The 48,002-nt window shown below is 73.0% G+C and carries 53 protein-coding genes, 1 pseudogene and 1 riboswitch (1 of these 55 cut by a window edge); of the genes and pseudogenes, 24 read left to right on the forward strand and 30 right to left on the reverse strand.

Features of this window, described 5'->3' with window-relative positions; all coding sequences use genetic code 11:
* The 3 genes in view from IF06_RS0120350 to IF06_RS0120360 are tightly spaced (at most 35 nt apart) and all read right to left on the reverse strand, a layout consistent with a single transcriptional unit that may run on beyond the window.
* Positions 1-2,103: the 5' portion of a heavy metal translocating P-type ATPase gene (locus IF06_RS0120350; protein ID WP_013283783.1), read on the reverse strand. Its footprint begins 153 nt before the window's first position; 2,103 of the gene's 2,256 nt are visible here — the first part of the coding sequence; its start codon is at positions 2,101-2,103; the stop codon falls past the left edge of the window.
* Between the two features lie 17 nt (positions 2,104-2,120).
* Complete coding sequence (locus IF06_RS0120355; RefSeq protein WP_013473786.1) at positions 2,121-3,101, reverse strand: hypothetical protein; 981 nt, start codon at positions 3,099-3,101, stop codon at positions 2,121-2,123.
* Positions 3,102-3,136: 35 nt separating this feature from the next.
* A complete protein-coding gene (locus IF06_RS0120360; RefSeq protein ID WP_013473785.1) occupies positions 3,137-3,343 on the reverse strand; it encodes a heavy-metal-associated domain-containing protein in 207 nt (68 codons plus the stop codon).
* An 80-nt stretch (positions 3,344-3,423) separates the two neighbouring features.
* Between IF06_RS0120360 and IF06_RS0120365 the strand changes: the two genes are divergently transcribed.
* The 4 genes from IF06_RS0120365 (at position 3,424) to IF06_RS0120380 (ending at position 6,816) form a co-directional block, all read left to right on the forward strand.
* The gene (locus IF06_RS0120365; RefSeq protein WP_013283780.1) at positions 3,424-3,723 is read left to right on the forward strand and encodes a metal-sensitive transcriptional regulator; all 300 of its coding nucleotides are present in this window, start codon (positions 3,424-3,426) and stop codon (positions 3,721-3,723) included.
* A gap of 126 nt (positions 3,724-3,849) precedes the next feature.
* The gene (locus IF06_RS0120370) at positions 3,850-4,059 is read left to right on the forward strand and encodes an SHOCT domain-containing protein (protein WP_013283779.1); all 210 of its coding nucleotides are present in this window, start codon (positions 3,850-3,852) and stop codon (positions 4,057-4,059) included.
* Between the two features lie 164 nt (positions 4,060-4,223).
* Positions 4,224-5,498 (forward strand): YibE/F family protein, encoded by a 1,275-nt coding sequence (locus IF06_RS0120375; protein ID WP_013283778.1) that lies wholly within the window; start codon positions 4,224-4,226, stop codon positions 5,496-5,498.
* 154 nt (positions 5,499-5,652) lie between these two features.
* Positions 5,653-5,784, forward strand: a riboswitch (cyclic di-AMP (ydaO/yuaA leader).
* 3 nt (positions 5,785-5,787) lie between these two features.
* Positions 5,788-6,816: a coiled-coil domain-containing protein gene (locus IF06_RS0120380; RefSeq protein WP_013283777.1), complete on the forward strand. Its 1,029-nt coding sequence runs from the start codon at positions 5,788-5,790 to the stop codon at positions 6,814-6,816.
* Between the two features lie 59 nt (positions 6,817-6,875).
* On the opposite strand, the gene IF06_RS0120385 is transcribed toward IF06_RS0120380, so the two are convergent.
* On the reverse strand, positions 6,876-7,529 hold the full coding sequence (locus tag IF06_RS0120385; protein WP_013283776.1) for a carbonic anhydrase: 654 nt from the start codon (positions 7,527-7,529) through the stop codon (positions 6,876-6,878).
* Between the two features lie 167 nt (positions 7,530-7,696).
* Here IF06_RS0120385 and IF06_RS0120390 point away from each other — a divergent pair, with 167 nt between their 5' ends.
* Both IF06_RS0120390 and mycP read left to right on the forward strand, forming a co-directional pair.
* On the forward strand, positions 7,697-8,038 hold the full coding sequence (locus IF06_RS0120390) for a helix-turn-helix transcriptional regulator (RefSeq protein WP_013283775.1): 342 nt from the start codon (positions 7,697-7,699) through the stop codon (positions 8,036-8,038).
* A 56-nt stretch (positions 8,039-8,094) separates the two neighbouring features.
* The gene (gene mycP / locus IF06_RS0120395) at positions 8,095-9,333 is read left to right on the forward strand and encodes a type VII secretion-associated serine protease mycosin (protein WP_225319582.1); all 1,239 of its coding nucleotides are present in this window, start codon (positions 8,095-8,097) and stop codon (positions 9,331-9,333) included.
* Positions 9,334-9,394: 61 nt separating this feature from the next.
* Here the strand turns inward: mycP and IF06_RS0120400 are convergent, their stop codons facing one another.
* The 7 genes from IF06_RS0120400 to IF06_RS0120430 all read right to left on the reverse strand — a co-directional run bounded on the left by IF06_RS0120400 (position 9,395) and on the right by IF06_RS0120430 (position 16,032).
* Positions 9,395-9,676 carry a WXG100 family type VII secretion target gene (locus tag IF06_RS0120400; RefSeq protein ID WP_013283773.1) on the reverse strand — a complete coding sequence of 94 codons (282 nt, stop codon included), beginning with the start codon at positions 9,674-9,676 and terminating at the stop codon, positions 9,395-9,397.
* Positions 9,677-9,704: 28 nt separating this feature from the next.
* Positions 9,705-10,013 carry a WXG100 family type VII secretion target gene (locus IF06_RS0120405; RefSeq protein ID WP_013283772.1) on the reverse strand — a complete coding sequence of 103 codons (309 nt, stop codon included), beginning with the start codon at positions 10,011-10,013 and terminating at the stop codon, positions 9,705-9,707.
* A 214-nt stretch (positions 10,014-10,227) separates the two neighbouring features.
* Positions 10,228-10,497 carry a hypothetical protein gene (locus IF06_RS0120410; protein WP_013283771.1) on the reverse strand — a complete coding sequence of 90 codons (270 nt, stop codon included), beginning with the start codon at positions 10,495-10,497 and terminating at the stop codon, positions 10,228-10,230.
* A gap of 12 nt (positions 10,498-10,509) precedes the next feature.
* Positions 10,510-11,238 (reverse strand): hypothetical protein, encoded by a 729-nt coding sequence (locus IF06_RS0120415; RefSeq protein WP_013283770.1) that lies wholly within the window; start codon positions 11,236-11,238, stop codon positions 10,510-10,512.
* 31 nt (positions 11,239-11,269) lie between these two features.
* Positions 11,270-11,563, reverse strand: a complete 294-nt coding sequence (locus IF06_RS0120420) for a hypothetical protein (protein ID WP_013283769.1) — start codon at positions 11,561-11,563, stop codon at positions 11,270-11,272.
* An 18-nt stretch (positions 11,564-11,581) separates the two neighbouring features.
* Positions 11,582-11,992, reverse strand: a complete 411-nt coding sequence (locus IF06_RS0120425; protein WP_013283768.1) for a YbaB/EbfC family nucleoid-associated protein — start codon at positions 11,990-11,992, stop codon at positions 11,582-11,584.
* Between the two features lie 74 nt (positions 11,993-12,066).
* On the reverse strand, positions 12,067-16,032 hold the full coding sequence (locus tag IF06_RS0120430) for a type VII secretion protein EccC (protein WP_013283767.1): 3,966 nt from the start codon (positions 16,030-16,032) through the stop codon (positions 12,067-12,069).
* Between the two features lie 169 nt (positions 16,033-16,201).
* Here IF06_RS0120430 and eccD point away from each other — a divergent pair, with 169 nt between their 5' ends.
* Positions 16,202-17,599 carry a type VII secretion integral membrane protein EccD gene (gene eccD, locus IF06_RS0120435; RefSeq protein WP_030272882.1) on the forward strand — a complete coding sequence of 466 codons (1,398 nt, stop codon included), beginning with the start codon at positions 16,202-16,204 and terminating at the stop codon, positions 17,597-17,599.
* On the opposite strand, the gene IF06_RS0120440 is transcribed toward eccD, so the two are convergent.
* Positions 17,583-18,755 carry a type VII secretion protein EccE gene (locus tag IF06_RS0120440; RefSeq protein WP_030272884.1) on the reverse strand — a complete coding sequence of 391 codons (1,173 nt, stop codon included), beginning with the start codon at positions 18,753-18,755 and terminating at the stop codon, positions 17,583-17,585. The two genes, eccD and IF06_RS0120440, sit on opposite strands and share 17 nt — an antisense overlap.
* A 162-nt stretch (positions 18,756-18,917) precedes the next feature.
* On the opposite strand from IF06_RS0120440, the gene eccB reads away from it, so the two are divergent.
* The 8 genes from eccB (at position 18,918) to IF06_RS0120480 (ending at position 25,424) form a co-directional block, all read left to right on the forward strand.
* Positions 18,918-20,387: a type VII secretion protein EccB gene (gene eccB / locus IF06_RS0120445; protein WP_030272885.1), complete on the forward strand. Its 1,470-nt coding sequence runs from the start codon at positions 18,918-18,920 to the stop codon at positions 20,385-20,387.
* Positions 20,388-20,536: 149 nt separating this feature from the next.
* Positions 20,537-20,875 (forward strand): hypothetical protein, encoded by a 339-nt coding sequence (locus IF06_RS0120450; RefSeq protein ID WP_230651192.1) that lies wholly within the window; start codon positions 20,537-20,539, stop codon positions 20,873-20,875.
* Positions 20,868-22,154 carry a WXG100 family type VII secretion target gene (locus tag IF06_RS0120455; protein ID WP_030272887.1) on the forward strand — a complete coding sequence of 429 codons (1,287 nt, stop codon included), beginning with the start codon at positions 20,868-20,870 and terminating at the stop codon, positions 22,152-22,154. Before IF06_RS0120450 ends, IF06_RS0120455 begins: the two co-directional genes overlap by 8 nt.
* 160 nt (positions 22,155-22,314) lie before the next feature.
* Positions 22,315-22,722, forward strand: coding sequence for a hypothetical protein (locus tag IF06_RS0120460; protein WP_030272889.1), 408 nt, complete (start codon positions 22,315-22,317; stop codon positions 22,720-22,722).
* A 158-nt stretch (positions 22,723-22,880) separates the two neighbouring features.
* Positions 22,881-23,714, forward strand: a complete 834-nt coding sequence (locus IF06_RS0120465; protein WP_013283760.1) for a hypothetical protein — start codon at positions 22,881-22,883, stop codon at positions 23,712-23,714.
* Positions 23,715-23,886: 172 nt separating this feature from the next.
* Positions 23,887-24,222, forward strand: a complete 336-nt coding sequence (locus tag IF06_RS0120470) for a YkvA family protein (protein ID WP_013283759.1) — start codon at positions 23,887-23,889, stop codon at positions 24,220-24,222.
* Positions 24,223-24,252: 30 nt separating this feature from the next.
* Complete coding sequence (locus tag IF06_RS0120475; RefSeq protein WP_030272890.1) at positions 24,253-24,666, forward strand: pyridoxamine 5'-phosphate oxidase family protein; 414 nt, start codon at positions 24,253-24,255, stop codon at positions 24,664-24,666.
* Positions 24,667-24,812: 146 nt separating this feature from the next.
* Positions 24,813-25,424 carry a C39 family peptidase gene (locus tag IF06_RS0120480; protein ID WP_013283757.1) on the forward strand — a complete coding sequence of 204 codons (612 nt, stop codon included), beginning with the start codon at positions 24,813-24,815 and terminating at the stop codon, positions 25,422-25,424.
* Positions 25,425-25,523: 99 nt separating this feature from the next.
* Here the strand turns inward: IF06_RS0120480 and IF06_RS0120485 are convergent, their stop codons facing one another.
* Positions 25,524-25,706 (reverse strand): antitoxin, encoded by a 183-nt coding sequence (locus IF06_RS0120485; protein WP_013283756.1) that lies wholly within the window; start codon positions 25,704-25,706, stop codon positions 25,524-25,526.
* Between the two features lie 130 nt (positions 25,707-25,836).
* Here IF06_RS0120485 and IF06_RS0120490 point away from each other — a divergent pair, with 130 nt between their 5' ends.
* On the forward strand, positions 25,837-26,988 hold the full coding sequence (locus IF06_RS0120490; RefSeq protein WP_030272893.1) for an AI-2E family transporter: 1,152 nt from the start codon (positions 25,837-25,839) through the stop codon (positions 26,986-26,988).
* Between the two features lie 12 nt (positions 26,989-27,000).
* On the opposite strand, the gene IF06_RS0120495 is transcribed toward IF06_RS0120490, so the two are convergent.
* Positions 27,001-27,654, reverse strand: a complete 654-nt coding sequence (locus IF06_RS0120495) for a dienelactone hydrolase family protein (protein ID WP_030272895.1) — start codon at positions 27,652-27,654, stop codon at positions 27,001-27,003.
* A gap of 409 nt (positions 27,655-28,063) precedes the next feature.
* Between IF06_RS0120495 and IF06_RS0120500 the strand changes: the two genes are divergently transcribed.
* From IF06_RS0120500 to IF06_RS0120510, 3 genes are all read left to right on the forward strand, one after another.
* A complete protein-coding gene (locus IF06_RS0120500; protein WP_013283752.1) occupies positions 28,064-28,456 on the forward strand; it encodes a MerR family transcriptional regulator in 393 nt (130 codons plus the stop codon).
* Entirely contained in the window at positions 28,426-28,773 is a 348-nt protein-coding gene (gene trxA, locus IF06_RS0120505) for a thioredoxin (protein WP_013283751.1), read from the forward strand. Before IF06_RS0120500 ends, trxA begins: the two co-directional genes overlap by 31 nt.
* 101 nt (positions 28,774-28,874) lie before the next feature.
* Positions 28,875-29,054: a hypothetical protein gene (locus IF06_RS0120510; RefSeq protein ID WP_013283750.1), complete on the forward strand. Its 180-nt coding sequence runs from the start codon at positions 28,875-28,877 to the stop codon at positions 29,052-29,054.
* A gap of 42 nt (positions 29,055-29,096) precedes the next feature.
* On the opposite strand, the gene IF06_RS0120515 is transcribed toward IF06_RS0120510, so the two are convergent.
* From IF06_RS0120515 to IF06_RS0120540, 6 genes are read right to left on the reverse strand one after another with little or no spacing between them, the layout of a single operon-like run.
* Positions 29,097-31,469, reverse strand: coding sequence for a glycoside hydrolase family 65 protein (locus tag IF06_RS0120515; protein WP_013473772.1), 2,373 nt, complete (start codon positions 31,467-31,469; stop codon positions 29,097-29,099).
* Complete coding sequence (locus tag IF06_RS0120520; protein WP_030272897.1) at positions 31,466-32,218, reverse strand: HAD family hydrolase; 753 nt, start codon at positions 32,216-32,218, stop codon at positions 31,466-31,468. Before IF06_RS0120520 ends, IF06_RS0120515 begins: the two co-directional genes overlap by 4 nt.
* Positions 32,219-32,265: 47 nt before the next feature.
* Complete coding sequence (locus IF06_RS0120525) at positions 32,266-32,733, reverse strand: DUF4442 domain-containing protein (RefSeq protein ID WP_013283747.1); 468 nt, start codon at positions 32,731-32,733, stop codon at positions 32,266-32,268.
* A gap of 48 nt (positions 32,734-32,781) precedes the next feature.
* On the reverse strand, positions 32,782-33,846 hold the full coding sequence (locus IF06_RS0120530) for an ABC transporter permease (RefSeq protein WP_013283746.1): 1,065 nt from the start codon (positions 33,844-33,846) through the stop codon (positions 32,782-32,784).
* Positions 33,843-34,751 carry an ABC transporter ATP-binding protein gene (locus tag IF06_RS0120535; RefSeq protein ID WP_013283745.1) on the reverse strand — a complete coding sequence of 303 codons (909 nt, stop codon included), beginning with the start codon at positions 34,749-34,751 and terminating at the stop codon, positions 33,843-33,845. The genes IF06_RS0120530 and IF06_RS0120535 overlap by 4 nt, the downstream gene beginning before the upstream one ends.
* Positions 34,748-35,161, reverse strand: a complete 414-nt coding sequence (locus IF06_RS0120540; protein WP_013283744.1) for a GntR family transcriptional regulator — start codon at positions 35,159-35,161, stop codon at positions 34,748-34,750. Before IF06_RS0120540 ends, IF06_RS0120535 begins: the two co-directional genes overlap by 4 nt.
* Positions 35,162-35,270: 109 nt before the next feature.
* Between IF06_RS0120540 and IF06_RS0120545 the strand changes: the two genes are divergently transcribed.
* Positions 35,271-35,795 (forward strand): hypothetical protein, encoded by a 525-nt coding sequence (locus tag IF06_RS0120545; RefSeq protein ID WP_030272899.1) that lies wholly within the window; start codon positions 35,271-35,273, stop codon positions 35,793-35,795.
* Positions 35,796-35,879: 84 nt separating this feature from the next.
* Here IF06_RS0120545 and IF06_RS0120550 read toward each other — a convergent pair whose 3' ends face one another.
* On the reverse strand, positions 35,880-36,836 hold the full coding sequence (locus tag IF06_RS0120550) for a sulfotransferase family protein (RefSeq protein ID WP_084588834.1): 957 nt from the start codon (positions 36,834-36,836) through the stop codon (positions 35,880-35,882).
* Between IF06_RS0120550 and IF06_RS33985 the strand changes: the two are divergent.
* A pseudogene (locus IF06_RS33985) lies at positions 36,835-37,539 on the forward strand (hypothetical protein); the annotation flags it as partial. The gene IF06_RS0120550 and the pseudogene IF06_RS33985 overlap by 2 nt on opposite strands.
* A gap of 27 nt (positions 37,540-37,566) precedes the next feature.
* Positions 37,567-37,950, forward strand: a complete 384-nt coding sequence (locus IF06_RS33990) for a YybH family protein (RefSeq protein ID WP_167545753.1) — start codon at positions 37,567-37,569, stop codon at positions 37,948-37,950.
* Positions 37,951-37,962: 12 nt separating this feature from the next.
* On the opposite strand, the gene IF06_RS0120560 is transcribed toward IF06_RS33990, so the two are convergent.
* The 3 genes from IF06_RS0120560 to IF06_RS0120570 are packed head-to-tail and all read right to left on the reverse strand — an operon-like array spanning position 37,963 to position 39,850.
* Positions 37,963-38,874 carry an aminoglycoside phosphotransferase family protein gene (locus IF06_RS0120560; RefSeq protein ID WP_030272903.1) on the reverse strand — a complete coding sequence of 304 codons (912 nt, stop codon included), beginning with the start codon at positions 38,872-38,874 and terminating at the stop codon, positions 37,963-37,965.
* Entirely contained in the window at positions 38,871-39,059 is a 189-nt protein-coding gene (locus IF06_RS0120565; protein ID WP_013283739.1) for a DUF397 domain-containing protein, read from the reverse strand. The genes IF06_RS0120560 and IF06_RS0120565 overlap by 4 nt, the downstream gene beginning before the upstream one ends.
* The gene (locus tag IF06_RS0120570) at positions 39,050-39,850 is read right to left on the reverse strand and encodes a helix-turn-helix domain-containing protein (RefSeq protein ID WP_013283738.1); all 801 of its coding nucleotides are present in this window, start codon (positions 39,848-39,850) and stop codon (positions 39,050-39,052) included. Before IF06_RS0120570 ends, IF06_RS0120565 begins: the two co-directional genes overlap by 10 nt.
* Positions 39,851-40,007: 157 nt before the next feature.
* Between IF06_RS0120570 and IF06_RS33175 the strand changes: the two genes are divergently transcribed.
* On the forward strand, positions 40,008-40,277 hold the full coding sequence (locus IF06_RS33175) for a hypothetical protein (RefSeq protein ID WP_013283737.1): 270 nt from the start codon (positions 40,008-40,010) through the stop codon (positions 40,275-40,277).
* Complete coding sequence (locus IF06_RS0120575) at positions 40,274-40,621, forward strand: hypothetical protein (RefSeq protein ID WP_013283736.1); 348 nt, start codon at positions 40,274-40,276, stop codon at positions 40,619-40,621. Before IF06_RS33175 ends, IF06_RS0120575 begins: the two co-directional genes overlap by 4 nt.
* Positions 40,622-40,668: 47 nt before the next feature.
* On the opposite strand, the gene IF06_RS0120580 is transcribed toward IF06_RS0120575, so the two are convergent.
* The 6 genes from IF06_RS0120580 to IF06_RS33180 form a co-directional block, all read right to left on the reverse strand.
* Positions 40,669-41,982 (reverse strand): ABC transporter ATP-binding protein, encoded by a 1,314-nt coding sequence (locus tag IF06_RS0120580; RefSeq protein ID WP_013473757.1) that lies wholly within the window; start codon positions 41,980-41,982, stop codon positions 40,669-40,671.
* A gap of 157 nt (positions 41,983-42,139) precedes the next feature.
* Entirely contained in the window at positions 42,140-44,323 is a 2,184-nt protein-coding gene (locus IF06_RS0120585; protein WP_030272906.1) for a bifunctional glycosyltransferase/CDP-glycerol:glycerophosphate glycerophosphotransferase, read from the reverse strand.
* Between the two features lie 16 nt (positions 44,324-44,339).
* On the reverse strand, positions 44,340-46,241 hold the full coding sequence (locus tag IF06_RS0120590) for a DUF5941 domain-containing protein (RefSeq protein WP_013473755.1): 1,902 nt from the start codon (positions 46,239-46,241) through the stop codon (positions 44,340-44,342).
* On the reverse strand, positions 46,238-46,981 hold the full coding sequence (locus IF06_RS0120595) for an ABC transporter ATP-binding protein (RefSeq protein WP_013283732.1): 744 nt from the start codon (positions 46,979-46,981) through the stop codon (positions 46,238-46,240). The genes IF06_RS0120590 and IF06_RS0120595 overlap by 4 nt, the downstream gene beginning before the upstream one ends.
* Positions 46,982-47,809: an ABC transporter permease gene (locus IF06_RS0120600; RefSeq protein WP_030272908.1), complete on the reverse strand. Its 828-nt coding sequence runs from the start codon at positions 47,807-47,809 to the stop codon at positions 46,982-46,984.
* A 66-nt stretch (positions 47,810-47,875) separates the two neighbouring features.
* A partial coding sequence (locus tag IF06_RS33180) for an L-serine ammonia-lyase, iron-sulfur-dependent, subunit alpha (protein WP_157551510.1) occupies positions 47,876-48,002 on the reverse strand: 127 nt, incomplete at its 5' end.

Below are 48,002 nucleotides of genomic sequence, written 5' to 3' on the forward strand. Positions count from 1 at the left end.
GTTGCCCTTGATGATCGCCAGCGTCCGCCGGGAGAGCCGGATGGCGTCCGCGGCGGCCATCAGGTCGCCCCGGACCAGCGTCAGGTCGGCCGCCTCGATGGCCGCGTCCGTGCCGGTGCCCATGGCCAGCCCGAGATCGGCCCGGGCCAGCGCGGCGGCGTCGTTCACCCCGTCGCCGACCATGGCGACCACGCGGCCCTCCCGCTGGAGCCGCTCGACCACGTCGACCTTGTCGGCGGGCAGCACCTCCGCGATCACCTCGTCGATGCCGACCTCGGCCGCCACCGCCTTCGCCACAGTGGTGTTGTCGCCGGTGAGCAGCACCGGCTTCAGGCCCAGCTCACGCAGCCGCGCGACGGCAGCCCGGCTGGTCGGCTTCACCGCGTCGGCCACCGCGAGCACGCCCCGGGCCCGCCCGTCCCAGCCGGCCAGGATCGCCGTCCGCCCGGCGGCCTCCGCGCCGGTCGCGGCCCGCTCGACCTCCTCGGGTACGTCGAGACCCCGCTCCCGCAGCAGCCGGGCCCGGCCGACCACCACGGTCCGGCCGTCGACGGTGCCGGTCACGCCCAGCCCTTCGGCGTTGGCGAACTCGCCGACCGGAGGCAGCGGTCCGGCCTCGGCCGCGGCTTCGGCGACGGCCCGCGCGATCGGGTGCTCGGAGGCGGCCTCCAGCGCGCCGGCCACCCGGAGCAGTTCGTCGGCGTCCTCGCCGTCGGCGGGCAGCACCTCGGCCAGCGCCATCCGGCCGGTGGTGACGGTGCCGGTCTTGTCCAGCACCACTGTGTCGACCCGGCGGGTGGACTCCAGCACCTCCGGCCCCTTGATCAGCACGCCGAGCTGCGCGCCGCGCCCGGTGCCGACGAGCAGCGCGGTCGGGGTGGCCAGGCCGAGCGCGCACGGGCAGGCGATGATCAGGACGGCCACCGCGGCGGTGAACGCGGCGGTCGGCCCGGAGCCGGTGCCGAGCCACCAGCCGAGCGTGCCGGCGGCCAGCGCGATCACGATCGGCACGAAGACGCCGGAGATCCGGTCGGCGAGCCGCTGCACCGCCGCCTTGCCGGTCTGTGCCTGCTCCACGAGTCGCGCCATCTGGGCGAGCTGGGTGTCCCCGCCGACCCGGGTGGCGCGGACCACCAGGCGGCCGCCCGCGTTCACCGTGGCACCGACCACGGCGTCGCCCTGGCCCACCTCGACCGGCACCGACTCGCCGGTGAGCATGCTGGCGTCGACTGCGGACGTACCCTCCTCGACCACACCGTCCGTGGCGATCTTCTCGCCGGGCCGTACCACGAACCGGTCCCCGACCGCGAGCCGGCCGACCGGGATCCGGGTCTCCTGCCCGTCGCGCAGCACCGCCACGTCCTTGGCGCCGAGTTCGAGCAGGGCGCGCAGCGCCGACCCGGCGGTGCGCTTGGAGCGCGCCTCGAAGTACCGCCCGGCCAGGATGAACACGGTCACCCCGGCGGCGGCCTCCAGGTAGATGTTGCCGGCACCGTCGCCGCGGGTGATGTCGAGGCTGAACGGGTGCTTCATCCCGGGCATGCCGGCGTCGCCGAGGAACAGCGCCCAGAGCGACCAGCCGAACGCGGCCAGCGTGCCGAGCGAGACGAGCGTGTCCATGGTCGCCGCGCCGTGCCGCAGGTTGATCAGCGCGGCGCGGTGGAACGGCAGCCCGCCCCAGACCACCACCGGGGCGGCCAGGGTGAGCGAGGCCCACTGCCAGTAGTCGAACTGCCAGGCCGGAACCATGGCGAGCACGATCACCGGCAGGGTGAGCACGGCGGAGACCCAGAGCCGGGTTCGTGCGGTGCGCAGCTCGTCCACCGGCTCCCCGGCCGCTGCCGCCTCCGCCTGCTCGGGCGGCGGCGGCACCACAGCGGTGTAGCCGGTCTTCTCGACGGTGGCGATCAGGTCGGCCGGCGCGATGTCGTCGGCGTACCGGACGGTGGCCTTCTCGGTGGCGTAGTTCACCGTCGCCTCGACGCCGTCCATCCGGTTGAGCTTCTTCTCGATCCGGGCGGCGCAGGACGCGCAGGTCATCCCGCCGATCGCCAGTTCGATCAGGTTCGGCGCGGTGGGCAGCGCCTTTCCCGTGGCAGTCATCGCGGCACCTCCGGCGCTCAACTGTGCCCGTGACCCGGGGTGCCGTGTCCGGCGTCCGGGGTCGGTGCGGTGGTGGGTGCCGGCGCGGTGGGCACCGGCGCGGTCCGGTCGCCGGCCAGGACGGTGAACTCGGCGGTGTGCACCGCGTCGCCGTGCCGGAAGTCCAGGTAGAGACGGTACGCCCCGGCCGAGGGCACCTCGGCGGCGAACGTGATCGCGGGACCGGCAGGTGTCCGCCCGTCGCCGGGCGTGCCCTCCGGGTGCACGTGCAGGTACGCCAGGTCGCCCTGCCGCAGCGCCACCAGGTGCCCGTACGCGCCGAGGTAGGGCGCAAGGTCGGTGACCGGCCGCCCGTCACGGCTGACGGAGAGCGTGAGCCGGCTGGTGCGGCCCGGCTCCGGCGTGCCGGTCAGGGTGACCGTGTAGCCGTCGACGGTGGTGCTGGTCGCCGGCGCCGGCAGCGGCCGGGCGGTCAGCTCACCGGGGACCGTGACGTCCAGGCCGAGCGTCAGCGGCTCGCCGCCTTCGGGGGTGAAGTCGGCGAACGCCCGCCAGACGCCGGGACCGCCGAGCGGTGAGGCGACCCGCCAGGTGCCGTCGCCGGCCATCTCCGGGTGGACGTGCCGGAACCCGGACAGGTCCCGGCGGGCGACGATCAGGTGCATGCGCTTGTCGTGGGCCACCTCGAAGCGGGTGACCGGGGCGCCGTCCGGGCCGGTGATCCGGAAGGCGAACTGCCCGGCCGGGGCGCCGGCGGGCTGGAACGTGTAGCCGCGCTCGGAGACGAGCAGCCCGCCGGGCAGGTGCGCGGAGGCGCCGCCCGCCTGGCTCTCGTCACCGTGGCCGGTGTCGCCGGCCCCGTGGTCGCTGTCGGTGTCGTCGTGTCGGGTCTCGGCGGCCGGGGCGACGGGATCGGCCAGGTTGCCGATCCCGTACGCCGCGCCGAACACCGCCACGAGGCCGAGCGCGAAGCCGCTGAGCTTCGTCGCCGTGTTCATGGTGTCTCCTCGGTTTCGCGGGTCCGCCGGACCCGTCACGCACCGACGAGGTCGTAACCGGCCTCGTCGACCGCCGCGCGGACCGCGTCCACGTCCAGCGGGTTCTGACTGGTGACGGTGACCCGGCCGCCGGCCAGGTCGACCTGGACGTCGGTGACGCCCGGAAGTGCGCTCAGCTCGGTGCTCACCGAGTTGACGCAGTGCCCGCAGGTCATGCCGTTCACCTGGTAGGTGGTCTCCATCTCGCCCTCCGATCTGATACCCCCCAGGGGTACGTCCCGAACGTTAGCATACCCCCGAGGGGTACGCTATCCTCGGTTTCATGACCGCGCCGTCCAGCCCGACCCGGGGCTACACCGCCAGCAAGGACCAACTCCTCGCCCGGCTCCGCCGGATCGAGGGCCAGGTCCGTGGCATCGAGAAGATGGTCGAGGACGACCGTTACTGCATCGACGTGCTGACCCAGATCTCGGCCATCCAGGCGGCGCTGGACAAGGTCGGCCTGGGCCTGCTCGACGGCCACGCCCGGCACTGCATGCACGAGGGCGCCGCCGAGGGCCGGGCCGACGAGATGGCGACCGAGATGATGGCCGCCGTCGGGCGCCTGATGAAGCGCGGCTGAGCGGGGACCTCCGGCCCTCGGAACCAGGGCACATCGACCCGTGCCGACGCGCCCGGGCGGACGTACCGTCGAAGTGGCGGGCAGGCCGGACCGGCGGACCCGCGGCGACGGACGGAGGGCGGCCCGATGATGTGGCAGAGCCCGATGATGGGCTGGATGTGGATCTGGTCCCTGCTGGTGCTCGGGGTGCTGGCGGGGCTCGTCTGGGCGGCCGTGCGGTGGACCGGCCCGCAGTATCTGGGCCCGACGACGGCCCGGCGCATCCTGGACGAGCGGTACGCCCGCGGCGAGATCGACGAGGACGAGTACCGGCGGCGCCGGGCGGGCCTGGCCTGACCCGAGCGGGGCGCGCGTCACCGGTCGCGCCGCCCGGGAGCGGCCGGCCGGGCTGCCTACCATGGCCGGGCGACGACCCGGACGTGGTCGACACGTCCGCGCCGACCGGGTGACCAGACCGGTCCGGCGGACCAGGCGTCGCCGCGACCGTTGGGAGAGACGCCATGGGTGCCGACCACACCCGCCCCGCACCCGCCGCGCCGCCGGGCGTACGACGGCTGCTCGTCGCCGTGGTGGTGCCGCTGTTCGCGCTCACAGTGATCGCGGCGCTGGTGCTCTGGCCCGGGCAGGACCGGGAGCCGGTCGGCGGCGCTGACGTCCCCCGCTACCACGGCACCGTGACCCGGGTGGTCACCGAGCCCTGCCCGCCGACCCCGGAGGCCCCGGAGGGCGGGGGTGGCCCCTGCGGCACGGTGACGGTCACCGCCGAGCAGGGCCCGGACGCGGGCCGGCAGGTCGAGACGCCGATCCCGGCCGGGCCGGGCGCACCCCGGGTCGCAGTCGGCGACGAGGTCGTCCTGGTCGAGCTGACCGACCCGGCCGACCCGGCGGTGAAGTCCTACAACATCGCCGAGCACCAGCGCGGCACGCCGCTGATCTGGCTGATGGTGCTGTTCGCCGCCGCGATCGTGGCGTTCGGCCGGTGGCGCGGGCTCGCCGCGCTCGGCGGCCTGGTGGCCAGCTTCGCCATCCTCCTCGGCTTCGTGCTGCCGGGCATCGGTGCCGGCCAGCCGCCGCTGCTGGTCGCGATCGTTGGCGCCGCGTTGATCATGTTCGTGGTGCTCTACCTGACCCACGGGATCACCGCGCAGACGTCGGTCGCGGTGCTCGGCACGCTCGGCAGCCTGGTGGTCACCGGCGTGCTCGGCCTGCTCGCCACGTCCGCCACCCACCTGACCGGCTTCGGCAGCGAGGACGCCACCACGCTGTCCATGTTCCAGGGCGACGTGGACCTGCACGGGCTGCTGCTGGCCGGCATCATCATCGGCTCGCTGGGCGTGCTGGACGACGTCACAGTCACCCAGGCGGCCACCGTCACCGAACTGGCGCACGCCAACCCCGGGCTGTCCCGGCGGCAGCTCTACCGGGCGGCGACCCGGGTCGGCCGGGCCCACATCGCGTCCACCGTCAACACCATCGTGCTGGCGTACGCGGGCGCCTCGCTGCCGCTGCTGCTCCTCCTGGTTGCCGACTCCCGCCCGGTGAGTGAGATCCTCACCAGCGAGTTCCTCGCCCAGGAGATCGTCCGCAGCGCGGTGGCGACGCTCGGCCTGATCGCCGCCGTACCGCTGACGACCGGACTGGCCGCGATCGTGACCACCGCCGGGCGGCGCTCGCGCGGCGCGGAGCCGGCGCCACCCGCGGCCCGGCCGCCGGCCGGACGCGACGACGCGCTGGAGGCCCTGGGCGGCGGGAAGAGTACGGAGGCCGCATGGTGACACTCCGCAGCGTGACCATCGATTTCAAACGCGACGCTGGTCACGGTGCGCCACGGCGAAATCTCGCTATTGGTCGGCTTCCGGACGTAGATCCTCAGGAGTGCTGTCAGGTAACCTCGCTGCCGGTCACCGCCGAAGGCGCGCACCGGCGCCAGCGGTGCCGCCGCCCAATCGCCTGCGGGCGAACCGGGGAACCAGGTACATGGGGTGAATCCGCGACAGCGGTAGGGGCCACTTCCGTCCCGAACCCGTCAGCTAACCCGGTCGGCGGCCGACGGAAGGGAACACTGTGACGGCACCCCTGCGCCGCTGGCTGACACCCGTGGTGGCCGTACTGGCCTCGCTGGCCGTGCTGGCCGGGCCGACCCCGGCGACCGCGGCCCCCACCGCGGCGGCCCCCGGCAACCCCTCGGGACACGAGGAGGACGGCGAACCGCCGCTCATCACCGAGGCGATCGACGCCGCCAACCGGGCCTTCCTCCAGGCCAAGGCGAAACTCGCCAAGTCCCAGGACCGCCAGCGGCGGCTCGCGGCCGAGGTGAAGACGGCACAGGCCGAGCTCGAAGCGCTCAGCCCGCAGGTCAACCAGCTCGCTGCCCAGTCCTACCGGACCGGCCGGATGGGCGCGATGGCGATGCTGCTGGAGAGCAACTCACCCGACTCGTTCGTCCGCCGGGTCAACGCCCTGGACGAGCTGAACCTCCTCAACGCGCAGCGCCTGGCAGCCATCAACGCGGTCAAGACCCGCGCCGAGCAGGCCAAGATCGCGCTCGACGCCGAGGTGCGCGAGCAGGAGAAGCAGAAGAACGCGATGGAGCGCGAGAAGGTGCAGGCCGAGCGCGCGCTGAAGCTCGTCGGCGGTCTCGGCTTCACCGGCGGCCTGGTCTCCGCCACCTCACCGGTCGCCAAGATCGGCCCCGGCCGCACCGCCGACGGCGGGTGGAAGGCGGAGTCGTGCAGCGAGGACGACCCGACCACCTCGGGCTGCGTCACGCCGCGCACGCTGCACGCGTACAAGGAGGTCCGGCGCGCCGGCTTCAAGCGCTTCGTGGGCTGCTACCGGCCCGGCGGGCCGTGGGAGCACCCCAAGGGCAAGGCGTGCGACTGGTCGCTCCAGAACAGCGGCTTCGCGCCCTGGCACAACAACGACACCCGCCGGTACGGCAACGAGGTGGCCGCCTTCCTCATCCGCAACGCCGATCGGCTGGGCATCTACTACGTCATCTGGAACCGGCAGATCTGGTTCCCGGCCACCGGCTGGAGTTCGTACAGCGGACCCTCGAACCACACCGACCACGTCCACATGTCGATGCTCTGACCCGGACACCACGAGAAGGGGCCGCCCTCGGGCGGCCCCTTCTTCGTCGTCCGTGCGTATCAGCCGGCCAGCGCCGGGTCGGCGGGCGCGGCCGGGGCGGGCAGCGGGGCCGGGGCCTGCGCCACGGTCCGCACCTCGCCACCGGCGAGCCGGTACGACATGCCCACCACCGTGCACCGCCCGGCGGCCACCCGCTCGGCCAGCACGGCGGACCGGGCCAGCAGCGTCTCCACGGTCTGCGCGATGTGGACGTCGACGATGCCGTCGAGGTCCTCGACCCCCTGGCGGGCGGCGCGCAGCAGGCTCGGCGAGACCGCGTCCACCACAGCGCCCAGGTGCCCGGCCGGGGCGGCGCCGGTCCGGACCCCCTCCCGGGCGGCCTGGACCGCGCCGCACGAGTCGTGCCCGAGCACCACCACGAGCGGCGTGCCCAGCACGGTGACGGCGTACTCGACGCTGCCGAGCACCTCCGGCCCGGCGGTGTGCCCGGCGGTACGTACCACGAAGAGGTCACCGAGACCGCGGTCGAAGATGATCTCGGCGGCGAGCCGCGAGTCGGAGCAGCCGACGATCACCGCGAACGGGTGCTGGCCGTCGGCCACAGCCGCCCGGTGCCCGGCGTCCTGATTCGGATGCTGCGGGACGCCCGTGACGAACCGGTGATTACCGGCACGCAGCTCGGTCAGTGCCTGCTCCGGGGTGCTCGGCGTCATGTCCCTCACCTCGTCTACCTGGGGAACCACCAGGCCGAACGGCCTCGCGACCCACGGTCACACGCACCTGGGGGCACGTCAAGATTCGTGATACGCATTTCATACTTTCCCGTCGGCGCCCCGCCCCGGACCGCGCCGATTCGGCAGGTGGCGGACGTGGCCATAGCATGACCACCATGGCGACCACACCAGTTGAGGACGGGAGCCGCCGTAACTGGACCTTCCTCACCAACCACGGCCACGTGCTGCTGGCGATCGCGCGCAACCCCACCGCCCGGCTGCGGGACGTGGCCGACGAGGTGGGCGTGACCGAACGGGCGGCCCAGGCCATCGTCGCCGACCTGGAGGCCGGGGGCTACCTGCGTCGTACGCGGGTGGGACGGCGCAACGAGTACACGATCAACCCGAAGGGCCGCTTCCGGCACCCGGCCGAGGCCGACCAGCAGGTCGGCGCGCTACTGGCCCTGTTCGCCGCCGAGTCGGCCGGGGACGCTGCCGCCGACGGGTGACCCGGGCCGGCACCACGTGTGCCCGCGCGGGCGGGCGAGGCGGGTAATCTCACCGCGTGCGCGACAGCTTGCGGCCGGGCGCGACCACGGGACGCGTCCGGGCCGGACACCGGATCAGGTCCGTCCTCTCCGGAGCGGCGGTGACCGCCCTGCTCGGCGGCGCGCTGGCGGTGCCCGCGCCCGCGCAGGCCGCCCCGAAGTGCGGCCCGGCCGGCGGCCCCGCGCCCACCGAGGTGCCGTGGGCGCTGAGCCGCCTCGACCCGGCCGCCGCGTGGCGGATCGGCAAGGGCGCGGGGGTCACCGTCGCGGTGATCGACTCCGGGGTCTCGCCCGCCCATCCCCTGCTGCGCGGGCGGGTGCTGCCGGGTGAGGACTTCAACCAGCTCGTCCGCCTCAAGGGGCAGTGCGACCTGGTCGGCCACGGCACCATGGTCGCGGGCATCATCGCCGGCCGGGAGGGCACCGGCTCGCCCTACACCGGCATCGCGCCGGAGGCCAAGATCCTGCCGCTGCGGGTGCTGGCCGAGAACAAGGAGAACTTCGACCCGGACGTGCCGGCCGAGATCGGCAAGGCGATCCGCTGGGCTGTCGACCACGACGCCGACGTGATCAACCTGTCCCTGGTCACGCTCGACGACCCGGCGCTGAAGTCCGCGGTGCAGTACGCGCTCGGTAAGGACGTGGTAGTCGTCGCCTCCGCCGGCAACCGGCAGGAGAACCGGGAGGACCGGCCGGCCTATCCGGCGGCGTACGACGGTGTCGTCGCCGTCGCCGGGATCGACGAGCAGGGCGGGCACGTCGGCAGCTCGGTCAGCGGGGACTATGTGGACATCGCCGGCCCCGGCCTGAACATCGTCGGGCCCGCTCCGCAGGGATCGGGCTACCGGGCCGAGCCGCAGGGCGGGACGAGCTTCGCCACCGCGTACGTCTCCGGGGTGGCCGCGCTGGTGCGGGCCGCACACCCGGACATCAGCGCCGACGAGGTCGCCTACCGGCTGACCCGTACCGCCGACAACCCGCCCGACGGGCACAACGCCGAGGTCGGCTTCGGGATGGTCAACCCGTACCGGGCGGTCACCAGCCTGCTGGGCACCCGGGAGGACCCGCCGCTGGGCGCGATGCCGCCACCGGCGCCGCCCGCCGACCCGCTGGCCTGGCAGCGCACCGTCGCGATCTGGGTCGCTGTCGTCGGCGCGCTGCTAGCCGGCGTCCTGCTGACGTTGCGCCCCATCCTGGTACGCGGACGGCGGCGCGGGTGGCGTCCCGGCCGCCGCGACGTCCCGCAGGACGCCTGACAACACACGACGGCTCCGCCCGGCACGAGCCGGAGCGGAGCCGTCGTGGACCGGTCAGGGGTCAGTTGCCCCAGACCTTGGAGTTGCTCATCTCCGTGGTCATGTAGTTCTCGCGCGCGATGCCCACGGCACCGCCGATCTCGTTCAGGACCTTGTTGATGTCCCGCACGGCGGCGTCCCACTGGGCCTGGTGCTGCTGGTAGGCGGCCCGGTCCTGGCCCTCCCACTCAAGCTTGGTCAGCATCGCCCGCAGCGTGTCGAGCTTCTCGTCGATGGTCCGCGAGATGGCCTGCATCTGCTGGTTGCTGCTCTCCAGAACAGCGTAATCAACCTTGATGCTCATCGATTCCTCCTCTGCCTGTCTTCGCGGATCACGGGTTGAGAGCAGCGTGGAACTTGTCCAGCATCTGCTGCTGCTCTTCGTCGTTGACCTGGTGCGTGGTGCCGGACTTGTCGAGCAGGTCCGCGATGTTGTCCATCGCGGTCAGCAGCTTCGTAGTGTCCTCGTTCCAGCGAGTCATCAGGCTCTGGAAGCCCGTGGACGCCTGGCCCTTCCAGGCCATCGCCAGGTCGTCGACCACGTTCCACAGCTTCTTGAGCTCGCCGTCGACGTCGCTGCGCGTGGACCGCACGTCACTCGCGGCGGTGTGCAGAGTCGCTGCACTGACCTCGAACGCCATGCTTCACACCCTTCCGTCATCTTGTGGCGGCGGTTCCGCCGCGCCCTCCCCCGCGGCAAGGCGTACACACCCCACCGACGGACACTTCATCCGAACCGTAGCGGACGATGTCCAACCCGCGCAGCCCTGCTGTCCCATGGTCGTATTCCGACATCCCACTGTCGACAGACGCGATCTGCGGCCCTCAGTACGAGGTGGACGGTCGAGGCCGAGGTCACGACCGCTCGCGCGAGGATTTGACGATCGTCGACACGCCGAAGACCAGCACCGCGACCAGCAGCACCACCACGGCCCACAGCATCGGCTTCTCGAAAGCGCGCTGGAACGACAGCACCAGCAGTGCCGCGCAGGTGCTCAGCGACACCACCTCGGCGGCCCGCCGCAGCCGCGCCGAGCGGGTCAGCGCGGCGAACAGCATCAGGACCACGAAGACCGGGATGGTCAGCAGGACGTACAGCAACAACGAGAAGAGCAGGGTTTCCATGCGTCGCTCCCGTCACCCGTAGAACTTGGCGTCCCGCACCCAGTCGATCTTGATGTCCTTGATGTCCGGGTCCGAGCCGGTCGGCGCCCAGCCGGGGCGGGAGTCCGCGGTGAAGGTGAACCGGTTGTCGGTGTGGAAGGCGGCCAGCAGCGCGTGCAGCAGCGCGCTGATCTCACCGAAGACCAGGACCAGGACGGCGGCGGTGGCGGTCAGACCGACGATGCCGATGGCCTGCGCCAGCGCGGTGGTGGCGGGGAAGAACTGGAGCGCGATCGAGGCGATCACCGCGACCAGGATCGGCATGAGCGCCTGGGCCAGGCCGGAGATCGCGTCGTTGTACGCGTCCCGGGCCGCGGTGAGCGTGTCCCGGTTGGCGGCGAACGCCTCGGCCAGCGAGTTGATCTCCGCCCCGAGCTTGCGGAGGAACAGGTCGAACGCGTCCCGGTCGTCGAAGTCCCACTCCGCCGCGTCCGGCGGAACCGCCGCCATGGCCGCGCCGAACTGGTCCGCGCCGAGCAGGCGGGCCGCCTCGTCCCACTTCTTGATCGACTCGTTGACCTGCTGGTTGTCGAACGACTCCAGGTAGAGGATCGCGCCGATCAACGCCGCCGAGGCGACGATCCAGACCAGGTTGCCCTTGGCGACGGCCGCCGCCGACCGGACCGGAGCCGTGGTCTCGGCGACCGTCACGGTGCCGGTCACCGTCCCCGAGGCGTTGGCGATGAGGATCTCCGGCGGCATCAGGCGTCCTTCCCGTGGCGGGCCCGGCCGGTCACTTGACCACCCAGGGCTGATCCGACCTCTCCCAGTTCTTCGCGCTCTGTTCGAGCTGCGCGGCGGCCTTGCGCAGATGCTCCACGCCGGTGCGGACGTTGTCCAGGTGCCCGTCCACAGCCGCGTTGTGCCGCTCGACCGCGCCGGTGCCGAACCAGCTCAGCGCGCCGCTGGGCAGCTTCACCTCGCCCAGCAACGTCTCGACGTTGCGGAGGTATTGGATCGGGCCGTCCGGGGCGTCGAGCATCCGGCCCGCCTTCCTGATCGCGTCGACGTCGACAGTGTTCGGCATCGTCGGCCTTCCTCTCGCTCAGCGTCGCAGGTTGCGGGTCGGGTCGGACACGTCCACCCCGAACTGACGGAACCAGTCCTCCGGGGTCAGCGTGCCGTCCTGCGCACGGCGGACCATCTCGGAGTCGCCGAGCATCTCGCTCAGCATCTCGCGCTGCCGCTCCTCGAAGGCCGCGTAGGCCGCGTCGATCGCCGCCTGCATCGCCTCGGACAGGGAGAAGCTGTCCAGCCGCATCGCCCGCGCGTTCAGCTCGATGTCGCCGACCTTCATGCCGCCGTCGACAGTCACCCGCACCAGCCCGTCCGGGCTCTCCCCGGTCACCCTCAGCTCGGCGCGCTGCCGCTGGAGATCGGCAAGCCGGCGCTGCTGTTCCTGCGCCTGCCGCAGCAGGCCCTCCATGGCCGCACCGAAACCCGACGGGCTGCTCACGTGCGCGCCCCTCTCCACTCGCGACGATCGATCGGGCCGACGCTACCGGACCGGGCCGCCCGGCGTCCGTCCCGTCAGGCCGGCTCCGTCCACGCGGTCTGGATCAGCTGCTGGCCGTCGCGGCGCCGGACGAGCGTGCCCCGGCCCGGCGGCTGCGGCGTCGGCCGCAGGTTGCCGAAGACCGCACCCTCCTCCCGGCTGCCGGACATCAGCAGGCCGGGCGAGTCCAGCTCGCGCAGCCGTTGCAGCACCGGCTCGTACAGCGCACGGGCCACACCGCCGACCCGGCGCGTGATGATCAGGTGCAGGCCGATGTCCCGCGCCTGCGGCAGCAGCTCGTGCAGCGCGCTCAGCGGGTTGCTGCCACCGGAGGCGACCAGGTCGTAGTCGTCCACCAGGATGTACAGGTCCGGACCCTTCCACCAGCTCCGGTCACGCAGCTGGGCGGTGGTCACGTCCGGGCCGGGCAGCCGGTTCTGCAACGCGCTGCGGATCGAGCCGAGTCCCTGGCTGAACACCTGGTTCGACGGCGCGTAGTCGAGCAGGTGGTCACCCTCGACCGCGCCCAGCAGACCACGCCGGTAGTCGGCGATGACCAGCCGCGCCTGGGCCGGGGTGTACCGCTCGGCGATCCCCCGGGCGATCAGCCGCAGCAGGTTCGTCTTGCCGCACTCGGCGTCGCCGAACACGGTCAGGTGCGGCTCGCCCGCCAGGTCCAGGTAGACCGGGGCGAGCGCCGACTCGTTGACGCCGATCGGGATGCCCGGGGCGGACCGGTCGACCACCTTCGCCAGTTCGGTGACCGCCAGCTTGCGCGGCAGCAGCCGGACCTTCGGCGCCGGCTGTCCCGGCCAGTTCGCCGCGACGTGACCGGCGAGCGCCACCGACGCCTCGGTCAGGTCCTCGATGTCACGCTTGCCGTCGATCCGGGAGATCGCGGTCAGGAAGTGCAGCTTGTCCCGGGTCAGACCGCGACCGGGCGCGCCCACCGGCACGTTCTGCGCGGCCCGCCTGTCGATCTCCGACTCCGACGGGTCACCGAGCCGCAGCTCCAGCTTGGTGCCGAGCAGGTCCCGCATGTTGATCCGGATCTCCGCCCAGCGCACCGCCGTGATCACCACGTGGACGCCGAAGCCGAGGCCCCGGTTCGCCAGGTTGGTGATCGTCTGCTCCAGCTCCTCGTACTCCTGGCGCAGCGTGTTCCAGCCGTCCACGACGAGGAAGACGTCACCGAACGGGTCGTCGGCGAACTCACCGGCCGCCCGGCGGCGCCGGTAGCTCGCCACCGAGTCGATGCCGTGCTGGGTGAACCGGTTCTCCCGCTCGTCGATCACGGCGACCACCTCGGCCACCGTCCGCCGGACCGCCTCGACGTCCCGCCGGCCCGCCACACCCGAGGTGTGCGGCAGCCCGTCCAGGCTGCGCAACGCGCCACCGCCGAAGTCGAGGCAGAAGAACTGCACCTCGCGCGGCGTGTGGGTGAGCGCCAGCGAGGCCAGCATCGAGCGCAGCATGGTGCTCTTGCCGCTCAGCGACGCCCCGACGATCACCACGTTGCCGCCGGCCCCGGCCAGGTCGACCATCATCGGGTCGCGGCGCTGCTCGTACGGGCGGTCCACGATGCCGACCGGCACGGCGAGCCGGCCGCGGCCCGGCCAGTCGGCGGTGGTCAGGCCGTACGTCGGGTGCACGCTCAGCTTGGGCAGCAGCTCGGCCAGCCCGGACGGCTCGGCCAGCGGCGGCAGCCACACCTGGTGCGCCGGCTTGCCGCGGCCCTTGAGCTGGTCGATCAGCACGTCCAGCATCGCCACGGCCTTGCCGTCGCCGCTCTGCTCCGGCTCCGGGGCGGCCTCCGCCGGGCTCGGCGCCGCCGGCACCGGCACGTAGTCGATGCCGTACGGGACGATCCGGCGTTGCACCTGCGCCCGGGTGGAGCGCTGCACCTGCCCCGGCGCCCGGTACGGGCCGGACACGTACGCGGCGCGGAACCGCAGCATGGTCGCGGTGTCGGTCTTCAGGTAGCCGTGACCGGGCGCGCTGGGCAGCTCGTACGCGTCCGGCACGCCGAGCACGATCCGGCTCTCCACAGCCGAGAACGTGCGCAGACCGATCCGGTACGACAGGTGCGTGTCCAGGCCGCGCAGCTTGCCCTCCTCCAGCCGCTGCGAGGCGAGCAGCAGGTGCACGCCGAGCGACCGGCCGAGGCGGCCGATCATCACGAACAGGTCGATGAAGTCCGGCTTGGCGGCGAGCAGCTCGGAGAACTCGTCACAGATGATCAGCAGGCTGGGCATCGGCTCCAGCGGCTCACCGGCGGCCCGCGCCTTCTCGTAGTCGTACCGCGAGACGTAGTTGCCCGCCGCCCGCAGCACCTCCTGCCGGCGGTTCATCTCACCGGCCAGCGCGTCCCGCATGCGGTCGACCAGCGGCAGCTCGTCGGAGAGGTTGGTGATCACCGCGCTGGTGTGCGGCAACGCGTCCAGCGACGCGAAGGTGGCGCCGCCCTTGAAGTCGACGAGAACGAAGTTCAGTTCCTCCGACGAGTGCGTCACCGCGAGCGCCGCGACCACCGTCCGCAGCAGCTCGCTCTTGCCGGAACCGGTCGCGCCGATGACCAGGCCGTGCGGGCCCATGCCCTCGTGCGCGGACTCCTTGAAGTCCAGCTCCACCACGTTGCCGTCCGGTCCCAGGCCGAGCGGGATGCGCAGCCGGTCGCGGTGGCTGCGCGGACGCCAGGTCTGCCGGGTGTCCACCGTGGCCGCGTCGCCGACACCGAGCAGGTCGGGCAGCTCCATGCTGCGGGCCAGCGGCTCCTCGGTGCTCGCGCCCTGCTGCTGGGAGAGCCGGAACGGGGCGATCTGCCGGGCCAGCCCCTCGGCCGCGCTCAGGGAGAGCCGGTCCGGGCGGCCGAGCCGCGACGTGGCGGTGCCGCGGACCAGGTCGAGGCCGGTGCCGTCCCCGGCGTCCAGGCAGAGCAGCCAGCGCCCGGCGTCACGCGGGACCGCGCCGGACAGGTCGAACACGGTCGTGCCGAGCAGGCCCGGCCCGGTCAGCGCGCAGGTCGCCGAGACCTCGCCGCCGTCGAGCACCACCACCACGTGCGGCGCGGTGGTCAGCGGCTTCGCCTCGGGCGAGAACCGGGGCCGCCCGCCCAGGTCCTGGGCCAGCGCGGTCTCCGCCTCGTCCAGCGCGGCGAACACCATCCGGCGCGCGCCGGCCGCGTCCGTACGCCCCGGGTGCTGGGCGTGCGGCAGCCACTTCACCCAGTCCCAGGCCGCCTGCCGATCAGGCGCGGCGACCACGACCACCAGGAGGTCCTCCGGGGCGTGGAACGTGACGAGCTGGCCCAGCGCGGCCCGGGTCAGGTCGAGCACCGGCTCCCGGTCGCCGCGCAGCGCGATCCGGCTGAACGCGCGCAGCGACAGCGCGGTCGGCAGGTCCGGCACGCTGGAGTGGGCCCGGACGAACCGGCGCAGCGCGATCGCGCTCATCGGTTCCAGGTCCTCCACCGGCTTGGTCTCCGGCGGCACGATCTCCACCGCCAGCCGCTGCGGGCCGAGCGCGATCCGTACCTCGCCGAAGTCGTCCTCGGTGATCCGCCGCTCCCAGAGCCGGCGCGAGGCGGCGATCGACCAGAGCGCGTCCGGCTCCGGGTGCCGCCAGGTCATCGCGGCGCGCTGCTGCTCGGCCGCCCGCCGGGTGCGCTTGCGCATCTGTGCGAGGTAGCGCATGTAGTCGCGCCGCTGGGCGTTCAGCTCGGCCTTGTCGTTGCCGCCGTTGCCGAGCGTGCCGATCGCCATGCCCAACATGGACACACCGAACAGGCCACCGGCGACGTACGTCATCATGCCGCCGCCCCGGCCGGCGTAGAGGAACGCCATCGCGCCGACGCCGCAGAGCATCGGCAGGATCATCAGCACCTGACCCATGCCCTTGGCCTGCGGCTCCGGCAGCTCGGGCGGGGACTCCAGCAGCACCTCGCCGCGCGGCAGCGCGGGCCCCGGTTGACGCGGAAGTCGGCGGAACACCACCGTACTCACGGCTCTCCCCTCCCCAGAAGCGGCCCTGATCGTGGTCTGCCACCGCCGGTGAGCGTCGGGTGGGCAACCTGTGCGACCGCCATCGTAGGTAATCTCCCGGTGGCGTCGTGGACCCGTGGGGGCGGCGCCGACGGCCCAGCGGATCGTATGCGAGCACGAGGAGGCCACTGTGGCGACGAAGACGGCGACCGGTGGGCTGAGCCGGATCACCATCGTGGCGCCGCGTACCAGGATGGATCTGGCGCTGCCGTCCGACGTGCCGCTCGCCGACCTGCTGCCCACGCTGCTGCGGTACGCGGGCGAGGACCTGGCCGACGAGGGCGTGCGGCACGGCGGCTGGGCCCTGTCCCGGCTCGGCGGTCAGCCGTTCGACGGCGGCCGGACCGCCGCGCAGCTCGGCGTCCGCGACGGCGAGGTGCTCTACTTCAACCCGCGTGCCGCGACCGCCCCCGAGATCGTCTTCGACGACGTGGTGGACGCGGTCGCCACCTCCACCACCCAGCGGGCGGGCGCCTGGCAGGTCGGCACCACACGGGTGTTCGCGGTCCTGCTGGCCGCCTCGGCGCTCGCCGCGGGCGCGGTGGCGACGCTGCTCACCGGCCCACCGCAGCTACCCGGCGCGGCCGCCGCGTTCGTGGTCGCGGTGGCGCTGCTGGTCGGCGCCGCGGTGCTGTCCCGCGCCGCCGGCGACAGCCGCACCGGCGCGGTGCTGGCCCTGGTCGGGATCGGGTACGCGGGCGTCGGCGGCCTGCTGGTGCTCGCCGGTGAGCGGACGCTCGGCGAGCTGGCCGGTCCGCACGTCCTGCTCGCCGGCACCGCTGTGGTGGTCTTCGGCGCGATCGCCGCGCTCGCCGTCGGCGACCGCCTGCCGCTCTTCCTCGGCGCGGTGGGTGTGGGCGCGGCGGTCGGCCTCGGCGCGGTGCTCAGCCTGGCCTTCGACATCGGCGCGGCGGCGGCTGCGGCGGTGGTGTCGACAGTCGCGTTCGGCGCGCTGCCCGCCCTGCCGATGCTCGCCTACCGCCTGGCCCGGCTGCCGGTGCCGTCCATCCCCACCGGCCCGGACGACCTCAAGACCGACACCGAGTCGGTGGACGGGCCGTCGGTGCTGCGCAACAGCGAGCGCGCCGACGCGTTCCTCACCGGTCTGCTCTGGACCGTCTCGCTGCTGGTGCTCGGCGGCGAGGTGGTGCTGGCCGAGAACGGCCGGCTCCCGGCGGTCCTGCTCTGCCTGGTGCTGGCGCTGCTGTCGCTGCTGCGGGCACGCCCGTTCCTCAGCCGCGCCCAGCGCACGCCGGTGCTGCTGTCCGGCACCGTCGGCCTGGGGCTGGTCGCCGCCGCGACGTTCGCCGCCGGCTCGCTGGCGGTACGCCTCGGGCTGATCCTGGGCGGCCTGGCCGTGCTGGCCGTGATCAGCCTGGTCTACGGCCTGACCGTGGCCGGCAAGCGGATCTCCCCGGTCTGGGGCCGGACCCTGGACATCGTCGAGATCCTGCTCATCATCGCGCTGGTGCCGCTGGCCGTCTGGGTCTGCGGCGCGTACGGCTGGATCGTCAACCTTCGACCGTGACGGTCCCCATCGCGGTGCCGACCGGCGCGGTGGCGTAGACGCCGGGGCCGTGCTGGCCGTCCAGCGGGCGGGCCGGCACGCCCGCGCGCCGCGCCATCTCGCGGACCGCCTTCACCAGCGCCTCGGCGTGCCCGTCCATGGCTGCCACCCGCAGCAGCGGCGGCACCCGCCGGCCGCCCGGGAGCACCACGGCGGCGACCGTGTGCGAGGGCGCGGAGGTGGCGGTGACCGCGTCGACCAGCGCGCCGAGCGAGCCGTTGGGGCGCACCCGCAGGGCCAGGCAGCGCTGCGTCCAGCCGCCCCCGCGCAGGCTGGTCCACGTCTCCACCGGGGACTCCGGTGCCAGGTCGAGCCCGGCCCCGGACACCACCGCCGCGTGCAGCTCGTTCCGGTCGAGCACCCGGTGACCGAGGCCGGCGGCGTTGAGCGCCTTGCCGAGCCGGCCCACCCCGGCCGCCACCGTGCGGTGCACGCCGCGCAGGCCGCCGCCCCGGCTCACCGCCTCGGCCCGCGCGTCGGACACCGACAGGCGCAGCGCCACCCACACGGTCCGGTACGCGGACGGCGGCGCGCCGGGCGCCGGGTACCAGACCAGGGTGTGCGAGACGACCTGGGTCTGGGTGACCGGGCCGGAGAAGTCGGCGAGCACCGCGAGCGCGCGGTCCACCACCGCCGCCTCGATCGAGCCGGCGGGCGCGCCGGGCCGGCCGGTCAGCGCCAGCGCGGCGAACCAGCCCCGGTCGTCCTGCCCGATGCCGAGCCGGGTGCCGCGCTCGGTCAGCTCCACCACTGTCAGTTCCGGGGCGAGCGCGGCCAGCCTCGGGTCACCACCGGGCGCCGCGCCCCGGGCGCGGTCGCGGCGCCGGCGCAGCCGGCGGCGGAGCATCAGGTCCTCGTACCACCAGCGGCCGCCCCGGCGCGCGAACGCCGCGGCCACCGCCAGCAGCGCCAGGACGGCGACCACCGCGAGCAGCCACGCCGGGCTGGCGGTGGCGAACCAGACCGCGAGCGCCGCGCACTCCACCACCACGAGCTGCCCGACCACGACCGGGCCGAGGCGTCCCCGGCGGCGCTTGTCGGCCGGGGTGACCGGCCGGTCCGGCGGTACGGCGGGAGTGGTGGCGGTACGACCGGGTGGCGCCTGGAGCTGCGTCATCGGTGTGCGTCCCTTCTGGACATCCTGGGCATCCGCCGGGCGGGTGCGGTCGTTCGGTCGGCGGACGGGGTCCGGCGCACCCCCGACGGCCCCTTATCGTAGGGAAGCCCGCGGCGCTGTTCGGACCTGTCGCCGCGGACCCACCCCCGCCGGAGGTTAGTCATGCGGACCCGCCGCGATCAGGTGCAGGCGTACCGCTTCGTCACCCGCCGCATCGTCTCGGCGCTGCTCTCCGGTGATCCGGAGACAAACGACCTGCCGATGCGCCGCCTCGGCATGGCGGTGTTCGGCAGCGTCATCGCGGCCGCAGTGGTGCTCGGCGGCGTGGGCGCGTACGGCCAGCTCACCAGCAACTCCGCGCCGCTGGAGCCGAACACGCTGGTGATCGAGCGGGAGACCGGCGCGACGTACTACTTCGGCGAGGACAAGGTGCTGCGCCCGACGCTCAACTACGCCTCGGCGCGGCTGATCGTCAACGACGCCGCGGCGCAGCCGCGCACCATGTCCCAGGCGTCGATCAAGGACCGTCCACGCGGGCGGCTGGTCGGCATCGTCGGCGCCCCGGACGACCTGCCGGATCGCAAATCGCTGGTCGGGCTCCCCTGGTCGGTGTGCGACGTGCCGGACCCGAACGACCCGCAGCGCTCCACCACCCACCTGGTGATCGACCGCGCGCTGCCCGGCGGCACGGCGCTCACCGACCGGGCCGTGGTGGTGCGGACCGGCGACGCGCGTTACCTGCTCACCGGTGGTTCCCGGCTGCGGGTGGCCGGCGACGAGCAGGCGCTGGTGGCGTTGAAGATGGCCGGCGCGACGAACCTGACCGTCGGGCAGCAACTGCTGAACGCGGTGCCGGCCGGGCCGGTGCTGCGCAAGCCGGCGATCGCCGGGGACGGCGGCGCGAGCGGGCTCACAGTGGCCGACCGGCCGGCCCGGATCGGCCAGGTCTACCAGGCCGCCGGCCAGTACTACGTGCTCACCCGGCAGGGCCTGGCGACAGTCCGCGAGGTCACCGCGCTGCTGCTGCTCGGCGGGGGTGGCGAGGTGACGCAGATCACTCCGGATGAGGCGGGCCGACTCCTCACCGACCAGCGCCTGGACGCGGACGGCCTGCCGGCCCGGCTGCCGACGCTGCACGAGGTCCGTCCGGGACGGACGGTGCTCTGCGCCACCTACCGGCCCGGCCCGGCCGGCCAGCCGCCGACCACCACGCTGGAGGTCTTCGACTCCCCGCCGGCCGAGCTGACCTCGGCGACCGCGATGCCCGCGCGGCAGGGCGCCCGGGACGCGGTACGCACCGCCGAGAGCGTGCTGCTGCCCGGCGGCAAGGGCGTGCTGGTGCAGGCCACGGCCGGGGAGAGCGGCAAGGCGGCGGCCGGTTCGACTGTCTACCTGATCACCGCGCAGGGCATCCGCTATCCGCTCGGCACCGCCGGGGGCGACGCGAAGAGCGCGCTCGGGTACGGCGACGTGACGCCGCTCGCCGTACCCGCCTCACTGCTGGCGCTGGTGCCGACCGGACCGACGCTGTCCCGCGAGGATGCGATGACCTACTTCGATGCGTCGACGCCTCCGGGGGCCACCGCGACACCGTCGGCCGGTGGCACGGAGGCGCAGGTCCAGGGCGGTTGACAGGCCCTGCGGCGATCCGAAGTGGAGGATCTCCGTCACGGGTCGCCCGGGTTGGCTCGCTTCGACTAACCTGAGTACGGCGAACGGTTATCGACGATGACTACGGGGATGCAGCCATGACGGGGCGCACGACAGTAGACGTACTGTCCTTGGAGGACTTTCACCAGCGGCTCGAGCGGCGTCTGCACGAGGCGGAGTCGGTGTTGCGCAAGCTCAACACCCAGATGCAGTGCCGCCCGCCGGCCCTCGGCACTTTCACCGACGCGACCGACAACGCACGTCGCTACTCCGAGACCCACCAGAGCTACGTCAACCACGTCGACCGGCTGCGCCGTGCGATCCTGGCCGCCCGCGAGGCGACCCACAAGATCATGACGAACTACAAGACCGCCGAGGCCCGCAACGCCGCCGCCGCGGCCGACATCGCCGCCGCCCTCTCCGGGCTGAACGAGGCGATGAAGCAGCCGAAGGAGGACCCGCGTGTCTGAGTACACCCGGCGCTACGAGCACGTCAGTCACGAGGAGCTCTACCAGGGCGTCAACGCCGGCGACCCGAAGCAGATCGAGGCGCTCAGCGCCCAGTGGACCTCCCTCAAGGGCACGCTCGACGATCTCGGCCGCGACCTGACCGCCGACCTGGAGGCGCTGGCGAAGACCTGGACCGGCGACGCCGCGCGGGAGTTCCACCGCCGGCTGGACATGGTCGTCCGCTACTCCGGCAACCTCGCCGAGGGCATGACGGGTATCCGACAGGGCCTCGACATGATGTCCAGCGAGCTGCGGGCCGCCCAGTCCAAGGCGGAGAGCCCGGAGAAGACCGACGACAACGACAAGCTGCTCTCCGGCGCCGGCAAGGGCTTCCTGATCGGCGGCGCACCCGGCGCGGTGATCGGCGGGATCGTCGGCCACCAGCAGGACAAGGCCGAGCAGGAGAAGGCGCACCAGCGGATGGTGCAGGTCGTGGCCAAGCTCGCCGAGGGCTACGACTTCTCGGCGTACGGCCGGATCGTCGTACCGGACCCGCCGGAGACCGAGCTGCCCGGCCACACCGGCAACGGTGACCCGACGCTGCAGAACGGCCCGTCGGTGAAGACGCCGTCGTCCGGCCCGAGCCTGGGCAGCTTCGGCCCGGGCGCCAACGCCACCGCCACCACGTCGGGCGTGCACCACACGGCGCCGACCGGCGGCACGCCGGGCGAGGGCACACCGGGTGCGGGCACTCCGGGCGGCCAGCCGGGCGCGGGCGCTCCGGGTTCGGTGCCGACCGGCGGCACCGTCGACCCGACCGGCACCTCGCTGGCCGGCGCCGCGCCGCTGACCAGCACCGCGGGCGGTCCGACGATCGGCGGCGGCCCGGGCTTCGGTCCCGGCGGCGCCGGACCGACGACGATGAGCGCCGGCGGACCGGGTGGCGGGCTCTACGGCGCCCCCGGTGTGCTGAGCACCGGCTCGCTCGCGGGCACCGGCGCCAACTCGGCGTCCTCGGCCCGCTTCGGCGGCATGTCCGGCGCGGAGAACCGCGCGGCGGCCGGCACGGGCCGGCTCACCTCCGGCCGTGGCCTCGTGGTCGACGCCGGGAGCAAGTCCGCCGAGCGCACCGGCGGCGCCACCGGGCGGCCCGCGATGGCCGGCCGCAGCGGCGTGCTGGGTGGGCGCGGCGGCCACGGCGACGACGAGTCCGACGGCCGGCTGACATGGCTCACCGAGGACGAGATGGTCTGGGGCGACGGAGACGCCGCTCCGCCGCCGGTGCTCGGCGGCAACTGACCCCGGCATCCACTGGACGGCGCGGCACCTCGGCAGGGGCGCCGCGCCGTCGCACGTCCGGCCCGCGTGGGTCTCCGTCCACACCGACCCGTGGGGTGGCTCACGTAAACCGCAAGATCCTTGAGCTGCGGGATCGTCCGTCGACCGATAGGTTGAACAGGTGCTGCCCGTAGCGTTCGCCTCGTCCACCTGGACGGCGACGCTGCGCCGGATCGCCCGCACGGCTGTGGCCGGCCTGGTGCTGATCGCCGGCCTCCAGGGCATCACCGCCGCACCCGCCCACGCCGCCGCGGCCTCGCACGCCACAGTCGCCTCGCACGCCGTCGCCTCGCACGTCGCGGCGATCGAGCACGTCGCGACGCGGCAGGCGGTCACGGCCGGCGCCGCGGAACTCACGGCGGCCGACGCCACGACCGCCGCCCTGCGGACCACCGGCCCCGGCACCCGCCCGGCCGGCACCGAAGGCCTTTCCGCCGACTCCGCCGGGCGCGTTCCCGGCGTCGAGGTCGTCGCCGCCGCCGACCCAGGCCGGGCGCACATCGCCCGTCGCGGTCCGCCGCGCGCCTGACCGGGCAACCCTTCCGGTACGCCCCGGCGCGGTCCCACGGGCCGCACGCCTCGCGCCCTGCCGCGCGTCCCGTCGCGTCCGAGTCACGACGCGCACCCGCCCGGATGTCCGGGCCACAACCGTCGATCGTCCTACGTTCCACCCACGAGGTGCTGGTAATGCAGACCGTCTTCTCCTCCGTCCTGCCCGACATGCCCGCGGCCGCCGTGATCTGGCTGGTCCTGCTCGCCGTGGCCGCGACAGTGGTCGCCGCGCTGATCGTCCGCCCGTCCCGGTTCCGTTCGGAGCTGGTCGACCGGATCAGTGACGCCGCCCGCCCGAGCAGCATCGAACGCGCCGAGCGCGCCCGCGTACGGGACCAGGAGCGGATCCGCTACGCCGACGAGGTGGCAGTGGCCGCCTCCCGTGCGACGGCGACCGCCGAGCGGAGCCGCGCCGAGTGGCTGACCGCCCAGGAGGAGGCCGAGGCTGCCTGGCAGGCGTACCAGGCGGCCGAGGAGGACGTCCGGCGCCTGACCGCCGCCGCGGCGCTGCCGCTGCCCCGGACCGCCCGGACCCCGGCCGAGTACGCGGACCGGGAGCGCTGGCTGCACCGGGCCGCGATGGACGCCCAGTGGCGCGACGAGATCACGGTGCGGCAGCTCAGCGACATCCTCGGCGGCAACGGCTGGGATCCGAGCCGGCACCCGGTGGAGCAGGAACTGCTGCTGCGCCGGCTGGTCCGGGACAACATGGCTGCACGGCACCGGGCCGCCGCGCAGCGGGAGCAGGCCGCCTGGCAGACCGCCGAGCTGGCCGCGGCGGCGGCGCAGAGCCTGCGCGACGAGGCGTTCGCGGCGCTGCACCCGGTCGCCGAGCCGCAGACGGAACTCTCCATCGTCGGGTTCGCCGGGCCCGAGGCCACCCGGGAGCTGCCGACCGGAACGGCGAGCCCCGAGGTCACCCGCGAGCTGCCGCCGGTGGCTCGCGGCCGGGCGGCCGTCGCGGCCTGAAAGCCCGTCACGCGGCAGCGGCCCGACAGGCCGTCACCCGGCAGCGGCCCGACAGGCCGTCGCCCGGCAGCGGCCCGACAGGCCGTCGCCCGGTGCGGGCGCCGAAGGCGAGCACCCCCGCGGCGGGGACGACCGCCGCGCGTGGCGGGCTCGGCTCGGCTAGCGTGGTGGCGTGTCCCGTGAAGCCTGGGTGCTGGTCGTCCTCGCCGCCGTCCTCGCGGCGGCCATGCTGGCCGGGGCGGTGCTGCTCGCCATCCGGGTGGTCCGCACCCGCCGCATGCTCGGCGCGCTCGGCGCCGGTGGCAAGGTCGCGTTCTACGGCGCGCTGATCTACACGATCCTGCCGGTGGACCTGCTTCCCGACCCGATCTACCTGGACGACATGGGCGTGCTGGCCGGCGCACTGTTCTACCTGGGCCGGCTGGTCGCCAAGCACCGCGCCGAGCAGCGGGCCGCCGGGGAGTCCCCGGTGGCGACGTTGCCGCCCGGCGCGGCGCCCCGCCGCTGAGACGTCACCGGCACGGAACGAGGAGACGACATGGCGGCACGGCATCGGTTGGATCCGAGCGACGAACGGGTGGCCCGCTTCTTCGCGGATCGGCACCTCGCCACGCTCACCACACCGCGTGCCGACGGCACCCCGCACGTCGTACCCGTGGGGGTGACCTTCGACCCCGCCACCCGGCTGGCCCGGGTGATCACCTCAGCCGGGTCGGCCAAGGCCCGGCACGTCGCGGCGGGCGGGCCGGACGGCGTCCCGGTCGCGGTGTGCCAGGTCGACGGCCGCTGGTGGCTGACCGTGGAGGGCCGGGCGGTGCTGCGCCGCGACCCGGAGTCGGTGGCCGAGGCCGAGCGCCGGTACGCCGAGCGCTATCGCACGCCGCGTCCGAATCCGGAGCGGGTGGTCATCGAGATCGCGGTGACAGGGCTGCTGGGAAGCCTGCCCGGCTGAGGCGTCTGTCCGGTTCCGCGGTGGCCCCGGTCACGCCCGGAAATGGGCTGCCGAGGCAGAGCGGTTGAACTCTCCGTACGCCGAGCGCCACTCCTGGTGCCGCGTCTCCCGCACGGAGCCGTCGACCCCCGAATGGAGCCTCGACCATGAACCCGATCATCCGTAAGTGTGTGCTGTCCGTCGCCGGTCTGGCCGCGGCCGGTGGTGCCGTCGCCGGTCCGGCCGCCGCCGCCCACGCCGCCCCGGTCAAGGGCAAGGGTGACCGCGCCGCCGACTACGAGTACCAGGCACAGCCGAACTTCTTCTACTGCGGTCCCGCCTCGACCCGGATCGCGCTGTCGGCCGAGGGCAAGGACGTGAGCCAGGACGAGCTGGCCGCCAAGCTCGGTACCACCGAGAACGGCACCGACTCGGCCATCGACATCACCCGGGTCCTGAACGAGTACACAGGTGGCAAGTACCGGACCACCGAGATCCGCGACGACGTGGCCACCCGGGAGCAGGTGGACCGCCTGCGCACGGACATCCGTACCGCTGTGGACGACGACCGGCCCGTGGTGGCGAACATCCTGGGCGGCGCCCGGGACGTCGACGGGGTGGAGCACAGCTACCCCGGCCACTACGTGACAGTCGTGCGGTACGAGGGCGACGGCGACCGGGTGCTGATCGCGGACCCGGCCCGGCCGGACGTGCCGACGTACTGGATGGACGTGACCGAGCTGGCCAACTGGATCGCCGGCCGCGGTTACAGCTCCTGACGGACGGGCCGGTCTCCCCTGTGGAGGCCGGCCCGACACGACGGCGGCCACGCTCCCCACCGGGGGCGTGGCCGCCGTCGTGTCCGAAGCGGGTGTACGTCAGCGACCGGTGTCGCCTTCGCCGGTGCGCTGCTGCGCCATGTCGACGCCCTTGTCGATCTGGTTGTCGTACTTGCCGCCGGTGCGCTTGTCCGCAGCGTCACCCGCCTTCTCGATGCCCTGGTCGACCTGCTTGTCGTGCTTGTCCGCGAAGTCCTTGGCCTTGTCCATGAAGTCGCTCATGTCGGATCTCCCTTCGATACGTTGAATGCCTTCCCTAAGGCCGGGGGTACAAACGCCGGGTGGGCGGTTGCGGCCCTGGTGTCGGATCGGCTCGCGTCGGGTACCAACGGCCTCGATCGAGGAGGGCGACGTGGACGACGACGCTGGTATACCCGGGCGGGCACCGACCGCCGGACCGCGGCAGACCTGGGCCGGACTGCCCTGGCCGGTACGGACGGCGGTCACCTGGAGCGCCTGCCTGCTGGTGGTGACGGCCGGGCTGTGGCTGCTGGGGCAGATCGCCGTGCTGCTCGCGCCGCTTGCGGTGGCGCTGGCCGGCACGCTCTTCCTCGCCGCGCTGCTCGACCCGGTCCTGGTACGCCTGCGCCGGCTGCGGGTGCCGGCCGGGCTCGCCGCGCTGCTGAGCATCCTGCTGCTGCTCGGCATCCTGGGCGGTGCCGGCGTCCTGGTCTGGAACCTCACGGCGAGCCAGTTCGGCGAGCTGAGCCAGCAGCTCGACGAGGGGTTGCAGCGCACCCGCGATTTCGTCACGTCCAGCCTGCCGGTCACCGACCAGCAGCTCGACCGGCTCGTGGAGCAGATCCGGCAGGGCCTGAGCAGCGGCGCGCCCGACCCGGTCGCCGGGGCACGCAAGGTCGCCGAGGTCGCGGGCGCGGTGCTGCTCGCCCTGGTGCTGCTGTTCTTCCTGCTCAAGGACGGCCGCTCGATGTGGCGCTGGGTGCTGCGCCGGTTGACCGGCCCGCGCCGGGAGCTGACCGCCGAGGCGGGACGGGCGGGCTGGCGAACGCTCGGCGCGTACAGCCGGGGCACGATGATCATCGCGGCCATCGACGCCATCGGCATCGGGCTGGCCCTGGTCGTGTTGCGTGTCCCGCTGGCCCTGCCGCTCGCCCTGATCACGTTCCTCGGCGGGTTCGTGCCCATCATCGGCGCCACGGTGGCCGGTGCGGTGGCGGTGCTCGTCGCGCTCGCCGCGAACGGCCCCACCACCGCGCTGCTGACGCTGGCCGCGGTGATCGCCGTGCAGCAGATCGAGGGCAACCTGCTGGAACCACTGGTCATGCGGCGGCAGGTGCAGCTGCACCCGGCGGTCATCCTGGTCGTGGTCACCGCCGGCACGCTGGTGGCCGGGGTCGCCGGGGCGTTCGTGTCGGTGCCGATCGCGGCGGTGCTGTGGCGGGTGCTGGACACCGTGCAGCGGCACCGCGCCGCCGAGCGGAGCGGCACCGGCGTTCCCGCACCGACCGCCGACCCGGGCCGCGCCGCCGAGGCAGCGGGCTGATTCCGCCGCCGGTCAGGCGGGGTGCGGCTGGCGCAGGTGCGTGGTGAACCACGTACCTGCCTGGTCGGCCACCTGCTCCAGCGTGCCGGGTTCCTCGAACAGGTGCGTGGCACCGGGCACGATCCGCAGCTCGGCCACCTCGCCCAGCGCGTCCCGGGCCTGCTCGTTGAGCACGATCACCTGCTCGTCCAGGCCGCCGACGAGCAGCAGCGTCGGTGCGCGTACCGCAGTCAGTGAGCTGCCGGCCAGATCGGGCCGGCCGCCGCGGGAGACCACAGCGCCCACCCGGTCCGGCCGGGCCGCGGCGGCGACCAGCGCGGCGGCGGCGCCGGTGCTGGCGCCGAACAGCCCGATCGGGAGCCTCCCCAGTTCCGGGTCGGAGCCCATCCAGTCGACGATCCCGGCGAGGCGCTCGGCCAGCATGCCGATGTCGAAGCGCAGCTCGGCGGTGATCTCGTCCCGGGCCTCCTCGTCGGCGGCCAGCAGGTCGACGAGCATCGTGCCGAGCCCGCGCTCGTTGAGTGCACGCCCGACGGCCATGTTGCGCGGGCTGTGCCGCGAGCTGCCGCTCCCGTGCGCGAACAGCACCACCCCACCGGCTCCCGCCGGCACCACCACGTCCCCGACGAGTCCGCCGTCCACCACAGGCACCGAAACCTCACGCATTCCCCTCACCGCCCCTCCCGCTCTCTCTCCCCCTCCCCCCACGCATACCCCCCACCCCGACGATCATGAAGTTGACGGCCCAGAAAGCGCTCCCCCACCCCGCCAACTTCATGATCAATCCCACCGGGGAAGGCCCCGGGGCAGATCTTGGTACGGAACGGCCCCTGGAGGGGCCATTCCGTACCAAGATCCACAAGGGCAGCACCCCAACCCCGCACCCCGCCCCGGACAGGGTTGATCATGAAGTTGGCGGCAGATTCCGAGATCGAAAACGCCGCCAACTTCATGATCGACGGGGACAGCGGGGAAGCCCGGGGGACAGCGGGGGGTAAGCGCACGCGGGCGGGGTTGCGTTGACGTCGGCGGCAAGGTTTAGCGTCAACCTGGCAGTGAGGGACGGGGGCGGCGGATGCGGATCGGGGAGCTGGCGCAGCGGGCCGGTACGAGCACCCGCACCCTGCGCTACTACGAGGCCCACGGGCTGGTCCGGCCGAACCGGTCCGCCAACGGGTACCGGGTCTACGACGAGGCGGAACTACGCGTCGTCCGTGAGATCCGCTCCCTGCTGGCGATCGGCTTCGGCCTGGACGACATCCGCCCGTTCGTCGCCTGCCTGCGCGCCGGGAACGACTCCGGTGACGTCTGCCCCGATTCGGTGGCGGTGCTGCGGCGCAAGCTCGCCGAGGTGGACGACTACCTCGACCGGCTGGGTGACGTCCGCCGCCGGCTGCACGACCAGCTCGCCCACGCGATCGCCCAACGGGAGGAAACATGCCTCAGGACACGGGGACCGGCCGGCTGAACCCGGTCACCGACGACACCTTCGCGGCCACAGTGCTGGCCGCCGACCGGCCGGTGGTGGTGGACTTCTGGGCCGAGTGGTGCCCGCCGTGCCGGGTGGTGTCGAAGCACCTGGCCGAGCTGGCCGAGGAGTTCGGTGACGCGCTGCGCTTCGTCACCCTCAACACCGACGAGAACCCGGCCACCGCGCGCGCCCACCGGATCATGTCCGCGCCGACCATGCTGGTGTTCCGGGGCGGCGAGGTGGTCGGCTCGATCGTCGGCTCCCGCCCCAAGGACCACCTGCGGCGCAGCTTCGCCCAGCACGTGGACGGCTGAGCCCTCGCCTGGACGGCTGAGCCCTCGCCTGGACGGTTGAGTCGCCGCCGGGCGGGAACGCGCCGGGTGACCACGGACCCCGACCGATCGCGAGGATCGTCATGGCGAAACAGGACAGGTCCCGGGAACAGGAACTCACCGACCAGGAACGCCGTAAGCAGGAGCTGAAGCGCTCGCCGGACTGGGCCGACCGCGCCTCGACGGCGCGGACGTCCGACGATCCGCGGGCCACGGCGCCGCGCGACGCCGGTGGGCGTCCGTCCAACGGCCGCCAGTTCTGAGGTACGCGTACCGAGCGGTCCCGCCCCTCGTGGCGGGGCCGCTCACTCCATGCGTTCGGGCAGGTGCATCAGCGGCGCGCGGCCCTGCGGCTGCTCCGGTTGCGGCCCCCTCGGGTGTGTCGGCGGCACCGCCACGGTGACCGGCTGCGCGGAGGTGACCTGCAGCGGCTCGCCGTGGTGCCGCAGCTCCACGACGGTGTCCGGGCCGCCGTTGCGCAGCGAGTACGTCGTCTGGTGCGGCCGGACGTCGACCCGCAGCCGCATCCCGTGCCACTGGAGCGAGAACTCCAGGCGGCTGAGGCGGCTGGAGAGCCGGGGCGCGAAGGAGAGCATCCCGTCGTGGTCCCGCAGCCCGCCGAACCCGGCGACGAGCGCGATCCAGGCACCTGCGAGTGATGCCATGTGCACGCCGTCGCGGGTGTTCTCGTTGAGGTCGTGCAGATCCATCAGCGCGGCCTCGCGCAGGTAACGGTGGGCCAGTTCGAGGTAGCCGACCTCGGCCGCCAGCACCGCCTGGGTGCAGGCGCTCAGCGACGAGTCGCGTACGGTGCGCCGCTCGTAGTAGACGAAGTTGCGCAGTTTCTCTGCGGCGCTGAACGCGTCGCCCCGCCAGTGCATGGCGAGCACCAGGTCGGCCTGCTTGACGACCTGCTTGCGATAGAGGTCGAAGTACGGGTAGTGCAGCAGCAGCGGGTACTTCTCCGGCGGCGTGTGCTCGAAGTCCCACTCCTGGAAGCGGGTGAACCCCTCCACCTGCTCGTGCACCTCGGTCTCCGCGTCGTACGGGACGTGCATGTCGTTCGCGGCGTCCCGCCAGGCGGCTGCCTCCTCCTCGGTGACGCCGAGGTCGAGCGCCTGGTCCCGGTAGCGCATCGCGCAGTCCGCGGCGGTACGCAGGTTCCGCTGCGCCATCAGGTTGGTGTAGACGTTGTCGTTCTTCACCGCCGTGTACTCGTCCGGGCCGGTCACGCCGTCGATGTGGAACCGTCCGGCGCGGTCGTGGTGGCCGAGCGAACGCCACAGCCGGGCGGTCTCGATCAGCAGTTCCAGCCCGATCTCCCGTTCCAGCGCCTCGTCGCCGGTGACCAGCACGTAGCGGCGCAGCGCGTCGGCGACGTCGGCGGCGATGTGGAACGCGGCGGTGCCGGCGGGCCAGTACGCCGACGACTCCGGCCCTTCGATGGTGCGCCACGGGAAGGCGGCGCCTTCGAGGTTCAGCGTGCGGGCGCGTTCCTGGGCCTGGGCCAGCGTGTCGTACCGCCACTGCAACGCGTCGCGCACCGCGCCGGGCTGCGTGTACGTGAGCACCGGCAGCACGAACATCTCGGTGTCCCAGAACGCGTGGCCGTCGTACCCCGGGCCGGTGAGGCCCTTGGCCGAGATCGGCCGTCGTTCCGCGCGGGCGCCGGCCTGGAGGACGTGGAAGAGGCCGAACCGGACGGCCTGCTGCACCTCGGGGTCGCCTTCGACGCGCACGTCGGCGGCGTCCCAGAACGCGTCCAGGTATTCGCGCTGGGCCCGGCGCAGCCCGTCCCAGCCGTCGAGCCGGGCCGCTGCCAGCGCCGCGCCGACCTGGTCGCGCAGGGCCGGGAGGGACCGGCGGCTGGACCAGCCGTACGTGAGGTACTTGACCACCCGCAGCGTCTGGCCGGGCTTGAGCACGCAGCCGATGGTGGTGCGGACCCAGTCCTCGTACCCCTCGCTCTCGATCGTGGTGCGTTCGGGCCCGTCCACGTCGTGGCCCATCGCGGCGGCGACCCGCAGGCCGCTGACCTTGGTGCGGTGGATGAGCTGGCCGCCGTCGTCGGTGGTCAGCTCCTCCTCGGCCTGCAACGGCGACTCCAGGACGGCGGCGACCCGGGGGTCGCGGCTCTGCGGCGGCAGCGACTCGTTGGCGACCAGCTCGGACTGAAGGATCAGCCGCAGCGGCCCGTCGACCGGCTCGACCTCGTAGTGGATTGCCGCCACCGAGCGCTGGGTGAACGACACCAGCCGGGTGGTGCGGACCTTGACCTCGCGGCCGGCCGGGGAGCGCCAGTGCAGTTCCCGCTGGAGCGTGCCGGCGCGCATGTCGAGGACCCGCTCGTGGGCGAGCAGTTCGCCGTAGCGCACGTCGAGCGGCTCGTCGTCGACGAGCAGCCGGATCAGCTTGCCGTTCGTGACGTTGACGATGGTCTGCCCGGATTCGGGGAATCCGAAGCCGGCTTCCGCGTACGGCAGCGGGCGCAGCTCGTAGAACGAGTTCAGGTAGGTGCCGGGCAGCCCGTGCGGCTCGCCCTCGTCGAGGTTGCCGCGCAGCCCGATGTGCCCGTTGGACAGCGCGAACACCGACTCGGACTGGGCCAGCACGTCCATGTCGAGCTGCATCTCCCGGACGTGCCAGGGCTCGACCGGGTACGCCCGTTCCCGGATCACGCGGCCGGCTCCGGGGCGAGCAGGTCGGCGAGGTCGGTGACCACCACGTCGGCGCCGTGCGCCAGCAGTTCGTCGGCCTGGCCGACCCGGTCGACGCCCACCACGTACCCGAATCCGCCGGCCCGCCCGGCGGCGACGCCGGCGAGGGCGTCCTCGAAGACGGCGGCCTGCGACGGTTCGACGCCGAGCAGCCGGGCGCCCTCCAGGAACGTGTCCGGGTGCGGTTTGCCGCGTAGCCCGTTCGCGCGGGCGACCACGCCGTCCACCCGTGCCTCCAGCCAGCGGTCCAGTCCGGCGGCGTGCACCACGGCGGCGCAGTTGGCGCTGGCCGAGACGACAGCGCGGCGCAGTCCGGCCGTGGTGGCCGCCTCCAGGTAGCGCACCGAACCCTCGTACACCTCGACGCCGTCGTGCTCGATCCGCTGGAGCAGGACGACGTTCTTGCGGTTGCCGAGGCCGTTGACGGTGTCCGCCTCGGGCGGGTCGTCCGGCGATCCCTCGGGCAGCGTGATGCCGCGCGAGGCCAGGAATGTGCGCACCCCGTCGGCGCGCGGTCTGCCGTCCACGTACCGGTTGTAGTCCGGTCCGCTGTCGAACGGGTGGAACGGCTCGCCGGTTTCGGCCGACCGGCGTCGCAGGTACGCGTCGAACGTCTCCGCCCAGGCGGCGTTGTGCACCTTGGCGGTCTGCGTCAGCACACCGTCCAGATCGAAGAGACAAGCGTTCACGTGCGCGGGGAGGCCCAGCATCGCTTGAATCTATCCAGCCCTCGCCCCGGGCAAACCCCGTTCGGGGCTCAGCGGTTCGGGCGGAGCGTCCAGATCACTGTGAGCGAGGAGGTGAGCGTGCCGTCCTCGGTGTGGACCTCCACCTCGACCGGGAACTCCGGCCGCCGCCCGGCGTCCAGCTCCGCAAGCACCTCGGCGGGTACGCCGCCGAGCCGCGCGGTCGCCAGCACCGGCCCCACCGCCACCTTGCGGTAGCGGATGGTCGCGGTCACGGCCAGGGGTACGGCCCGGTCGAGCGCCTGCCCGAACGCGGCCAGAACAACCGCGCCCGAGGCGGTCTCCCCCAGCGTGAACATGGCCCCGGCGTGCGGGCCGCCCACGTGGTTGTGGTGCGCCGGGTCGTCGGGGAGCCGGACCACGGCCCGGACCCCGCCCTCGGCCTCGGGCGCCACCTCGACGAACTCGATTCCGAGCGTGCGGGCGAACGGCACGGCGTCGAGGAGACCGGCCGCCACCTGGCGAGAGTCGATGCTCATGCCCGAACGCTACTCGCCAGTAACAACACCGGCAAGGCCGATCCCTGGTCAGCCCGCGCTCAGGTCGGTACGGCGGACGATCCACCAGACGACGAGGAGTGCCAGCGCGGTCAGGCCCAGATAGCCGCCGGCGACGATCAGGTGGAACTCGGGGATCCGGCTGCCCGGCTGGTACTGGAGGTGCTGCTGCAGGTTGTGCTCGACGAAGCAGGCGAGCGTCCGGCCGGTGCCGTTGTCGGGTGGGCAGAGGCGTTGCAGCTCGACCCCGGTGAGCTCACGCCCGGAGGCGTCGAACGCGCCGGACGGCCCGTCGATCCCGTAGTCGATCATGCCGCCCTTGACGACCAGGGCGTTGTCGCGCAGCACACCCACGCCCGGCCCGCCGATGACGCGGTGCGCGGTCAGCGGCTCCATCAGCGTGGGGTAGCGCCACCGGACGAGATAGGTCAGGCCGACGAAGCCGACGATCACGCCGAACACGGCCGGGAGCGTGCGCTTGATCGCGGCGCCGAGCGCGACACCGACCGCGAACCAGCAGAGGCTGATCACCGCCGGAAGCATCGCGGTGTTGAGGAACGGCCCGTACTCGAACAGGCTCACCGGTGCGACCCGGGCCTGGAGTCGCTCCAGGTGGTCGCTGACACCGGCGACGGCCGAGGTCACCGCCGCCACGAACAGGCCGAGCAGGGCCAGCCGGGTCCAGAGCCACCGCTGCGGGGAGACGTCCTGGCTCCAGGCCAGCAGCAGGGTGCGCTGCTCGTGTTCCCTGGTCAGCACCGGGACGCCGACGAACACACCGATCAGCAGCGGCATCCACTGCACCACCTGCGACAGCACGGCCAGCGTCAGGACCAGGCCGGATGAGCCACCGAGCCGCCGGCCCTGCGGCGACTCCTCCGCGCAGAACGTCTCGTGACACTGGTGCCACAGGCTCGTCAGCTCCACCGACAGGTAGGTCATCCAGCCCACCAGGACCGCGGCCAGGACCAGCGTGCCGATCACCGTCCAGCGGTGCTGACGCCAGGTCAGCCAGAGCAGACCGCGTACGCCCCCGGCGTACCCGGGGTCGCTCCGGCGGTTCGGGGGTGCGGACAGCTGGCCGACCGGGCTCATGCGGCTGCCTCCCGCTCGTGCGGCGCGGCGGCCGACGCTCTGAGATGGGTCAGGATCAGCTCGTCCAGGGTGATGGGCTGGGCGGTCCAGCCGGGTGCCACGACGGCGTGGGCCGCCGGTGTCGCCGGCCGCCGGAGGACGAAGGTGGACTGGCGGCCGGTGTGCTGCGCCTGGACGACCGTGCCCGGCCCGGGTGGCTGGTCGGCGCGGGGCCCGGTCAGCCGGACGTGGCTGTCGAGGAGTTCCTCGACGTCGCCGGCGAGGACGGGCCGGCCGGCGTCGAGCAGCAGCAGGTGGTCACCGACGCCGCTCAGCTCGGCGACGATGTGGGTCGACAGCATGACAGTCATGTCGTCGTCGGCGACCTCCGCCAGCAGCTCGCCTGTCACCTCGACGCGGGCCAGCGGATCCAGGTTCGCGAGGGGTTCGTCCAGCAGCAGCACCGCGGGGCGGGAGCCGAGCGCGACCGCCAGCGCGACCTGCGCCCGCTGCCCGCCGGACAGCTTGCCGCAGCGGCGGTCCAGCGGGACGGCGAAGCGGTCGAGCCATGACAGCGCCCGCCGCTGGTCCCACACCCGGTTCGTCGAGCGGCCGAAGCGGAGCATGTCCGACACGGTGAAGTCGCGGTAGAGCGGCTTGTCCTGGGCCAGGATCGCCACCCGGCTGCCACCGTCGGCGGACCCGCCCCGCACCACCTGCCGGCCGTGCACCGACACCGTGCCGCCGGTGGCCGCCAGGGTGCCGGCGATGATGCTCAGCAGCGTCGACTTGCCCGCGCCGTTCGCGCCGACCAGCGCGACGACCCGGTTGGCGGGCAGCGCGAACGAGCACTCCCGCAGCGCCCACACGGCGCCGTAGCGCCGGCTCAGGTCACGCGCCTCGACGGCGACCGGCTCGCCGCTCACGCCGCGCCCTCCGCGTTGTCTCTCCTCGCGGGTGCCGCGTTCGCCGCGATCACGGAGGCGAGCAGCGCCTGGACGTCCTCGTCCTCCAGACCGGCCTCCCGGGCCTGGCCGAGCCACCGGGCCAGGCTGCCGCGCAGGCGGGCCATGACGTGGGGATCGGCGTGCCCGAGCGTCCCGCTGACGAACGTGCCCGCGCCCTGCCTCGCCTCCACCAGGCCGGACAGCTCCAGCTCCCGGTAGGCCTTGAGCACAGTGGTCGGGTTGACGGTGCACGCTGTCACCACGCTGCGCACGGTGGGGAGCTGGTCCCCGGGCCGCAGCGTCCCGATCCGCAGCGCCTCACGGACCTGCCGCACCAGCTGGGCGTACGCGGGGACGCTGCTGGACCGGTCGACATGAAAGTTGATCACCCTGGTGACCCTCCGTCAGATTGTTATGGTTAAGTAGAACACCAGTTAAGCGACATGGCAACGACCGGACGGCGTTTCGGAGGCTGCCGACTCCGGGTAGCGAGTGGCCATGAACCGCGATCTCGCGCGCGGGCTGACGGTGGCGTGGGCGCTGCCGGAGTTCCGCGACGGGCTGCGTCACCTCGTCGACCTCGACGAGGTGACGGTGCTGCTGGCCGCGCTGTCCCTTCCGGACCGCGACCGCGAGGTCGAGCGCAGCGCCCTGGGCCTGCTGCGGTCCGGGCTCGACAGCACCGAGGTCCGGGAGGCGGTGTTGCTGCTGCTGGAGCGGGACACCGTACGCCGGCCGCTCGTCGCCGCGGCGGTGGAGCCGCTCGCCGACCGGCCCGGCCTGGTCACCGCCGTCACGTCCGCGACCGAGGACCCCGGGGTACGCCACGAGGTACGGGCGATGCTGGACAGCGCCGGCGTACGCGAGCTGATCTGGCGGGCGGTCGACGATCAGGTTGGCGACAACCGGTTCGGGCTGATCCGCCGGGCGGCGGTGCTGTTCGTCAGGCACCCGAGCGCACGGCGCCTGGGGTGGGCGCTCCGCCGGCACGGCGTGCTCCGCGAACTGCGCCACAGGGCGTGACCCCTGATCTGCGGTTGCCCGGTCGTGTCACCTCCGAGATCTTCGGGCCCTACTGTCCCGGCTCCTGCTGAGGTCGCTCGGCCGTCACTCGTATCCCATCGCGGGGATGATCTCGCCCAGTTCCCGCTCGACGTACGCGCGGGTGCCGGCGTCGAACTGGTCGTCGCGGTGCGCGAGCTTGTCCGCCTGGAACGTCGACGCGGTGACGGCGTCCTCGACGCCGAGCCGTTCGAACAGGGCCCGCCGCTGCCCGGGCCAGTCGGCCGCCAGGTCCTCCGCCTTCACCTCGACGTATCGCCGGCTCGTCAGGTCGGCCGCGTTCCTCCAGGCCAGCCACCTGTCGTAGACCGGCAGCAGGTAGGCCAGCGCACCGTCGACCGTGGACGGAGCCCACGGCTGGGCCAGGTGGGAGGCGAGCACCGAGATCGGGTGACGCTTGATGTGCACGATCGTCGCCTCGGGCACCAGTTCCCAGAGGAAGTCCAGGTAGAAGAGGTTGAACGGCGTCTTCTCGCACCAGGTCGGCTTGCCCGCGTCGGCCGCCGCCCCGCCGAACAGGGTGTCGACCAGGCCCCGCAGGACGCCGATCAGTTCGCTCCGGTCACGGAAGTACCTCGGGACGACCCGCCGTCGGCTGGCCGGCCCGAACGGCCCGGCGGGCCGGTCGCCGTCGCCGAAGCCCTCCGCGGGCGCGGGCTCCTCGAAGGCGTGCGCGATCACCTGCGGCCAGAGCCGGTGTACGGCGTCCCGATAGCGCCGCTCGCCGACCAGCTCGGGCACGGTCTTGCCACGGTCGTCACGCCGGCCGGGCGCGCGTACGGTGAGGAAGTCGCTCAGCCGGTGCAGGGCGTCCTCACCGACGATGGGGTCGTACCGGTCGGTGAGCGCGTCGGCCAGATCCCGCAGGCCGCCCGGTTCGACGAGGAACTTGGTCTCCATGGGGATCCGGTGGATCAGCGGATGCTGGCCGATGACGTCGGCGATCCGCGACGTGCCCGAACGGCCCGTGCCCGCGACGAAGACCGGTGAGGGGGACGGCATGGACGGCAGTCAAACTCCCGGCCCGGCGCAGGGGCAATCCAATTATCCCCGCCGCGATCAGCTGATCGCCCTCCTGGCCGACGCGGTCGGGTCCGTCACAGTGGCGCACCCGACGCGGGTCGCCGTCGACGGGCCGCCCGCCGCCGGAAAGACCACGCTCGCCGACGAGCTGGCCGCCGTCCTGCGCGCCCGCGGCCGGTACGTCATCCGGGCGACAGTCGACGACTTCCTCTTCCCCCGGGAGCGGCGCTATCGACGGGGTGAGTTCTCGGCGCAGGGCTGCTACGTCGACACCCACGACCACGGGACGCTGAAGCGGGTGCTGCTCGATCCGCTCGGCCCGGGCGGCGATCGACGCTTCCGGCGCACGGCCTACGACCACGCCACCGACGCGGTGCTGTCCCCGCCGCTCACCACCGCTCCCGCCAACGCCGTGCTGGTGTTCGACGGCGTCTTCCTCCTGCGCCCGGAACTGCTCGACCGGTGGGAGCTGCGGGTGCTCGTGTCGGCCGCGCTGGACCGTACCGTGGAGCGTGCGGTGGTCCGGGAGAGCCCGGTGTCGTCCCGGGCCGACGTCGAACGGCGCTGGCGGGAGCGTTACCTGCCCGCCCAGCGGCTCTACTTCGCCACGGCCCGCCCGGCCGAGCACGCCCACGTCGTCGTGCACAACGACGATCCCCGGCAGCCGATCTGGGAGACCCGGACACACCCGGATGGCAGGCTGGCGACCATGGACAGGAATCGGGTGGCCGCCTGGATCGCGGCGTACGAGCAGGCGTGGCGCACACCGGGAACGGCGGCGCTCGGCACGATGTTCACGGCCGACGCGAGCTACCGGCAGGGGCCGTACCGGGATCCGGTCGTCGGCCTGCCCGCCATCACCCGCATGTGGGACAGCGAGCGCGACGGACCCGACGAGGTCTTCGAGATGACATCGGAGATCGTTGCGGTCGACGGCGACACCGCTGTGGCACGGGTGCAGGTCCGGTACGGCGACCCCGTCCACCAGGAGTGGCGCGATCTCTGGATCATGCGGTTCGCCGAGGACGGCAAATGCTTGTCGTTCGAGGAGTGGCCGTTCGCGCCGGAGAAGCGGGCCGCCGCCGCCGGGTGAGAGACGGGCCGTCTAGTCGGCGGATATCTCCCCGAGAACGCGTTGCGCCTCGGCCGATTCCTCCGCGTCCTCGGGGTCGTCGACGGTGCGGGAGTAGGTGGACAGCGTCTTCCAGAGCGCCCAGCCACGTCCGCGCGCCCAGGTCGCGTCGTCCACCGACAGCCGCTCGCGGAATGCCGCCCGGCCCTCGACGCTCAGCAACGTCCAGGCGATCGCCAGGTCGCAGGCCGGGTCACCGACGCCGCATGTCCCGAAGTCGATGACGGCCGCCAGCCGGCCGTGCGCGAGCAGCAGGTTCCCCGAGGCGATGTCGCCGTGGAACCAGCGGTCCACCCCGTCCCAGCGGGCGCCGACCGCCCGCGCCCAGATCTCGCGTACCAGCGCGGCATCGACGCGGCCGTCCAGCGCCAGGAGCGCATGCTCGACCTTCTTGTCGTACGTGCGCAGCGTGCCGCCCCGGAACCAGTTGTGGACGCCCGGCTGCGGACCACCGGCGGCGTCGACGTCCTGCAGGGCCGAGAGGAATCCGGCCAGGTCGAGGGCGAACCGCACCGGGTCGGCGATCCGGTCCACGGCCGCGGTCTCGCCGTCGAGCCAGCGGTAGATCGACCACGGATACGGGTAGCCCGCACCCGGCTCGCCCTTCGCCAGCGGTGCGGGGATGGGCAGTGGCAGCCGATCGGCGAGGGCCGGGAGCCACAGGTGTTCCTTGTCGACGGCCAGGGCGTACTCGGCAGCGCTGGGCAGGCGCACCAGCAGCTCGGGGCCGAGGTGGAAGGTCCAGTTGTCCCAGCCGCCCTTGGCGACCGGTTCGATCCGGAGGGCGGCCAGGTGTGGGAACTGGTCGGCTACCAGGCGACGCACCTGCTCCACGCCGACGGCGGTGCGTCGTGGCGGGGGACCGAGATCCGGTACGTCACTCACGCCCGTTTGGCGTACGCGACGAACGCCGCCCAGCTCGACGGCGTGAACGTCAGCGCCGGCCCCTGCCGGTCCTTGCTGTCCCGCACCCCCACCACACCGGGCAGGTTGTCCGCCACCTCGACGCAGTTGCCGCCGTTACCGCTGCTGCGGGTGCTCTTGCGCCAGGTCGCGCCGGTCAACTCCATCGCTTCGCCGCCTCCGTGATCGCCGCCAGAGTCGCCCCGTGCGGCATCGCCTCCGCGCGAATGGACTCCCACGTCTGCCGCAGTGAGTTCACGTCCACCGTGCGCTCCACGATTGTGCCGTGCAACGGGTTATCCAGATAGCCCAGATCGTCGCCGTCGGCCGGGGTGGCGAGCACGAAAGCACCGTTGAGCCCCGGATAGGCACCGACCGTCTCCGGCACCAGGTGCAGGTGCACCCGGGGCCGCCGTGCCATCTCGATCAGGTGCTCCAACTGCTCCCGCATCACCTTCGGCCCGCCGACCGGGCGAGCCAGCGCCGCGTGGTCGAGCACCACCACGAACTGCGGCGGCGTGGGGCCGTCCAGCACCGCCTGCCGGGCCAGCCGGGCCGCCACCTGCTGTTCGACCGCCTCGCCGACGAACTGCGCGGCCCCTTCGTAGAGCGCTCGGGCGTACCCCTCGGTCTGCAGCAATCCGGGCACCACGAGTGGCTCGTAACTGCGTAACGCCGTCGCCTCCTGCTCGATGCTCACCCACTCGCGGAACCACGGCATCAGCGCCTCCTGCATCAGCGCGTCCCGGATCCGCACCAGCAGGCCGCCGCCGTTCAGCACCTCGTCGCAGCGCTCGGTGAACTCGGCGCGCGGCGCCCGGCGGCACTGCTCGACGGCCGCCACCAGCGACGCCGAATAGCTCACCCGCTCACCCAGCGCCTCCTGGGTCAGCCCGGCATCGGTGCGTAACCGGCGCAGCTCGCCGGCGAACAGTTCCCACAACGGCACACGGATCATCTGCACACCTCTGCACACGGCTGCACACGGAAATCGGCCGGTCGGACGGCCAGGAAGGTGGGGGTGGAACGCCTTCCGACCCTAGCGGCGCGGTGACGAGACTGTCACGCAGTGGAGCCGAATTCGTCCGGTTCCCGCTACCGAGAGGAGTTGCGCCGTGCGACTGCGCTGGTTCCGCTGCCGGGGTGCGTCGGCACCGACACTGCCCCACCGGGTACGGGGCGACAACCTGCCGGAGTGGATGCGGCAGCCGACGCGTCCACTGCCGACGATGGGCCCCGGCCGGGTCGGCAACCTCACCCCGGCCCAGCAGTGGCGGGCGAACGGCGGTCGCTGGTCCGTACCGGAGCAGCGCGGGAACGGCGGCGGCCATCGGTCCGCTCCGGAGAGGCGCCCGGGAGACGGCCACCACGAGGAGCGCCGGTGATCAGCCACCAGCTCGGGCAGCCGCCGGACGGGCCCAGGCCGGATCGCCCCCGGCCGTACCCGTTGCACGCCACCCCGCACACGCCGCTGCGTCCGATGTGGTGCTGCCGGGCCTGCGGCCAGCCGTGGCCGTGCCCGATGGCCCGCCTGCTGCTGCGCAGCGAGTACGAGGACAACCGGATCGGGCTGTCCATCTACCTGTGCGGGCTGCTGTACGAGGCCACGCGCGACCTCTACCGGCTGAACCCGAACGACGCGCCGGCCCCGGCCGACATGTTCGCCCGCTTCGTCGGCTGGGGCCCGTACCGCCGGCACCGGCCCGTCCCTCCGGGCGGCGACTGTTAATAAGGGGCCCTTCCTCTACCGGAGGCGTTAATAGGGTGCCCCTCCTTTCACCGCCAGCCGACGTCGATGCGGTCGCCTCGCTCGTCGAAGAAGTGCAGCGCGTCCATCCGTACCTGCACGGCGAGCGGGTGCCCGGGCGACACCTGCGGGTACGGCGCGAGCCGTACCGCCAGTTCCGCCGGACGACGGTGGTGGCGGCCCGGGTCGGGCAGCACGCTCGTGCGGTTGCCGCCGCCCCCGCCGGCCTCCGGGGCCGGGGCCGACGACTCCGTCGCGCGGCCGGTGAGCCGCTGCATCACCTGGTTGAACCGGCGCAGGCCGCGCTGGCCCGGTGCGGCCTGCTCGACCGGCGTGCCCATCTCGTCGACGACGATCGCGGTGGCGCCGATGTCGAGGAACGCGAGCGACTCGTGGCCGTGGTGCTCCAGGTAGCGGATACGCCCGTGCAGCACGTCACCGGCGGTGTCCGGGGCGACCGGGGTGAGCGCCTCGGCGCGCATGCCGACCACGATCCGCTCACCGTGGTAGTGCGCCACCGCACGGCTGCGGATGTCGTCCCAGGGCAGGTAGAGCGACTGCTCACCGAGGTTCAGCGCGACGTACCGGTCGAGGTGGACGTAGACCGACGCCTCCAGCAGGTTCATCCGAGGGCTGCCCAGGAACGCGGCGACGTAGAGCGTCGCGGGCCGGCCGTACACCTGGGTGGGGGTGCCCACGTCCTGGAGCACGCCCTTGCGCATGATGGCGACGCGGTCGGCCATGGTGAGCGCCTCGGCCTGGTCGTGGGTGACGTAGATGGTGGTGACGCCCAGCTCGCGGGTGAGGCCGGAGATCTCCGCCCGCAGCTCGGCGCGCAACCCGCTGTCCAGGTTGGAAAGTGGCTCGTCCATCAGGAACAGGCCGGGCCGGCGCACTATCGCCCGCCCCATGGCGACCCGCTGCCGCTGGCCGCCGGAGAGCTGGCTGGGCTTGCGCCCGAGCACGTCGCCGATGCCGAGCGCGCTCGCCACGTCCTGGATCCGCTCGCCGCGCGGGCCGGGCTCGACGCCGCTCAGGCGCAGCGGGAAGCCGATGTTGTCGCCGACCGTCATGTGCGGATAGAGCGCGAAGTCCTGGAAGACCATGGCGATCTTCCGGTCCCGCGGTGGCAGGTCGTTCGCCAGCTCACCACCGAGCATGATGGCGCCGGAGGACGGATCCTCCAGTCCGGCCACCATGCGCAGCACTGTCGATTTCCCGCAGCCCGACGGGCCGAGCAGCACCATGAACTCGCCGTCGTTGACGTCCAGATTGATGGTGTCGACCGCGACTGTTCCGTCCGGGAACACCTTGGTGACATCCTTGAGCGCGACGGTCGCCACCGCCACCTCCCCAGCTACTCGCCCCAAACCCGGGAATGACTGTGACCAGGATCATCTGATTCGCACATCGGGTAAACGTGCCATGTTCAGCTCGTGACAGTCCTATTAACCGGTATTCGCCGGGCTCCGCAGTTAAGTGACCTGCCGGTAACCACTTTTACGGCGTTTCGCCGAGGAACACGCGGCGCACCACGCGCTCGGCGGCGTGCCCGTCGTCGAGCGCACAGAACCGCGACCGGAACGCCGTCCGGGCCCGCTCGGCCGCCTCGTCGTCGACCGCGCCGGAACGGAACACGTCGAGCAGGCCGGGGAAGTCCAGCGCCACCGCGCCCGGCGGCTCGGCCAGGAGGTCGAAGTAGACGCCCCGGGCGACCCGGTAGGCGTCCCAGTCCGGCGCGTAGACCACTATCGGCCGGTCCAGCACCGCGTAGTCGAACATCGCCGAGGAATAGTCGGTGACCAGCACGTCCGCCGCCAGGTAGAGGTCCTCCACCCGGTCGTACGCGCTCACGTCCAGCACGCCGTCCGCGGCCGGTCCCCGGGGGTGCCGCTCCCGGTCGTGGAAGTAGTGGCTGCGCATCAGCAGCCGGCCCCGGGGCCCGAGCACGTCGAGCATCCGGTCCGGGTCGAACGGCGGCCGCCACCCGGGCAGGTGCTCCCGGTGCGTCGGCGCGTAGAGCACCACGTACTCGTCGGGTGCGATGCCCAGCGCGGCGCGGACCTGGCCGCGGTCCTCGGCGGTGGCCAGCGCCAGCCGGTCGTTTCGTGGGTAGCCGACCTCCAGCGTGGTGTAGTCCGCCGGGTACGCCCGCTCCCACATCTGGGTGGAGAAGCTGTTCGAGGTGATGCTGTAGTCCCAGCGGTCGACGCGGCGCAGCAGGCCGGCGAAGTTCATCCCCATCGCGCCCACCGGGTAGCGCTGCTGGTCCAGGCCCATCACCTTCACGGGCGTGCCGTGGTGGGTCTGCACGTGCACCGAGCCGGGGCGCTTGCGGACGAAGTCCGGGAAGTTGACGTTGTTGACGAGCCAGCGGGCGCGGGCCAGCACGCGGTGGTACTCGCGGCTGCCGGCCACCACGTACTCGACGCCTGGTGGCAACGTGGCCACCCGGTCGCGGCGGACGATCCACACGCCGCGCACCTGCGGCGCGAGCCGTCGGGCCGCCTCGTAGATCGCCGCCGGGTTGCACGAGTAGCCCCGGTACCAGTAGGCCGCGTACACGGCGAGCGTCGGGTCGATCGGCCGGTGCAGCTCGGCCCGGTAGTACTCGCCCAGTGCCAGGTCACGGGCCCGCCGGGCGGTACGCCGCACCACCGGCGTCACTCGCCGCCGCGCCCGCCGCGCGGTCCGCCGGGCCGTCTCCCCCGCCTGGTGCGCCTCGCGCAACGCGCTGAACGTCCGCCAGCGCCCGGCCGCCACCAGCCGGTGCTTGAGCCCTTCCGGGCCGGGCGGGACCGGGTAGCCCTCGGGCGGCAGGAACCGCACGTAGTCGGCGTGCATCTGGGCGAAGAACGGTGCCCGCAGCTCGGGCGCGATCCGGGCGCCGTTGCCGAGCACCGTCAGGTAGTGCCAGATCATCCGCTCGAAGACGGCCGGTCGCAGCCCGGTCACGTGCCAGCGGTCCATCAGCCCGAACACGCGGTGCCACTGGGCGAAGACCTCGAAGTGCCGGTCCCCCCGGGTCTTCGTGATCGCGCCGGTGCGGCGCTGCCGGTAGTTCAGGCAGATCCGGTCGAGTACGCCGATCCGCCCGGCCGCCATCAGCGCCGGATAGCTGAACGAGACGTCCTCGTACCAGCCCGGCTCGAAACGCAGCCCGCGTTCGAGCAGGAACTCCCGGCGTACCACCCGGTTCCACGCGGTGTGCAGCAGCTTCAGCGTCTCCGGCCGGTCCCGCAGCGTGAACGTCGTGGCGCCGGGCGGGTCGGGGAACACGTCACGCATCGCGCTGCGGGTGCCGATGTTGTTCCAGTGCGCCCGGACGTGGTCGACGATCAGCACGTCCGGCGCGGTGTCGCGAAGCCGGTCCGCGACGTGCGGCAGGCAGCCGGGCACCAGCCAGTCGTCCCCGTCGACGAACCACACGTACTCGCCGACGGCCCGGTCCAGCCCGATGTTGCGGGCCGGACCGAGCCCGACGTTCTCGGCGAGGCGTACCGGGCGGACCCGGGGGTCGCGCAGCGCGTACTCGGCCAGGATCTCGCCGCTGTCGTCCGGCGAGGCGTCGTCGACACCGATCACCTCGATGTCGCCGAACGGCTGACCGAGGATCGAGTCGAGACATTCCCGCAGGTAGCCCTGCACCTTGAAGGCCGGCACAACGAAGCTGATCAAGGTCACCCCGGCCCGCCCTCCGTCAGCCCGGCGAGCGCACACCCCCACGGGCGCGGGCCGGCAGGACCACCCAGGCGAGGACCACGCTCGCGACAAAAACCACGAGAAGGTACGCACCGATTGTAGCTAGAGCGATACTCGCATATCCGGCGATCAGCCCGATTGCCAGCAGCAGCGAACGCCCCGGCCAGCCCAGCGTGGCCGCGTGCAGCGGCGGCGCCGACTGCCGCTTCTCCAGCCGCGCGGTCAGGTCGTAGTGCAGCAGCGTGAGCACCAGGACGTACCCGAAGATCAGCCAGGCCGGGGCCCGGCCCGCCACCCCGACCGCGATGGCGAACAGGTACTCGGCGGCCCGCAACGCGGCCGGCACCAGCCAGTCCAGCGACCCGTCGTGCGGCGCCCGCGACGCCTGCGCGGCCCCCAGCAGCAGCACCAGCGCGAGCACCGGCACGAAGACCGGCAGGTCCCCGCCGCCGTGCACCGCCAGCAGCGCCCACACCAGCGTCCCCGCCGCGCCGAGCGCGCCGAGCACCGCCAGCAGCAGCGGCCGTCGCGCGGTCGGCAGCGTCCGCACCAGCAGGCCGTCGTCACGGTGCAGACCCGCGTCCACAGTGGTCAGCACCGGCACCCGCATCCACCGCGCCCGCAAGGTCCGCAAACCCCCTGTGTACGCGAACGCCAGCGTCCCCCAGACCAGCACCGCGACCAGCGCCACCAGCGGCCCGAACAGCGCGGCGGCGATCGCGATGAGCGCCCACCGCTCACCGATCGGGAACACCACTGTGCGCTTCAGCCAGTACGACACCGAGCCCGTGTCCGCCTGCACCCGCGTCGACGCGGCGTTCAGCTTCCCGCCGATGCCGCCCGCGTCGGCGCTCACCACCTTCGGCCGCCGGGCCGCCTCGTCGTGCAACGCGCCGTACCACGTGTCCGTCATGTGCCGCACTGTCTGCAACGTCATCGCGGCGAGCGCCAGCGCCCAGCCGTACCGGAACCCGGCGTGCGTGGCGCCGAAGCCGAGACCGGCGTAGACCACGTACTCCTTGAACCGGTCGGCCATCGTGTCCAGCCAGCCGCCCCAGGCGCTGAAGTGCCGGGTGTAGCGGGCGAGCTGCCCGTCCACGCAGTCCAGCACGAAACCCAGGTAGAGCAGGACCGCGCCGGCCACCAGCGCGGGCCGTCCACCGGCGCCGAACAGCACCGCCGCGGCCACCGCGAACGCCACCGAGACCATGGTGACCCCGGTCGGGCCGATCCCGATCCGGGCCGCCGCCTTCGTGACGTACGGGGACCAGGTGCTGACGAAGAACGTGGTGAAGAAGTCGTCCCGCTCCTTCACCGACAGCTTCAACTCGGCGCGGTCCTCGTCGACGGCGGCCACCGCCGACTCGGCCGCCACCCGCTGCGCCTCGTCGCCGACCCGGTGCGCCACGAGCAGACGTACCCGATGGGCGAAGATCAGCGTGCCGCGGGCGGCGAGGTCGGCCACGAGCCGGTCCACCGCGCCCAGCGGCCCGCCGCCCGCGGCGCGGCGGGCGGCCTCGGCGAGCGCCGGCAGGTCCGCCGCGCCCACCCGCAGCGCGCCGCCGAACACGCCGCTCGCCTCGGCGGCGCCGACCTCGACCACCTGCCCACGCTCCTCACGCACGGTGGCCTGCCCGGGAGCGGGCGGATCGGTGAGCACCAGCGCCACCGTCGGCCCCACCGGGCTGGTCGCGAGATGCTTGAGTACGGCGGTGTGCGCCACCAGGTCAGCGCCGCTGACCAGCACCGGGCCGGTCGCGGCGGCCACCAGATCGGCCAGCTCGGTCAGGTCGGCGGCGATGCGCACGTCGTCCGCCCCGGCCCGCCGCCACTGCGCGGCCAGCCGTTCGGTGAGGTGGCCCGCCGCCGGGTCGGCGGCGAGCACGATCGCGAGCGTCACCGCTTCGCCGCGTCGGCGTAGGCGGCCAGCGCCTCGTCAATCGTCCCGTCGACGATCAGCCGTCCGGCGTCGAGGTAGAGCCCCCGACGGCAGAACCGGGTGAGGTCCTTGTCGTTGTGTGACACCAGCACCAGCGTGCGCCCTTCCGCGAGAAGTCGCTCGATGGTCGCATAGCACTTCGCGCGGAACTCCGCGTCCCCGACCGCTGTCACCTCGTCCACAAGCAGCACCGGGTGCGGCAGGTGCGCGATCACCGCGAAACCCAGCCGCACCTTCATCCCCGACGAGTAGTGCCGCACCGACGTGTCGATGGCGCGTTCCACCTGCTCACCGGCGAATGAGACGATCTCGTCGAAGTGCTCCCGCAGGTACGCCGACGACAGCCCGTGCAGCCCGCCCACCAGGTAGAGGTTCTCCCGGCCGGTCAGGTCGCCGGAGAACCCGGCGGACAGTTCGAGCAGCGGCGCCACCCGGCCGTGTACGCGGATCGAGCCCTCGTCCGGGATGAGCACGCCGGCGATCAGCCGCAGCAGTGTGCTCTTGCCGGTGCCGTTGCGGCCCACCACGCCCACCGTCTCGCCCGGCTCGACCCGGAACGACAGGTCACGCAGCGGCCAGAACCGGCCCGCGTCCGGGTCGCGGGCGCCCCGGTGCACGATCAGCTCCCGCAGCCGCAGCTGACGGCGCCGGTTGCGGACGAACCGGATGCCGAGCCCGTCCGCCTCGATGATCGGGGCCATTCAGAGTTCCTTCAGCACTGCCGGTTCGAGGCGGTGGAACGCCCACCAGCCCAGTGCCAGCACCAGCACGCTGCCGGACACCGTGATCGTGAGCAGGCGGGCATCAGGGAACTCGTCCGGATACCAGACCGCGTGGTGCAGCTGGAAGATCCCGACCAGCGGGTTCAGCTCGTACCCGATCTTGAGCCAGCCCGGCATGCCCGACTCCCGCACCAGGTCGAGCGGGTAGATGATCGGCGTCGCGTAGAACAGCAGCCGGATGACCAGCCGCATCGTGCGTTCGATGTCGCGCATCAGCACGTTGCCCGCCGACAGCAGCAGCGCCAGGCCCACCAGCAGCACGAACTGCACCGCCACCGCCAGCGGCAGCGCGAGCAGGCTCCAGCCGGGGCGGATCTTCCCCTGGCTCGCGTAGATCGCCGCGACGGCGGCCAGGATCGGCAACCCGGCCAGGTACTCGGCGAACCGTCCGGCGACCCGCCCGATCGGGAAGATCGGCCGGGGCAGGTTCATCGTGGTGATCAGCCGGGACTGCCCGGTGAGCGCGTTAGCGGCCTCGGTCAGCGCCGAACTCGCCCACATCCAGGCGAAGATCCCGGTGATCAGGAACAGCGGGTACGATCCGGCCGCCTCGCCGAGGTGCCGCCGGGTCGCGCCGGAGTAGAGCACGCCGAAGACGAACCAGTAGATCAGGCCCATGCCGAGCGGCTCGATCAACGACCAGAAGTAGCCCAGCACCGACTGCTGGTACTTCACCGCGAGATCCCGGCGGACCAGGATGCGCAGCGAGGTGCGGGCGGACCAGAGCGCCGCGACGCCTGACGTCACCGCATCATGGTCGCTTTGTCAGTCGCGCTCCCGGGCCGGGTGCGGGCCGGGGTCACCCCAACGAGGTCAGCACTCGATCACGTTGACGGCGAGCCCGCCCCGCGCGGTCTCCTTGTACTTGACCTTCATGTCCGCGCCGGTCTCCCGCATGGTCTTGATGACCTTGTCCAGCGACACGTGGTGCACCCCGTCG

The organism is Micromonospora globosa (assembly GCF_000717585.1).
Lineage (GTDB): Bacteria > Actinomycetota > Actinomycetes > Mycobacteriales > Micromonosporaceae > Micromonospora > Micromonospora aurantiaca.

Excerpts from the sequence above, each read along its gene's own strand:
- IF06_RS0120355 (WP_013473786.1), bottom strand. The coding sequence starts at position 3,101 with ATGAACACGGCGACGAAGCTCAGCGGCTTCGCGCTCGGCCTCGTGGCG.
- IF06_RS0120360 (WP_013473785.1), bottom strand. The coding sequence starts at position 3,343 with ATGGAGACCACCTACCAGGTGAACGGCATGACCTGCGGGCACTGCGTC.
- IF06_RS0120365 (WP_013283780.1), top strand. The coding sequence starts at position 3,424 with ATGACCGCGCCGTCCAGCCCGACCCGGGGCTACACCGCCAGCAAGGAC.
- IF06_RS0120370 (WP_013283779.1), top strand. The coding sequence starts at position 3,850 with ATGATGTGGCAGAGCCCGATGATGGGCTGGATGTGGATCTGGTCCCTG.
- IF06_RS0120375 (WP_013283778.1), top strand. The coding sequence starts at position 4,224 with ATGGGTGCCGACCACACCCGCCCCGCACCCGCCGCGCCGCCGGGCGTA.
- IF06_RS0120385 (WP_013283776.1), bottom strand. The coding sequence starts at position 7,529 with ATGACGCCGAGCACCCCGGAGCAGGCACTGACCGAGCTGCGTGCCGGT.
- IF06_RS0120390 (WP_013283775.1), top strand. The coding sequence starts at position 7,697 with ATGACCACCATGGCGACCACACCAGTTGAGGACGGGAGCCGCCGTAAC.
- IF06_RS0120400 (WP_013283773.1), bottom strand. The coding sequence starts at position 9,676 with ATGAGCATCAAGGTTGATTACGCTGTTCTGGAGAGCAGCAACCAGCAG.
- IF06_RS0120405 (WP_013283772.1), bottom strand. The coding sequence starts at position 10,013 with ATGGCGTTCGAGGTCAGTGCAGCGACTCTGCACACCGCCGCGAGTGAC.
- IF06_RS0120410 (WP_013283771.1), bottom strand. The coding sequence starts at position 10,497 with ATGGAAACCCTGCTCTTCTCGTTGTTGCTGTACGTCCTGCTGACCATC.
- IF06_RS0120415 (WP_013283770.1), bottom strand. The coding sequence starts at position 11,238 with ATGCCGCCGGAGATCCTCATCGCCAACGCCTCGGGGACGGTGACCGGC.
- IF06_RS0120420 (WP_013283769.1), bottom strand. The coding sequence starts at position 11,563 with ATGCCGAACACTGTCGACGTCGACGCGATCAGGAAGGCGGGCCGGATG.
- IF06_RS0120440 (WP_030272884.1), bottom strand. The coding sequence starts at position 18,755 with ATGACGCAGCTCCAGGCGCCACCCGGTCGTACCGCCACCACTCCCGCC.
- eccB (WP_030272885.1), top strand. The coding sequence starts at position 18,918 with ATGCGGACCCGCCGCGATCAGGTGCAGGCGTACCGCTTCGTCACCCGC.
- IF06_RS0120465 (WP_013283760.1), top strand. The coding sequence starts at position 22,881 with ATGCAGACCGTCTTCTCCTCCGTCCTGCCCGACATGCCCGCGGCCGCC.
- IF06_RS0120475 (WP_030272890.1), top strand. The coding sequence starts at position 24,253 with ATGGCGGCACGGCATCGGTTGGATCCGAGCGACGAACGGGTGGCCCGC.
- IF06_RS0120480 (WP_013283757.1), top strand. The coding sequence starts at position 24,813 with ATGAACCCGATCATCCGTAAGTGTGTGCTGTCCGTCGCCGGTCTGGCC.
- IF06_RS0120485 (WP_013283756.1), bottom strand. The coding sequence starts at position 25,706 with ATGAGCGACTTCATGGACAAGGCCAAGGACTTCGCGGACAAGCACGAC.
- IF06_RS0120495 (WP_030272895.1), bottom strand. The coding sequence starts at position 27,654 with ATGCGTGAGGTTTCGGTGCCTGTGGTGGACGGCGGACTCGTCGGGGAC.
- IF06_RS0120500 (WP_013283752.1), top strand. The coding sequence starts at position 28,064 with ATGCGGATCGGGGAGCTGGCGCAGCGGGCCGGTACGAGCACCCGCACC.
- trxA (WP_013283751.1), top strand. The coding sequence starts at position 28,426 with ATGCCTCAGGACACGGGGACCGGCCGGCTGAACCCGGTCACCGACGAC.
- IF06_RS0120510 (WP_013283750.1), top strand. The coding sequence starts at position 28,875 with ATGGCGAAACAGGACAGGTCCCGGGAACAGGAACTCACCGACCAGGAA.
- IF06_RS0120520 (WP_030272897.1), bottom strand. The coding sequence starts at position 32,218 with ATGCTGGGCCTCCCCGCGCACGTGAACGCTTGTCTCTTCGATCTGGAC.
- IF06_RS0120525 (WP_013283747.1), bottom strand. The coding sequence starts at position 32,733 with ATGAGCATCGACTCTCGCCAGGTGGCGGCCGGTCTCCTCGACGCCGTG.
- IF06_RS0120530 (WP_013283746.1), bottom strand. The coding sequence starts at position 33,846 with ATGAGCCCGGTCGGCCAGCTGTCCGCACCCCCGAACCGCCGGAGCGAC.
- IF06_RS0120545 (WP_030272899.1), top strand. The coding sequence starts at position 35,271 with ATGAACCGCGATCTCGCGCGCGGGCTGACGGTGGCGTGGGCGCTGCCG.
- IF06_RS0120550 (WP_084588834.1), bottom strand. The coding sequence starts at position 36,836 with ATGCCGTCCCCCTCACCGGTCTTCGTCGCGGGCACGGGCCGTTCGGGC.
- IF06_RS33990 (WP_167545753.1), top strand. The coding sequence starts at position 37,567 with ATGGACAGGAATCGGGTGGCCGCCTGGATCGCGGCGTACGAGCAGGCG.
- IF06_RS0120565 (WP_013283739.1), bottom strand. The coding sequence starts at position 39,059 with ATGGAGTTGACCGGCGCGACCTGGCGCAAGAGCACCCGCAGCAGCGGT.
- IF06_RS0120570 (WP_013283738.1), bottom strand. The coding sequence starts at position 39,850 with ATGATCCGTGTGCCGTTGTGGGAACTGTTCGCCGGCGAGCTGCGCCGG.
- IF06_RS0120595 (WP_013283732.1), bottom strand. The coding sequence starts at position 46,981 with ATGGCCCCGATCATCGAGGCGGACGGGCTCGGCATCCGGTTCGTCCGC.